This window comes from Oerskovia sp. 140933, from assembly GCF_059651515.1.
The window spans coordinates 1-57,671 of the sequence record NZ_JAMXIO010000019.1 but is presented as its reverse complement, the minus strand read 5'-3'; the positions used below and the strand labels follow the sequence as shown (position 1 = coordinate 57,671).

General features: G+C 72.6%; 46 protein-coding genes (1 of these 46 running past the window's edge). 17 read left to right on the top strand and 29 right to left on the bottom strand.

The window, feature by feature from the left end:
• Together NHG27_RS11550 and gnd are read right to left on the bottom strand one after the other, a co-directional pair.
• Positions 1 to 911: the 5' portion of a carboxylate--amine ligase gene (locus NHG27_RS11550; RefSeq protein WP_497016397.1), read on the bottom strand. The gene continues 352 nt to the left of window position 1, outside the view; only the first 911 of its 1,263 coding nucleotides appear in the window; the start codon lies at positions 909 to 911; its stop codon lies off the left edge, out of view.
• A complete protein-coding gene (gene gnd / locus NHG27_RS11545) occupies positions 908 to 2,344 on the bottom strand; it encodes an NADP-dependent phosphogluconate dehydrogenase (RefSeq protein ID WP_497016396.1) in 1,437 nt (478 codons plus the stop codon). The genes NHG27_RS11550 and gnd overlap by 4 nt, the downstream gene beginning before the upstream one ends.
• 179 nt (positions 2,345 to 2,523) lie before the next feature.
• Here gnd and NHG27_RS11540 point away from each other — a divergent pair, with 179 nt between their 5' ends.
• From NHG27_RS11540 to NHG27_RS11515, 6 genes are all read left to right on the top strand, one after another.
• Positions 2,524 to 3,117: a DUF3000 domain-containing protein gene (locus NHG27_RS11540; RefSeq protein ID WP_321575380.1), complete on the top strand. Its 594-nt coding sequence runs from the start codon at positions 2,524 to 2,526 to the stop codon at positions 3,115 to 3,117.
• Positions 3,114 to 4,523 (top strand): ribonuclease D, encoded by a 1,410-nt coding sequence (locus NHG27_RS11535; protein ID WP_497016395.1) that lies wholly within the window; start codon positions 3,114 to 3,116, stop codon positions 4,521 to 4,523. Before NHG27_RS11540 ends, NHG27_RS11535 begins: the two co-directional genes overlap by 4 nt.
• Positions 4,524 to 4,635: 112 nt before the next feature.
• Entirely contained in the window at positions 4,636 to 5,682 is a 1,047-nt protein-coding gene (locus NHG27_RS11530; protein ID WP_193719924.1) for a lipid II:glycine glycyltransferase FemX, read from the top strand.
• 233 nt (positions 5,683 to 5,915) lie between these two features.
• Positions 5,916 to 7,184, top strand: a complete 1,269-nt coding sequence (locus tag NHG27_RS11525; RefSeq protein ID WP_193719923.1) for a thiolase family protein — start codon at positions 5,916 to 5,918, stop codon at positions 7,182 to 7,184.
• Between the two features lie 3 nt (positions 7,185 to 7,187).
• The gene (locus NHG27_RS11520) at positions 7,188 to 9,308 is read left to right on the top strand and encodes a 3-hydroxyacyl-CoA dehydrogenase NAD-binding domain-containing protein (RefSeq protein WP_497016394.1); all 2,121 of its coding nucleotides are present in this window, start codon (positions 7,188 to 7,190) and stop codon (positions 9,306 to 9,308) included.
• A 184-nt stretch (positions 9,309 to 9,492) separates the two neighbouring features.
• Positions 9,493 to 11,754 (top strand): DEAD/DEAH box helicase, encoded by a 2,262-nt coding sequence (locus tag NHG27_RS11515; RefSeq protein WP_497016393.1) that lies wholly within the window; start codon positions 9,493 to 9,495, stop codon positions 11,752 to 11,754.
• Here NHG27_RS11515 and NHG27_RS11510 read toward each other — a convergent pair.
• A complete protein-coding gene (locus tag NHG27_RS11510; protein WP_497016392.1) occupies positions 11,751 to 12,140 on the bottom strand; it encodes a nuclear transport factor 2 family protein in 390 nt (129 codons plus the stop codon). The genes NHG27_RS11515 and NHG27_RS11510 overlap by 4 nt on opposite strands.
• A gap of 44 nt (positions 12,141 to 12,184) precedes the next feature.
• A complete protein-coding gene (locus NHG27_RS11505) occupies positions 12,185 to 12,931 on the bottom strand; it encodes a PIG-L deacetylase family protein (RefSeq protein ID WP_497016391.1) in 747 nt (248 codons plus the stop codon).
• Positions 12,932 to 13,054: 123 nt separating this feature from the next.
• On the opposite strand from NHG27_RS11505, the gene NHG27_RS11500 reads away from it, so the two are divergent.
• Complete coding sequence (locus tag NHG27_RS11500; protein WP_497016390.1) at positions 13,055 to 14,014, top strand: alpha/beta fold hydrolase; 960 nt, start codon at positions 13,055 to 13,057, stop codon at positions 14,012 to 14,014.
• 58 nt (positions 14,015 to 14,072) lie between these two features.
• Here NHG27_RS11500 and pflA read toward each other — a convergent pair whose 3' ends face one another.
• Positions 14,073 to 15,083: a pyruvate formate-lyase-activating protein gene (gene pflA, locus NHG27_RS11495; protein ID WP_497016389.1), complete on the bottom strand. Its 1,011-nt coding sequence runs from the start codon at positions 15,081 to 15,083 to the stop codon at positions 14,073 to 14,075.
• A 22-nt stretch (positions 15,084 to 15,105) separates the two neighbouring features.
• Positions 15,106 to 17,388 carry a formate C-acetyltransferase gene (gene pflB, locus NHG27_RS11490; protein ID WP_497016388.1) on the bottom strand — a complete coding sequence of 761 codons (2,283 nt, stop codon included), beginning with the start codon at positions 17,386 to 17,388 and terminating at the stop codon, positions 15,106 to 15,108.
• 619 nt (positions 17,389 to 18,007) lie between these two features.
• On the opposite strand from pflB, the gene NHG27_RS11485 reads away from it, so the two are divergent.
• A complete protein-coding gene (locus NHG27_RS11485) occupies positions 18,008 to 19,138 on the top strand; it encodes a carboxylate-amine ligase (RefSeq protein WP_193719915.1) in 1,131 nt (376 codons plus the stop codon).
• 199 nt (positions 19,139 to 19,337) lie between these two features.
• Here NHG27_RS11485 and dxs read toward each other — a convergent pair whose 3' ends face one another.
• Positions 19,338 to 21,272: a 1-deoxy-D-xylulose-5-phosphate synthase gene (gene dxs / locus NHG27_RS11480; RefSeq protein WP_497016387.1), complete on the bottom strand. Its 1,935-nt coding sequence runs from the start codon at positions 21,270 to 21,272 to the stop codon at positions 19,338 to 19,340.
• A gap of 152 nt (positions 21,273 to 21,424) precedes the next feature.
• Between dxs and guaB1 the strand changes: the two genes are divergently transcribed.
• The 3 genes from guaB1 to NHG27_RS11465 are packed head-to-tail and all read left to right on the top strand — an operon-like array spanning position 21,425 to position 24,515.
• Positions 21,425 to 22,873: a GMP reductase gene (guaB1, locus tag NHG27_RS11475; RefSeq protein WP_377616405.1), complete on the top strand. Its 1,449-nt coding sequence runs from the start codon at positions 21,425 to 21,427 to the stop codon at positions 22,871 to 22,873.
• Positions 22,870 to 23,607 carry an NUDIX hydrolase gene (locus NHG27_RS11470; protein WP_497016386.1) on the top strand — a complete coding sequence of 246 codons (738 nt, stop codon included), beginning with the start codon at positions 22,870 to 22,872 and terminating at the stop codon, positions 23,605 to 23,607. Before guaB1 ends, NHG27_RS11470 begins: the two co-directional genes overlap by 4 nt.
• A 29-nt stretch (positions 23,608 to 23,636) precedes the next feature.
• Complete coding sequence (locus tag NHG27_RS11465) at positions 23,637 to 24,515, top strand: aminoglycoside phosphotransferase family protein (protein ID WP_497016385.1); 879 nt, start codon at positions 23,637 to 23,639, stop codon at positions 24,513 to 24,515.
• Between the two features lie 41 nt (positions 24,516 to 24,556).
• On the opposite strand, the gene NHG27_RS11460 is transcribed toward NHG27_RS11465, so the two are convergent.
• The 4 genes from NHG27_RS11460 to NHG27_RS11445 form a co-directional block, all read right to left on the bottom strand.
• Positions 24,557 to 26,710 (bottom strand): hypothetical protein, encoded by a 2,154-nt coding sequence (locus NHG27_RS11460; protein WP_497016384.1) that lies wholly within the window; start codon positions 26,708 to 26,710, stop codon positions 24,557 to 24,559.
• On the bottom strand, positions 26,707 to 27,375 hold the full coding sequence (locus NHG27_RS11455) for an ABC transporter ATP-binding protein (protein WP_497016383.1): 669 nt from the start codon (positions 27,373 to 27,375) through the stop codon (positions 26,707 to 26,709). The genes NHG27_RS11460 and NHG27_RS11455 overlap by 4 nt, the downstream gene beginning before the upstream one ends.
• Positions 27,376 to 27,404: 29 nt before the next feature.
• Positions 27,405 to 27,776: a hypothetical protein gene (locus NHG27_RS11450; RefSeq protein ID WP_497016382.1), complete on the bottom strand. Its 372-nt coding sequence runs from the start codon at positions 27,774 to 27,776 to the stop codon at positions 27,405 to 27,407.
• An 81-nt stretch (positions 27,777 to 27,857) separates the two neighbouring features.
• The gene (locus NHG27_RS11445; RefSeq protein ID WP_497016381.1) at positions 27,858 to 28,241 is read right to left on the bottom strand and encodes a hypothetical protein; all 384 of its coding nucleotides are present in this window, start codon (positions 28,239 to 28,241) and stop codon (positions 27,858 to 27,860) included.
• A gap of 185 nt (positions 28,242 to 28,426) precedes the next feature.
• On the opposite strand from NHG27_RS11445, the gene NHG27_RS11440 reads away from it, so the two are divergent.
• On the top strand, positions 28,427 to 28,867 hold the full coding sequence (locus NHG27_RS11440) for a DUF1801 domain-containing protein (RefSeq protein WP_497016380.1): 441 nt from the start codon (positions 28,427 to 28,429) through the stop codon (positions 28,865 to 28,867).
• Here NHG27_RS11440 and NHG27_RS11435 read toward each other — a convergent pair.
• The 7 genes from NHG27_RS11435 to NHG27_RS11405 form a co-directional block, all read right to left on the bottom strand.
• Positions 28,842 to 29,288, bottom strand: coding sequence for a hypothetical protein (locus NHG27_RS11435; protein ID WP_497016379.1), 447 nt, complete (start codon positions 29,286 to 29,288; stop codon positions 28,842 to 28,844). The genes NHG27_RS11440 and NHG27_RS11435 overlap by 26 nt on opposite strands.
• Positions 29,289 to 29,505: 217 nt before the next feature.
• The gene (gene acnA / locus NHG27_RS11430; protein WP_497016378.1) at positions 29,506 to 32,274 is read right to left on the bottom strand and encodes an aconitate hydratase AcnA; all 2,769 of its coding nucleotides are present in this window, start codon (positions 32,272 to 32,274) and stop codon (positions 29,506 to 29,508) included.
• Positions 32,275 to 32,478: 204 nt separating this feature from the next.
• Positions 32,479 to 34,956: an HAD-IC family P-type ATPase gene (locus NHG27_RS11425; protein ID WP_497016377.1), complete on the bottom strand. Its 2,478-nt coding sequence runs from the start codon at positions 34,954 to 34,956 to the stop codon at positions 32,479 to 32,481.
• Between the two features lie 61 nt (positions 34,957 to 35,017).
• Positions 35,018 to 36,034 (bottom strand): magnesium and cobalt transport protein CorA, encoded by a 1,017-nt coding sequence (locus tag NHG27_RS11420; protein ID WP_193719905.1) that lies wholly within the window; start codon positions 36,032 to 36,034, stop codon positions 35,018 to 35,020.
• Between the two features lie 89 nt (positions 36,035 to 36,123).
• Positions 36,124 to 37,257, bottom strand: coding sequence for a glycosyltransferase (locus NHG27_RS11415; protein ID WP_497016376.1), 1,134 nt, complete (start codon positions 37,255 to 37,257; stop codon positions 36,124 to 36,126).
• Positions 37,258 to 37,505: 248 nt separating this feature from the next.
• Positions 37,506 to 38,783: a class I SAM-dependent RNA methyltransferase gene (locus tag NHG27_RS11410; protein ID WP_497016375.1), complete on the bottom strand. Its 1,278-nt coding sequence runs from the start codon at positions 38,781 to 38,783 to the stop codon at positions 37,506 to 37,508.
• A gap of 100 nt (positions 38,784 to 38,883) precedes the next feature.
• On the bottom strand, positions 38,884 to 40,896 hold the full coding sequence (locus NHG27_RS11405; protein ID WP_193719902.1) for an APC family permease: 2,013 nt from the start codon (positions 40,894 to 40,896) through the stop codon (positions 38,884 to 38,886).
• 202 nt (positions 40,897 to 41,098) lie between these two features.
• Here NHG27_RS11405 and NHG27_RS11400 point away from each other — a divergent pair, with 202 nt between their 5' ends.
• Positions 41,099 to 41,752 carry a potassium channel family protein gene (locus tag NHG27_RS11400; protein WP_497016412.1) on the top strand — a complete coding sequence of 218 codons (654 nt, stop codon included), beginning with the start codon at positions 41,099 to 41,101 and terminating at the stop codon, positions 41,750 to 41,752.
• Positions 41,752 to 42,465, top strand: coding sequence for a potassium channel family protein (locus tag NHG27_RS11395; RefSeq protein ID WP_193719901.1), 714 nt, complete (start codon positions 41,752 to 41,754; stop codon positions 42,463 to 42,465). Before NHG27_RS11400 ends, NHG27_RS11395 begins: the two co-directional genes overlap by 1 nt.
• Before the next feature lie 21 nt (positions 42,466 to 42,486).
• On the opposite strand, the gene NHG27_RS11390 is transcribed toward NHG27_RS11395, so the two are convergent.
• The 4 genes from NHG27_RS11390 to dut all read right to left on the bottom strand — a co-directional run bounded on the left by NHG27_RS11390 (position 42,487) and on the right by dut (position 45,153).
• The gene (locus NHG27_RS11390; RefSeq protein WP_497016374.1) at positions 42,487 to 43,362 is read right to left on the bottom strand and encodes a DUF3159 domain-containing protein; all 876 of its coding nucleotides are present in this window, start codon (positions 43,360 to 43,362) and stop codon (positions 42,487 to 42,489) included.
• A 40-nt stretch (positions 43,363 to 43,402) separates the two neighbouring features.
• Positions 43,403 to 43,771 (bottom strand): OB-fold nucleic acid binding domain-containing protein, encoded by a 369-nt coding sequence (locus NHG27_RS11385; protein ID WP_193719954.1) that lies wholly within the window; start codon positions 43,769 to 43,771, stop codon positions 43,403 to 43,405.
• Between the two features lie 5 nt (positions 43,772 to 43,776).
• Positions 43,777 to 44,538: a DUF3710 domain-containing protein gene (locus NHG27_RS11380; RefSeq protein WP_193719899.1), complete on the bottom strand. Its 762-nt coding sequence runs from the start codon at positions 44,536 to 44,538 to the stop codon at positions 43,777 to 43,779.
• A 147-nt stretch (positions 44,539 to 44,685) separates the two neighbouring features.
• Complete coding sequence (dut, locus tag NHG27_RS11375) at positions 44,686 to 45,153, bottom strand: dUTP diphosphatase (RefSeq protein ID WP_407671892.1); 468 nt, start codon at positions 45,151 to 45,153, stop codon at positions 44,686 to 44,688.
• 223 nt (positions 45,154 to 45,376) lie between these two features.
• Between dut and NHG27_RS11370 the strand changes: the two genes are divergently transcribed.
• Complete coding sequence (locus NHG27_RS11370; protein ID WP_497016373.1) at positions 45,377 to 45,913, top strand: DUF3093 domain-containing protein; 537 nt, start codon at positions 45,377 to 45,379, stop codon at positions 45,911 to 45,913.
• Positions 45,914 to 45,985: 72 nt separating this feature from the next.
• Here the strand turns inward: NHG27_RS11370 and NHG27_RS11365 are convergent, their stop codons facing one another.
• The 3 genes from NHG27_RS11365 to NHG27_RS11355 all read right to left on the bottom strand — a co-directional run bounded on the left by NHG27_RS11365 (position 45,986) and on the right by NHG27_RS11355 (position 48,039).
• Positions 45,986 to 46,285 (bottom strand): DUF4193 domain-containing protein, encoded by a 300-nt coding sequence (locus tag NHG27_RS11365; RefSeq protein ID WP_030152516.1) that lies wholly within the window; start codon positions 46,283 to 46,285, stop codon positions 45,986 to 45,988.
• Between the two features lie 242 nt (positions 46,286 to 46,527).
• On the bottom strand, positions 46,528 to 47,385 hold the full coding sequence (locus NHG27_RS11360; protein WP_407671890.1) for an inositol monophosphatase family protein: 858 nt from the start codon (positions 47,383 to 47,385) through the stop codon (positions 46,528 to 46,530).
• Positions 47,386 to 47,388: 3 nt separating this feature from the next.
• On the bottom strand, positions 47,389 to 48,039 hold the full coding sequence (locus tag NHG27_RS11355) for a trimeric intracellular cation channel family protein (protein ID WP_321575378.1): 651 nt from the start codon (positions 48,037 to 48,039) through the stop codon (positions 47,389 to 47,391).
• Between the two features lie 133 nt (positions 48,040 to 48,172).
• On the opposite strand from NHG27_RS11355, the gene sepH reads away from it, so the two are divergent.
• Positions 48,173 to 49,486, top strand: coding sequence for a septation protein SepH (gene sepH, locus NHG27_RS11350; RefSeq protein WP_497016372.1), 1,314 nt, complete (start codon positions 48,173 to 48,175; stop codon positions 49,484 to 49,486).
• A gap of 15 nt (positions 49,487 to 49,501) precedes the next feature.
• On the opposite strand, the gene NHG27_RS11345 is transcribed toward sepH, so the two are convergent.
• The 4 genes from NHG27_RS11345 to NHG27_RS11330 all read right to left on the bottom strand — a co-directional run bounded on the left by NHG27_RS11345 (position 49,502) and on the right by NHG27_RS11330 (position 54,945).
• Positions 49,502 to 50,167 (bottom strand): thymidine kinase, encoded by a 666-nt coding sequence (locus tag NHG27_RS11345; RefSeq protein WP_193719895.1) that lies wholly within the window; start codon positions 50,165 to 50,167, stop codon positions 49,502 to 49,504.
• Between the two features lie 117 nt (positions 50,168 to 50,284).
• Positions 50,285 to 51,448 carry an alkaline phosphatase family protein gene (locus tag NHG27_RS11340; protein ID WP_321575377.1) on the bottom strand — a complete coding sequence of 388 codons (1,164 nt, stop codon included), beginning with the start codon at positions 51,446 to 51,448 and terminating at the stop codon, positions 50,285 to 50,287.
• 5 nt (positions 51,449 to 51,453) lie between these two features.
• Positions 51,454 to 52,053: a DUF5998 family protein gene (locus NHG27_RS11335; protein WP_193719893.1), complete on the bottom strand. Its 600-nt coding sequence runs from the start codon at positions 52,051 to 52,053 to the stop codon at positions 51,454 to 51,456.
• A 60-nt stretch (positions 52,054 to 52,113) separates the two neighbouring features.
• The gene (locus NHG27_RS11330; RefSeq protein ID WP_497016371.1) at positions 52,114 to 54,945 is read right to left on the bottom strand and encodes a bifunctional acetate--CoA ligase family protein/GNAT family N-acetyltransferase; all 2,832 of its coding nucleotides are present in this window, start codon (positions 54,943 to 54,945) and stop codon (positions 52,114 to 52,116) included.
• Positions 54,946 to 55,133: 188 nt separating this feature from the next.
• Here NHG27_RS11330 and NHG27_RS11325 point away from each other — a divergent pair, with 188 nt between their 5' ends.
• The gene (locus NHG27_RS11325; RefSeq protein ID WP_497016370.1) at positions 55,134 to 57,617 is read left to right on the top strand and encodes a DNA gyrase/topoisomerase IV subunit A; all 2,484 of its coding nucleotides are present in this window, start codon (positions 55,134 to 55,136) and stop codon (positions 57,615 to 57,617) included.
• Positions 57,618 to 57,671 lie beyond the last annotated feature (54 nt).

Genomic DNA, 57,671 nt, shown 5'->3' with positions numbered 1-57,671 from the left:
AAGTACACGTGGCGCCCCGTGCGGGGGTCCAGCTTGTAGTCGAAGTTCGCGAAGCCCGTGTACCCGACGTTGTCGAGGAACCGGCTCGCGGCCTGCATGGCGTCCTCGTACGGTTCGGTGAGGATCGCCGCCGGGATGCCCAGGGTGCCCGGGGTGTGCTCCTCGAGCAGGACCCGACCCGTCGCGAGCAGGGTGATGGTGCCCCGGGAGTCGCGGTAGGCGGTCAGCGAACGCATCTGCGTCTCGTCGCCGGGGATGAACTCCTGGACGAGGAACGTCCCGGGGTACCCCGCGGTCACCAGGTGGCCGAGGAGCTCGTCGAGCTCGGCCCGCGAGTCCACGTGGTGGATCTTGCGCTTCCCGGGGAACGACACGTAGTGGTAGTCCGCGCTCGACGACGGCTTGGCGACGACCGGGAACTCGAGGTCGACGCGCAGCGACGCGATCGCGGCGAGGCCGCCGTCCGCGACGAGCTTGGGCACGCTGACCGCGACCGTGCGCGGCGTCGGGATACCGAGCCGGTCGCAGACCTCCGCGAAGCCCTCCTTGCTCGAGACCTGCTCGAGCACGTCGAGCGTGCAGTACGACATGACGTACTTGTCCTCGAGCCGTGCCGCGTTCTCGACGATCGACCGGACGAACCAGTCGGCGTTCGTGAGGAGCACCAGGGTCTTGCCCGGGTGCTCCGCCGCGACGCGCTCGAGCGCCGCGACGAGGACCTCGGGGTCGTCGATGCCGGGGGTCACGACGTTCGTCACGAACGACGAGTCCGCCATGGCGCGCGTGGCGACGCTCGAGATCACGACGGCGTCGGTCCCGTACTGCTCGTGGAACGCGCGGACCATCGCGTAGACCCCGATGTCACCGCCCACGCCGACCGGCAGGAGATCAGGCAGAGCCGTCCCCGTCACGCTTCGGTCTCGCTGCGGTCGCGGGTCCACTCGGTGTGGAACACGCCCGGCTTGTCGACGCGCTGGTAGGTGTGCGCCCCGAAGAAGTCGCGCTGCGCCTGGATCAGCGACGCGGGCAGACGCTCGGCCCGGACGCCGTCGTAGTACGCGAGCGACGACGAGAACGCGGGGGTCGGGACCCCGTTGAGCGCAGCCTGCGACACGATCCGGCGCCACGACGCGACGCCCTCGCCAACGACCTTCGTGAAGTACGGGTCGGCGAGGAGCAGCGGGAGGTTCTCGTCGCGCTCGTACGCCTCGGTGATGCGGTTGAGGAAGCGCGCACGGATGATGCAGCCGCCGCGCCAGATGCGGGCCATGGCCCCGCGGTCGATGTCCCAGCCGAACTCCTCGGACGCCGCGGCGATCTGGTCGAAGCCCTGCGAGTACGCGACGACCTTCGAGGAGTACAGCGCGCGGCGCACGTCCTCGATGAACGCCTCACGGTCCGTGATCTCCCACGAGCCGGCCTCGGCGGGCAGCACGCCCACGGCCGCGGCGCGCTGCGGCACCGAGCCGGACAGGGCGCGGGCGAACGTCGCCTCGGCGATACCCGTGATCGGGACGCCCAGGTCGAGGGCGTTCTGCACGGTCCAGCGGCCCGTGCCCTTCTGCTCGGCACGGTCGAGCACGATGTCGACGAACGCCTTGCCGGTCTCGGCGTCGACGTGCTGGAGCACGTCGGCCGTGATCTCGATGAGGAACGACTCGAGGTCGCCCTTGTTCCACTCGGCGAAGATCTCGCCGATCTCCTGGGCCGAGGCGCCCAGGCCCTGCTTGAGGAGGTCGTACGCCTCGGCGATGAGCTGCATGTCGGCGTACTCGATGCCGTTGTGGACCATCTTGACGAAGTGGCCCGCGCCGTCGGGACCGACGTACGTGCAGCAGGGCACGCCGTCGACCTTGGCCGAGATGTCCTCGAGGATGGGGCCGAGGGTCTCGTACGACTCCGGGGCGCCGCCGGGCATGATGCTGGGGCCGTTGAGCGCGCCCTCCTCGCCGCCGGAGACTCCCGTGCCCACGAAGTGGATGCCCTTCTCCTTGAGCTCGGCCTCGCGGCGACGCGTGTCCGGGAAGTGGGCGTTGCCTGCGTCGATGATGATGTCGCCCTGCTCGAGCAGGGGGACGAGCTCGGCGATCACGGCGTCCGTCGGGGCGCCGGCCTTGACCATGACGACGACCTTGCGGGGTCGCTCGATCGAGGCGACGAAGTCCGCCATCGACTCGGAGGGGATGAAGTCTCCGTCGCTGCCGTGGTCCGCGATGAGCGACTCGGTCTTGGCGTAGGAGCGGTTGTGCACCGCGGTCGTGTAGCCGTGACGGGCGAAGTTGCGGGCGAGGTTGCGGCCCATGACCGCGAGTCCGGTGACGCCGATCTGTGCGCGGGCTGACATCTGCTGTGCTCCTCGGGGTAGGTGCTGGTACCGGCGAGCAGGAGTCCCGGGCGCCGGCGAGACGTGCCGGCGACCTGCGCCGGCGGACACTCCTCACAGCCTAGTCCGGCGATCACGATTCGATCTCCTCCGCGCGCCTACCCTCCAGGATGCGGACGTCTGCTCGTACTGTGCGACCTGTGATCAAGTCCGGAGAACCGCAGCCCCCGCCGGACTTCCTGCGCGCCCTCGAGTCGATCGGCACGCGGCGGGTGCGCCCCGAGGTCTCGCTCCGCGAGGTCACGGCCCCCAGCCGCATCGCCCCGTACGCGCTCGCCCTCACGGGCGAGGTCGCCGAGGGGACGGCGTCGGGCGAGGCGCACGCGAACGGGCGGTTCATCGTCCTGCACGACCCCGCGGGCCAGGAGTCGTGGCACGGGACCTTCCGTGTCGTGACGCTCGTGCGCGCCACGCTGGACCCCGAGCTGGCCACCGACCCGTTGCTGGGCGAGGTCGCCTGGTCCTGGCTCCAGGAGGCCCTCGAGCACGCGGGCGTCGACGCCCTGGCGGAGGGCGGCACCGTGACGCGCGTCATGTCGGAGAGCTTCGGTGCTCTCGCCGGGCAAGCGAACGGTGTCGATCTCGAGATCCGGGCGTCCTGGACCCCCACCTCGACCGACCTCGGTCCCCACCTCGACGCCTGGTCGACGCTGCTGTGCACGGCCGCCGGTCTGCCCCCTCTCCCGGACGGCGTGACACCGTTGCGCTCGCGACGCAATACCGTGGGTCCATGAGCTCGGCCCACACACCCTCGTTCTCGCACGCGACCGGTGGTCGCGACCGCGATCCCGCGACGTCCACCCAGACGTCCGCGCCACCCGACCCGTCGGCTGCGGACTCCCCCGCGGACGCCACGGCAGCCCCCGCCGTGACCCCGCTCACCGAGCCCTCCGACGGCGTCGGTCCCGTGGTCGACACCCCGGAGGCCTTCGCGGAGGTCGTCGCCGCGTTCGGCGCGGCCTCCGGCCCCGTGGCCGCCGACGCCGAGCGCGCCTCGGGCTACCGCTACGGCCAGCGCACCTATCTGGTGCAGGTCCGTCGCGAGGGCGCCGGGACCGCCCTGATCGACCCCATCGCGGTCCCCGACCTCTCGCCGCTGCGCGAGGCCGTGGGCGACGCCGAGTGGATCCTGCACGCGGCGTCCCAGGACCTGCCCGGTTTCGCCGAGCAGAACCTCTACCCCGCCCGCATCTTCGACACCGAGCTCGCGGCCCGGCTGCTCGGGATGGAGAGGGTCGGTCTGGCCGCGGTCATCGCGGAGGTGCTGGGGCTCGGGCTCGCCAAGGAGCACTCGGCGGCCGACTGGTCCACGCGCCCGCTCCCCCAGGACTGGCTGCGCTACGCCGCGCTCGACGTCGAGGTCCTGATCCCGCTGCGCAAGATCCTCGGCGAGCGGCTCGAGGAGCAGGGCAAGGCCGAGTGGGCCGCCCAGGAGTTCGAGGCCGTGCGCACCGCTCCCCCGCCGCCGCCGCGCGAGGAGCCCTGGCGCCGCACGTCGGGCGTGCACTCGCTGCGCAACCCGCGCAGCCTCGCGGTGGTGCGCAGCCTGTGGGAGGCGCGCGACGAGAACGCCCGTCGTCGGGACATCGCCCCGGGGCGCGTCCTGCCCGACCGGGCGATCGTCGCCGCCGCCCAGGCGATGCCTCGCTCGGTCCCGGAGCTCGTGAGGCTGCCCGCGTTCTCGGGCCGCAACACCGCGCGCCGGGCCGCAGCCTGGCAGCACGCGATCGACCAGGCCCTTGCCCTTCCGCAGGACGCCTTGCCGAGCGTGCGGGGGCCCCGCAGCGACGCCCCGCCTCCCCCGCGGGCGTGGGCCGACCGCGACCCCGAGGCTGCGCGACGCCTCGACGCGGCCCGCGTCGTGGTCCAGCGGCTGTCCGACGAGGTCGGCGTGCCGCTCGAGAACCTCCTGCAGCCCGACGCGCTGCGTCGCGTGTGCTGGACGCCGCCCACGCCTTCGGACACCGAGCACGTCGCGCAGTTCCTGCGCGGACGGGGGGCTCGTGAGTGGCAGGTCGGGCTCGTGGCCGCCCCCCTGGCCGCAGCCCTGGCGGACCCCGGCTCGGTCCCCCGGCCCACGGCGTCGGGCGGTACCGAAGCCGGCGACGCGGCAGGCTCGTCCCCCGGCGTCGCCGACTGACCCTGGGTGCCGGGCGACGGTCGGGCGGCAGGCCGCGCGCCGTCCGGGCGACGGGGTCTGGCGTGGGCCCCGGCGTCGTCCGGGCCTTGCCCTCGCCGGTAAGGTCAGGGGCATGTTGTCCGAGTCCTCCTCCCTGACCGTCACGACGATCACCGACCGCGCCGCCTGGGACGAGCAGGTGCTCGCCATGGGTGGGCACCCGCTCCAGCTGTGGGGGTGGGGCGAGGTCAAGGGGGCCGGGGCCTGGACGCCCCGTCGCCTGCAGGTCGTGGGGCCGGACGGCACGGTCCTGGGTCTCGCCCAGGTCCTGGTGCGCTCGCTGCCCGCGCAGTTCAAGGCGTTGAGCTACGTGCCCCGCGGACCGGTCGTGATGCCCGACGGCGTCGGCTACCCCGCGACCCGCTCGGCCGTGACGGAGGCCGTCGTGCAGTGGTGCCGTGAGAACGTGGGCGGCGTGGGCATCACGCTCGAGCCCGACTGGGACGCCGGGACCTCGCTCGAGCTCGACGGCGCGGCGCCCGCGGTCAACCCCGTGCTGTACCCGACCACGCTGATCCTGGACCTGCGCAAGACCCCCGACGAACTCATGGCCGACATGGCCAAGAAGACCCGCCAGTACATCCGCAAGTCGGAGCGCGAGGACCTCGAGTTCCGCGCGGTCACCACGCGTGCCGAGCTCTCGGCCTGCCTGCGCCTGTACCGCCAGACGGCCGAGCGGGCCGGGTTCGGCCTGCACGAGAACTCGTACTACGAGCGGGTCTTCGACGAGCTCGGCGAGCACTCCCCCGTCTTCGCGGCCTTCGCGCGCTCGGCCGAGGGCGGCCCGCACGACCGGCCCGTGTCGTTCGTGTGGTTCGCGGCCTCGGCCCGGACGTCGTTCGAGCTGTACGGCGGCATGGACGAGGAGGGGCAGCGGCTGCGCGCGAACTACGGCCTCAAGTGGTACGCGATCAACGCGATGCGCGAGCGCGGGGTGCTGCGCTACGACGTGAACGGGCTCCTCAACGACGGGATCTCGACCTTCAAGCGTGGCTTCGCGAGCCACGAGAACGAGCTGGTCGGCAGCATCGACGTGCCGTTCTCGATGTGGTACACGGCGTGGAACAAGGGCTTGCCGACCGCGAAGAAGGTCGTGCGGAAGCTGCGCGGCGGCAGCTGAGACGACGTGGCGACCGCGTCGCCACGTCGCCCTGCGCGAGACTGCGTATCGCCGTCCACGCGCCCAGCCGGACCTCGACGGGCCCGTCGAACCCCTGCGGTTCGGCGGGTCCGCTCGTCGTTGTCGATACTCGGTCTCACACTTTCGTGCATTTTCCTGGTACCGCGGGTAGCCTGTACCCCACCCCGTGAGCGGTGACGCTCAGGACACCGCCGTCCAGATCAGGAGATGCCATGACTGTGGCCAGCAAGGGTTCGGGCTCGCGCCGGACCGTCCGCGACGTCGTCTTCGTCGAGGGGGTGCGCACACCGTTCGGCAAGGCCCGCCCCGACGGCATCTACGCGAACACCCGTGCCGACGACCTGGCCGTGAAGGCCGTGCGCGAGCTGCTGCGCCGCCGCCCCGAGCTTCCCGCCGAGCGCATCGACGAGGTCGCGCTGGCCGCGACGACCCAGACGGGCGACCAGGGCCTGACCCTCGGCCGCAGCGTGGCCGTGCTGGCGGGCCTGCCGAAGTCCGTCCCCGGGTTCGCGATCGACCGGATGTGCGCGGGGGCCATGACCGCGGTCACCACGACCGCGTCGGCCATCGCGATCGGCGCCCAGGACGTGACCCTCGCGGGTGGCCTCGAGCACATGGGTCACCACCCCATGGGCGAGGGCGCGGACCCCAACCCGCGCTTCGTCGCGGAGAGGCTCGTCGACTCGACGGCCCTGGTCATGGGTGCGACCGCCGAGAACCTGCACGACCGCTTCCCGCACCTGACCAAGGAGCGTGCGGACGCGTACGGCGTCGCGAGCCAGGCCAAGTACGCCAAGGCGCTCGCCAACGGCGACGTGACCCCTGACCTGGTCCCGGTCGCGCTGCGCGACCCGCAGCAGGGCTGGGGCCTGGCCACGGCCGACGAGCTGCCCCGCCCGGGCACCACGCTCGAGGACATCGCGCACCTCAAGACCCCGTTCCGCCCGGGCGGCAAGGTCACCGCGGGCAACGCGTCCCCGCTGACCGACGGCGCCGCGGTCTCGCTCCTCGCGGCGGGCGACGTCGTGGCCGAGCTCGGCCTGCCGGCCCGCATGCGTCTCGTGTCGTTCGCCTACGTGGGCGTCGACCCCGAGGTCATGGGCATCGGTCCCATCCCCTCGACCGAGAAGGCCCTGGCCCAGGCCGGCCTGAGCATCGAGGACATCGGCCTGTTCGAGATCAACGAGGCCTTCGCGGTCCAGGTCCTGGCGTTCCTCGACCACTTCGGCATGCCCGACGACGACGCTCGCGTCAACCAGTACGGCGGCGCGATCGCGGTGGGCCACCCCCTCGCGGCGTCGGGCGTGCGCCTCATGACCCAGCTCGCGCGCCAGTTCGAGCAGCACCCCGAGGTCCGCTACGGCCTGACCACGATGTGCGTGGGCCTGGGCATGGGCGGCACCGTGATCTGGGAGAACCCGCACCACGCCGACTACTCCGGCCACACGACCGACGCCGACGAGACGACCGGGGAGAACTGACCCATGACCACCCAGACCACCGCCCCCCGCGCCGAGCGCGTGACCCACTCCCTCGTCCGCGACGTCGAGCTGCCGGGCGGGGCGGGCACGCTCGCGCTCCTGACCCTCGACAACGGCCTGGACCACACCAAGCCCACGACGCTCGGCCCCGAGGGGATCGCCGAGCTCACGGCCGCGCTGACCGCGCTCCAGGCCCGTGCGGCGCGCGGCGAGATCGCGGCCGTCGCGATCACGGGCAAGCCGTACTTCCTCGCCGCGGGCGCCGACCTCACGCAGGTCGCGGGCGTCCGCACGCGCGACGAGGCCCTCGAGCTGGGCCGGGGCGGCCACGCGGCCTACCGCCTGCTCGGCGAGATGGGCGTCCCGACGTTCGCGTACGTCAACGGCCTGGCCCTGGGCGGCGGCCTCGAGGTCGCGCTCAACTGCGACTACCGCACGGTCGCGGCCGACGCCCCGGCGCTCGCGCTCCCCGAGGTCGGCCTGGGCCTGGTCCCGGGCTGGGGCGGCGCCTACCTCGTGCCGCGCCTCGTGGGCATCGAGAAGGCCATGGACGTGATCCTCACGCGCCCGAGCGCCAACAAGCCGTTCAAGGCCAAGGAGGCCTTCGAGATCGGCCTGGCGGACGCGCTGTTCGAGGCCCCCGACTTCCTCGAGTCCTCGATCCGCTGGACCGCCGACGTCGTGCGCGGCACCACGGTCGTCGAGCGCCGCGAGCTCGACCCGGCCCCGGTGTGGGACGCGGTCGTGGCGGGTGCGCGCAAGCAGCTCGACGCGGTCGTGCACGGGTCCCGGCCCGCGCCCTACCGGGCGCTCGACCTCCTGGCCGCGGCCCGCACCGCGACCAAGGACGAGGCCTTCGCGGCCGAGGACGAGGCCCTGGCGGACCTCATCATGTCCGACGAGATGCGTGCGAGCGTCTACGCGTTCCAGCTCGTCTCGCACGGCAAGCGTCCCGCGGGCGCACCGGACCCGAAGCTCGCCCGCCCGGTCACCTCGGTCGGGATCGTGGGCGCGGGCCTCATGGCGGCCCAGCTCGCGCTGCTGTTCGCGCAGCGCCTGGGCGTGCCCGTGACGATGCGCGACCTCGACGCCGAGCGCGTGGAGCACGGGCTCGCCTACGTCCGCACGACGGTCGAGAAGCTCGTCACGACGGGCCGCATGAGCAAGGACACGGGCGCCAAGGTCCTGTCCTCGGTCCACGGCACCACGGACATCACCGAGTTCTCGCGCTGCGACTTCGTGATCGAGGCCGTGACCGAGGTCCTGGGACTCAAGAAGAAGGTCTTCGCGGAGCTCGAGGGCATCATCGGGCCCGACACGATCCTCGCCACCAACACCTCGGCCCTGTCCGTCACGGAGATGGCCGCGGACCTGGCGCACCCCGAGCGGGTCGTGGGGCTGCACTTCTTCAACCCCGTCGCGCAGATGCCGCTCGTCGAGGTCGTCCGGGCCGAGAAGACCTCGGACGAGGCTCTCGCCACGGCGTTCGCGGTCTCCAAGGCGCTGCGCAAGACCGCTGTGGGTGTCGCCGACCGTCCGGGCTTCGTGGTCAACCGCCTGCTCGTGCTGCTCCTGGGCAAGATCGTGGAGGCCGTCGAGAACGGCACCTCGGTCGAGGTCGCCGACCGCGCGCTGCGGCCGCTGGGCCTGCCCATGGGACCGTTCGCACTGTTCGACCTCGTGGGACCCGCCGTGGGCCTGCACGTCCTGACCTCGCTGCGCGAGGACCTGGGCGACCGCTTCCCGTCCTCCCCCGGGCTCGAGAAGCTCGTGGCCGAGGGCACCAAGGTCGTCCTGCCGGCCCCGGCGCGCGGCATCCCCGCGAGCGTCGACCCGGCGATCCAGGCGTACTTCGGCACGGGCGAGGCCGGCGGTCCGGGCGCGCTCGACGAGGCGGGGGTCCTGGACGAGGTGCTCACCGCTCTCACGACGGAGATCGGCCACATGCTCGACGAGGGCGTCGTCCAGGGCCCCGAGCAGATCGACCTCTGCATGATCCTGGGCGCGGGCTGGCCTTTCCACGACGGCGGCATCACGCCGTACCTGGACCGGACGGGCTACTCGGAGAAGGTCCTGGGCCGCCGCCTCCTGCCCGACGGCGTCGCGAACGTCCCGGCGCACTAGCCCTCCGCGGTGCCGAACCCGGGGTTGGTCAGGTAGCTCGCGTCAGTTGCCCGACCAACCCCGGGTTCGGCATGTCCGGGAACTCGGGATAGCGTCGCGGTGCCTCTCGATCCGTGGCACTGCGACCGCCGATCGTCACCGAGAGTCCGTGCTCGCCCGCCCACGTCCCCAGGAGCTCCGCCCGATGACCGCGCCCGACGCTCCCCGCCCCACGCCCGAGCAGGCCCGCGAGGTCGTCACGCGGGCCGACGAGGTCGCCGCGCTGCTCTCGGGACTCGCCGGGGCGCCGGCCCGGTTCCGCGAGCACGTGCGCACCGCGTTCGGGTCGAGCCAGCAGGACAAGGTCCTGGGCGAGCTCTCGGCGATCGGGGTCGAACGCCTGCGCGAGGTCAGCGGCGAGCGGCTGCGCGTGGGCCGCCTGGTCGACGGCGGCGTCACGACGGTGGGCGACGTGCTCCGCGCGGGACCCGCCGGGCTCGAACGTCTCCCCGGAATCGGGCCGCAGACCGCGACGCACTGCCTCGCTGCCGCAGCACAGATCGCCCAGGCCGTCCAGGAGACCCTGCGGTTCCGGATCGACGACGCCCCGGGCGACCCGTTCACGACCGGCCTCGTCCAGGCCCTCGCGGGGCTCGAGGCCGCGCGCACGGCCGCCACGGTCCACCGGCAGGTGGTCGTCACGTTCCTCGAGGGGCACTCGGAGCACCGGGTGGCGGCACAGGAGGCGACCCGCGCGGTCCGGTCCTTCTTCTCGCTGCCCGCGCGACGCCGTCGGGCAGCGGACGCCGTGCGCGACCTCGCGCGGCTCACCCGGGACACCGAGCGGTCCGGGGCCGTCGCGGCCGCCGGGCGCGTCGGGGCCCTCGACACCGCGCCCGTCGACGCCTTCGAGGCGTGGACCGACTTCCGGGCGCGCTCGGCGACGTACTACGCGCTGCTCGACGACGTCGTGGACATCGGGCGCGACCTCCAGGCGACCGAGGGCCACCTGCCGCCCGAGCTCCTGGCCCGCGTGGACGGGCAGCCGCTCGACCAGTCGCTCCTGACCGCCTCGCTGCGCGGCTACCAGGTGTTCGGGGCGCGCTACGCGCTCGCGCAGCGGCGCACGATCCTGGGCGACGAGATGGGCCTCGGCAAGACCGTGCAGGCGATCGCCGCGATGGCGCACCTCGCCGCGGGCGGGGCGACGCACTTCCTCGTGGTGTGCCCCGCGAGCGTCATGACGAGCTGGGTGCGCGAGGTGGGGCGGCACAGCACGCTGCGCTCGCTCGACGTCCACGGCCCCGAGCGCGCCGAGGAGGCCGCGCAATGGGCCCGCGAGGGCGGCGTGGCCGTGACGACGTTCGAGCAGGTCGGGCTCCTGCCGCTCGACCTGCCCGCGCCCGCGATGCTCGTGGTCGACGAGGCGCACTACGTCAAGAACCCCGAGGCCAGGAGGTCGCAGGCCGTGGCCGCCTGGGCCGGACGGACCGAGCGCGTGCTGTTCCTGACCGGCACGGTCATGGAGAACCGCGTCGAGGAGTTCCGACGCCTCGTGGCCCACCTCCAGCCCGACGTCGCCGAGCAGGTCAGCGCCGCGCACGGCGCCGCGGGCGCCGAGAGGTTCCGGCTCGCCGTGGCCCCCGTCTACCTGCGGCGCAACCAGGAGGACGTGCTCGAGGAGCTGCCCGAGCTCGTCCAGGTCGAGGAGTGGGAGACGTTCGGCCCCGTCGACGGCGCCGCCTACCGCGACGCGGTGCGCGAGGGCAGCTTCATGGCCATGCGCAGGGCCGCGTACGCCGTCGAGCACCCCGAGGACTCGGCCAAGGTGCGCCGCCTCGTCGAGCTCGTCGAGGAGGCCACGGGGAACGGCCGCAAGGTCGTCGTGTTCACGTACTTCCGCGACGTCGTCGACCTCGTGGTGCGCGCGCTGGGCGACCTCGCCGCCGGACCGCTCACGGGCTCGGTGGGCGCCGCGAACCGCCAGACGATCCTCGACGACTTCACGGCCTCGCCCGTGCCCCGGGCGCTCGTGAGCCAGATCGAGGTGGGCGGGGTCGGGGTCAACCTCCAGGCCGCTTCCGTCGTGATCCTGTGCGAGCCGCAGGTCAAGCCCACGACCGAGGCGCAGGCCGTCGCACGCGCCCACCGCATGGGCCAGGTCCGCACCGTGCAGGTCCACCGGCTCCTGGTCGCCGACACGGTCGACGAGCGCATGGTCGAGATCCTCGGGACCAAGGCGCGGCTGTTCGACGCCTACGCGCGTCGCAGCGTTCTGGCCGACGCGCTGCCCGGCGCGGTCGACGTGTCGGAGGCCCGGCTCGCGCAGACGATCGTCGCGGCCGAGCAGGCGCGCTGGCTGGGCGGGGCCCCGGGCGCGGCGGGTGGGGCCGGGACGCAGGACGCCGTCGTGCAGGACGCGCCGGCCGACGACGCACCGTGGGGCGCGGAGAGCGCCCTGCCCTAGGGCTCTGCGCCCGCGTCCGGCGGGGCCGGCTCCGCGGCCGGCGCGAGCGTCGCGGCCAGCACCCGCCAGCCGTCGTCCGCGCGCACCCACAGGCGCGTGTAGACCAGCCGCGCGGAGACCGCGGCGCCGCCCTGGACCGCCTCCACGGTGGCGACCAGCCTGGTCACCCCGCTCACGACGTCCTCGCGGACGTCGAGCGACTCCTCCTCCAGGCGGGTGATCCGCAGCGCACCCGAGCGGTAGCCCTCCAGGTCGTCGTCCTTGGAGAACACCGACCCGTCGGGGCCGACGCCCACGCACCGAGGATGCAGCAGCGTGTCCAGCGCGTCGACGTCGCCCGCACGTTGGGCGGCCTGGAGCGCGTGCTCAGCAGCGAGAAGGCTCATCGCCCGAGTGTATGCACCAGGGCGCGACACGGGGCGGGCACGCCCTAGTCGTCCCACCCCATCTTCAGCACCTCGAACGCCGTGGCGTGCGGGGTGCCCATGCGCGCGCCGCCCCCACGGGACATGGTCGCGAGGAACTCTGCCGGGTCGAAGTGCTCCCACCCGAGGCCCGCGATGTACGCGGCGTGCGCCTCGAGCGAGGCCACTCCCGCGTCGAACGTGGCGGTCACGTCGACGCCGTGCTCGGCGTCGGGAGACCCGGCGACCCAGACCTGCCGGACGCCGCCCCAGGGCTCCAGGCCGGCCTCGACCTGGTCGTGGAAGACCCACCGGTTCCCGGCGTCACGGACGGCGTCGACGACGGCGCGGCCCGTGGCGATGTGATCGGCCTGGTTGAGCATCCCGCCAGGGAACGTCTCGCGGTAGTTGCCCGTGATGACGACCTCCGGGCGGTGGCGCCGGATCGCCGCGGCGATCGCGGCCCGCAACGGCAGGCCGTACTCGAGGACGCCGTCGGGCAGGCCCAGGAACTCGACCTCGTCGACCCCGACGATCGCGGCCGACGCGACCTGCTCGGCCTCGCGCACCGTGCGCGCCTCGTCCGGGGCCATGCCGTCGATCCCGGCCTCGCCGCTCGTGACCATGGCGTACACGACGGTCTTGCCCTGCCCGGTCCAGCGCGCGACCGCGGCCGCGGCACCGAACTCCATGTCGTCGGGATGGGCGACGACCGCGAGCGCCCGGCTCCAGTCCTCGGCCAGCGGGGTCAGGGGGGTCTGGGGAGCGTCCATCTCCCCACGGTAGGCCAGACCGTCCTCGGAGGACTGCCGAGCCGGTGGCTCGTACGACGGACGGGACCCGTCGCCCGACCGGCGTCAGGTCGACCGGCCGGAGGGCGCGATAGCGTGGCGGGCATGACGCCGAACCGTTCCGGAGCGCATCGCAGCACCGCACCTCTCCACGACGGCAGCACGATCGACGTCGAGGTCACCGGGACAGGACCCACGGTCCTGCTCCCCGTGAACCCGGTCCCGGCCACGGGCGCCCCGGCTGACGAGCTGCGGAGGTGGGGTGTCGACCCCGCGCTCGGCCGGACGCTGGTCGACGCCCTCTCCCCCGCGTTCCGCGTGGTCGCGGCCGACTACGAGGGTCACCGCATGGCCCACCCCGCCCCGGCCACCCTGACCCCGGACAACGTCGCGGCCGACCTGCTCGCGATCGCCGACGCCGCCGGGGCCGAGACCTTCGCGTACTACGGCTACTCGTGGCTCGCGCTGAGCGGTCTCCAGCTCGCGCTCCGCACGCCGCGACTGAGCGCCCTCGTGATGGGCGGCTTCCCGCCGCTCGACGGCCCGTACGCGGGCATGCTCGCGGTCACGCGCGCGACGCATGCCAAGGCCGCCGCGTCCGCTGAAGCGGCCCCTGCCACCGGCCCGACGGCGCAGCGCGAGTCGAGCGACGTCGTCGAGCAGGAAGCGCGGGAGACGGACGCCGCCCCCGAGGGCATCGGCGAGGCGAGCGTCGAGGAGTTCGACTGGGAGAGCTTCGACATGACGATCGGCGAGGAGCAGACACGCCAGTTCGTGACGCTCTACGAAGCCCTCGACTCGTTCGACGACCGACGCGTCCTTGACCGTGTGACGTGCCCGCGCCTCGCGTTCGCGGGGACCGCCGACGAGATCGACTACAGCGGGTCGTGGGGCGGGGTGCACGTGAGCATCGGCGGTGCGCTCACCGCGCACGCGGACGAGCTGCGTGCCGCGGGCTGGGACGTACGGTTGCTCGACGGCCTGGACCACACCCGGGCCATGCAGCCCGACGCGGTGCTGCCGGTGCTGGGGCCGTGGCTCACCGCGAACCTGATCCGGAGATGAGCCGTGGCCCCTGGATCGAGCGATCCAGGGGCCACGGCTCACGGCGTCAGGCAGCAGGTCAGTAGACCGTCAGGCCCTTCGCCCGGAACTGGTCGCGCACGCGGTCGACCAGCTCGACGTCAGGAGCCGGGGTGTCGGTGAGCTCGTACTCGCGCCCGAGCGTCTCCCACTTGTCACGGCCCATCTGGTGGAAGGGCAGGACCTCGACACGGGTGACCGTGCCGGGCCGGATCTCGTTGAGCGAGGCCGCGTACTCCGCGACGACGTCGACGTGCTCGGCCTGGTCGGTCAGGCCCGGGACCAGCACGTAGCGGATCCAGACCTCGACCGGGTGCTCGGCCGTGACCCCGCCGGGCAGCCCCGACTCGGCGAGCCGTCGCCCGAACTTCAGGGTGGGCTCGAGGGCCCGCCCCGTGACCTTCTCGTAGGTCTCGGGGTCGCCCGACTTGACGTCGAGGAGCACCAGGTCGGTGTTCGCGAGCATCTCGTCGCTCAGGTTCGCCCCGAGGAAGCCCGAGGTGTCGAGCGTGGTGTGCACGCCCATCTCCTTGGCGCCCGCCAGGATGCGCGCGGCGAACGCGGGCTGCATGAGCACCTCGCCGCCGGAGAGGGTCAGCCCGCCCTTGGTGGCGCGGAAGACCGGCAGGTACCGCTTGACGCGGGCAAGCAGCTCGTCGGCCGTGACCGGCTCGCCGTCCTTCATCTGCAGCGTGTCGGGGTTGTGGCAGTACAGGCAGCGCAACGGGCACCCGTTGAGGAAGACCGTCAGGCGCGTGCCCGGTCCGTCCACCGCGGTGACGAGCTCCCACGAGTGGACGGAACCCAGCTCGCCCGAGCGCATCATCGCGAGCTTGTCGTGCCGGTCGAGGTCCTCGGCCGTCGTGAGGCCGGAGACCCCGGCCCCCGTGCGGCGGCGGGGGGCCTCCGGTGCGTCCAGGTCGCTGTCGTGACCCAGGCCGTCACCGGAGGTCCGCCACGGGAGCGGAGCCGAGGCGACCCCGTCGACGCCGTAGCGGGCGGCGGCACGCGCGGACGCCTGGTTTGCTGCGGTCGTCGAGGGGGTCGTCATGATGGTTCCGCCGTTTCCGCGCTCAGAGAGCGCCGTGGAAGGTCCGCGAGAGGACGTCGAGCTGCTGCTCACGGGTCAGCCGCACGAAGTTCACGGCGTACCCGGAGACACGGATCGTGAGCTGAGGGTAGTTCTCGGGGTGCTCCATGGCGTCCTCGAGCGTCTCCTTCACCAGCACGTTGACGTTCATGTGGTAGCCGTCGCCACCGACCGACGCGTCGAGCAGGCCCGCGAGGTTCGCGATCTGCTCCTCCCGGGTACGGCCCAGGCCGCTCGGGACGACCGTGTTGGTCAGCGAGATGCCGTCCTGCGCCTCGTTGTACGGCAGCTTCGCGACCGACAGGGCCGAGGCGAGCATGCCGTGCGTGTCGCGGCCGTTCATCGGGTTGGCACCCGGGGAGAACGGCTCACCTGCACGGCGACCGTCGGGCGTGTTGCCCGTGGCCTTGCCGTAGACGACGTTCGACGTGATGGTCAGGACCGACTGCGTCGGCAGCGCGTCGCGGTACATCTTGTGCGAGCGGATCTTCGACATGAACGACTCGACGAGCTCGACCGCGATCGAGTCGACACGGTCGTCGTCGTTGCCGAAGGCGGGGTACTCGCCCTCGGTCACGTAGTCCACGACGATGCCGCGCTCGTCGAACACCGGCATGACCGTCGCGTACTTGATGGCCGACAGGGAGTCCGCCGCGACCGCGAGGCCTGCGATGCCGCAGGCCATGGTCCGCAGGACCTCCTTGTCGTGGAGGGCCATCTCGAGGCGCTCGTACGCGTACTTGTCGTGCGACCAGTGGATGCAGTTGAGCGCCTCGACGTAGGTCTCGGCGAGCCAGTCCATGGTCTTGTCGAAGCGGGCACGGACGTCGTCGTAGTCGAGGGGCTGGCCCTCGGGCACGGGGGCCACGACCGGCGAGACCTGCTTGCCCGTGACCTCGTCCTTGCCGCCGTTGATGGCGTAGAGGAGCGTCTTGGCCAGGTTCACGCGGGCGCCGAAGAACTGCATCTGCTTGCCGACCGCCATGGGCGAGACGCAGCAGGCGATCGCGGCGTCGTCACCCCAGGCCGGGCGGATCTGCTCGTCCGACTCGTACTGGACGGCCGAGGTGTCGATCGAGACCTTGGCGCAGAAGTCCTTGAACCCCTGCGGCAGGCGCGGGCTCCAGAAGACCGTCATGTTGGGCTCGGGGGCCGGGCCCAGGTTGTACAGCGTCTGCAGGAACCGGAACGAGTTCTTCGTGACGAGCGGACGACCGTCGTCGCCCATGCCGCCGATGGTCTCGGTGACCCACGTCGGGTCGCCCGAGAACAGGGAGTCGTACTCCGGGGTGCGCAGGAAGCGCACGATCCGCAGCTTGATGACGAAGTCGTCGATGATCTCCTGCGCCTGCTCCTCGGTGATGACACCGTTCGCCAGGTCGCGCTCGAGGTACACGTCGAGGAAGGTCGAGGTGCGGCCCAGCGACATCGCGGCGCCGTTCTGCTCCTTGACCGCGGCGAGGTAGCCGAAGTAGAGCCACTGCACGGCCTCGCGGGCGTTGGTGGCGGGACGCGAGATGTCGTAGCCGTAGGAGGCCGCCATCTGCTTGAGCTCGCCGAGCGCGCGGATCTGCTCGGCGTGCTCCTCGCGCTCGCGCACGATCTTCTCGCTGAACGGCTGGGTGTCGAGGTCCAGCTTGTCGAGCTTCTTGGCTGCGATCAGCTGGTCGACGCCGTAGAGCGCGACGCGACGGTAGTCGCCGATGATGCGGCCGCGGCCGTAGGCGTCGGGCAGGCCCGTGATGATGTGCGAGCTGCGCGCGGCGCGGACGTTGGGCGGGTAGACGTCGAAGACGCCCTGGTTGTGGGTCTTGCGGTACTCGCTGAAGACCTTCTTGAGCTCCTGGTCGACCGGGTAGCCGTAGGTCTCGAGGGCCCCCTCGACCATGCGCCATCCGCCGTTGGGCATGATCGCGCGCTTGAGCGGGGCGTCGGTCTGGAGGCCGACGATGACCTCGGCGTCCTTGTCGATGTACCCGGGCGCGTGGGCCGTGATGCCGGCGGGCGTGTGCGGGTCGACGTCGTAGATGCCCTTCTCGCGCTCGACGGGGAACATCTCGGAGAGCTTGGCCCAGATCCCGGTGGTCCGCTCGGTGGGACCGGCAAGGAAGGAGTCGTCACCCTCGTAGGGCGTGTAGTTGCGCTGGATGAAGTCGCGCACGTCGACCGTGTCCTGCCAAGGACCTGCGGTGAAGCCGGCCCAAGCGGGGACGGTCGCGTCGTCCTGGCCGCCAGTGGTGCTGCGAGCCTCGGAAATGCTGGTCATATCACTCTCCTCGACGTCCACGCCGCGCAGCCTGCGCGGCGGGGGTAAAGACCTTGGTCGACGCGGGATCTTCCGTGCCGCCCTGCCGTTCTCCTTCGCCCTTTCAGGCTACGACCCGCAGAGGGTGTCGGCGTGGCAAAGACGCTGTCACCTGGCTCACAGGCCCGGACGTCGAACCGGAGCTCACGACCGGCAGAACGGCGGGATTCCAACCCTTCTAGGGTCTACAACATGCATCTATCCGTCGGCATTCCACCTTGTGACGGTCTTCACATGACCTTTCCTTGGGAGTCCAAGGACCCGACGCCCGGGACCAAGGTCCCTTGCGGGACGACACCGGACATGCCTGGTCGAACCGTCCGACACCGCCCCCACCGTACGGGCCGGGTCGCGCCCGGGCACCTTCGGGGCCCACGACACCCGCACCCCGCCGACGAGCGTGTCGAGGTGCTGCTCGTCGAGGCCCGGTACCGGTGCACCGGACGAGGACGAGCAGCACCTCCCGGCGAGCTGTCCGACACGCCTCGCGACTCCCTATGCGCAACCCCGGGCGGTCTGCCTCGCGCCCCCGCTGCGCACAAGGCGTGCGAACCTCGCCGGGCGATGTGAGACTGCGTCGATGCGAACCATGGGAGTCGAGGAGGAGTTCCTCCTCATCGGGCCCGACGGCGTCCCCACCGCCGTCGCGGCCGAGGTCATCGAGACAGCGAGCACGACCGAGCCCGTCGAGGGAGGGTTGGGGGCGTCGGGCGGCTCACGAGAAGGTCTGCCGGGCGGCGAGCTCGAGCTCGAGCTCATGGAGGAACAGCTCGAGACCGGCACGCACCCGTGCGCGGACCTGTCCGACCTCGCGCGCGAGATCCGGGACGGACGCGCCCGCGCCAACAAGGCGGCGGAGCAGCGCGACGCGCGCATCGTCGCGCTCGGCACGTCGCCCGTGCCCGTGTCCCCCACGACGGTCGGCAAGCTCCGCTACCTGCAGGCACGCGCCGAGTTCGGGCTCACGGCCCGTGAACAGCTCACGGGCGGCTGCCACGTGCACGTCGCGGTCTCCTCGGACACCGAGGGCGTCGCGGTCCTCGACCGCATCGGACCCTGGCTGGCCCCGCTGCTCGCCCTGAGCGCCAACTCGCCCTACTGGCAGGGCGAGGACAGCGGGTACGCGAGCTTCCGGTCCCAGGTGTGGTCGCGGTGGCCGACGGCGGGCCCCGCCCCCTCGTTCGGCACGGCCGAGTCGTACCGCGCCACGGTCGACGCCCTGGTCGCCACGGGCACGATCCTCGACACCGCGATGATCTACTTCGACGCCCGGCTGTCCGCGTCCTACCCGACGGTCGAGATCCGGGTCGCCGACGTGTGCCTCGACGCCGACACCGCGACCCTGCTCGCAGCCCTCGCACGCGGGCTCGTCGAGACCGCCGCACGCGAGGCCGCGGCGGGCACGGCAGCCCCCATGCTGCACCCCGAGCTCCTGCGCACCGCGTCCTGGCGGGCCGGCCGCTCGGGCATCTCGGGCGACCTCGTCTCCCCGCTCACCTGGAAGCCCGCGACCGCGCACGACGTCGTGGGCCAGCTCGTCGCGCACGTGCGCGAGGCGCTCGTCGACACGGGCGACCTCGACGCCGTGACCGAGCTGCTCGGGCGGCTCTGGTCCGACGGCGGCGGCGCGGCCCGTCAGCGGGCGTGGTTCGCCCGCTCGGGCGACCTGCGCGCGGTGACCGAGCGCGCGGCCGAGGCCACGCTGGCCTGAGCACGGGCCCCGGACCGGGCCGACCGGCCGGTGAGTCCCACCCGCGGCACATCGACCACGCTGCGCGCGCGGCGCCGTCGGGCGGGCTGCGTCCCGGCCCAGGACGCCGTCAGGGGCACGGACGGGTGTCCGTGCCCCTGAGGTGGCGTGTCGTGCCCCGAAGGCCGTTCAGACGGCAGCAGGACCGCTCACGGAGGGCTCAGAGCAGCGCGAGCGCCGTCAGGGCGTCGCGCGTGACGTCCTGCGCCGTGAGGCGGTGCACGGCCTTGACCTGGTCGATCGACATGTGGTCGAGGAAGACGGTCGGCAGGCCCAACGGCACGACCGGGACCGTGACGCCGGCCTCGACCGCGCGCTGCCCCAGGAGCGAGCCGATGCCGCCGTCGGCGAGACCGTCCTCGATCGTGACCACGAGGTCGTGCTCACCCGCGAGCTTGACGAGCGCCGAGGGCAGGGGGAGGACCCACGTCGGCGACGCGACCGTGACGTCCACGCCGTGGGCCGCGAGCGCCTCGCCCGCAGCCATCGCGGTGCCCGTCATGGACCCCACGCCCACGAGGAGGACCTTGCGGGTCGTGGTGGCCGGTCCCGCGGTCGTGCCCGTCGCAGCAGGGGCCTTGGCCGTCCTGCTCGGCACGGCGTCGTGCCGCGCGACGACGTCGACGCCGTCGAGCGTCTCGATCGCCGGGATCGGTGCGACGACCGCGCCCTTGGGGTAGCGCACGACCGAGGGCGCGTCGTCGATGTCGACCGCGTGGCGCAGGGCCTCGCGCAGCGTCGCCTCGTCACGCGGAGCCGCAAGGTGCAGACCCGGCACGATCCGCAGCATGGCCATGTCCCACATGCCGTTGTGGCTCGCGCCGTCCTCGCCCGTGATGCCGGCGCGGTCCAGCACGAACGTGACGCCCGCCTTGTGCAGAGCCACGTCCATGAGGACCTGGTCGAACGCGCGGTTGAGGAACGTCGCGTAGACCGCGACCACGGGGTGCAGGCCCGCGAAGGCCATGCCCGCCGCCGAGGTCGCCGCGTGCTGCTCGGCGATGCCGACGTCGAACGTGCGCTCGGGGAAGGCCTCCGCGAAGGGTGCCAGACCCACGGGGTGCAGCATGGCCGCGGTGATCGCCACGACGTCGGGCCGACGGCGACCGATCGAGACGATCTCGTCCGCGAACACCGAGGTCCAGCCGAAGCGCGAGGGGGCGACGGGGAGGCCGGTCTCGGGGTGGATCTGGCCCACGGCGTGGAAGCGGTCGGCGACGTCCTGCTCGGCCGGGGTGTACCCGCGGCCCTTCTCCGTGATGACGTGCACGATCACGGGCGCCCCGTAGGCGCGGGCCCGCACGAACGCGTGCTCGAGGGCCTCGATGTCGTGGCCGTCGACCGGGCCGATGTACTTGATGCCCAGGTCCTCGAACATGCCCTGGGGCGCGACGACGTCCTTGAGGCCCTTCTTGAGCCCGTGCAGCCACTCGTACGCGAAGCGCCCGGGCGCACCCGAGCGCGACAGCGTGCGCTTGCCCCAGTCGAGGAAGTTCTCGTAGCCGCGCGTGGTCCGCAGGGTCGACAGGTGGTGCGCCATGCCGCCGATGGTCGGCGAGTAGGAGCGGCCGTTGTCGTTGACGACGATGACCAGGCGGCGGTCCTGGCTCTCGGCGATGTTGTTGAGCGCCTCCCAGGCCATGCCGCCCGTGAGCGCCCCGTCGCCGATGACGGACACGACGTGGCGGTCCCGCAGCCCGCGCACCACGTTCGCCTTGGCGATCCCGTCGCCCCAGCTCAGCGCGGTCGAGGCGTGCGAGTTCTCGACGATGTCGTGCGGCGACTCGGCACGGCTCGGGTACCCGGACATGCCCTCGCGCTTGCGCAGCGCGGAGAAGTCCTGGCGCCCCGTGAGCAGCTTGTGCACGTACGACTGGTGGCCCGTGTCGAACACGAACGAGTCCTTGGGCGAGTCGAAGACCCGGTGCATGGCGAGCGTCAGCTCGACCACGCCGAGGTTCGGTCCGAGGTGCCCACCCGTGCGGGACACGGCGGAGACGAGGAACTCGCGGATCTCCGCGGCGAGGGTCTCCACCTGCTGGGGGGTCAGCCGCCGGAGGTCCTCCGGTGACGTGATGCTGCTCAACAGGGTCATAACCGCTCCGTTCCGCCTGCCATTCGACTAGCCCGACAACTCTAGGCGCTCCGGGCGGGTGCTCGCGCCCGGAAAGGCCTGATCACGACCTCTGCACGCGCTGGGCACCCGATCCGCCCTCGCCCGGCCGATCGCCTCCGTAGACTGAGGAGGTGCGCTTCCTGCCGGGCCAGCAGCCCACCACAGACCTGACCTACGGCGACGTGTTCCTCGTCCCGTCCCGCTCCGAGATCACCTCGCGCTTCGACGTCGACCTCGCGTCCGACGACGGCACGGGCACCACGATCCCCCTCGTCGTGGCCAACATGACCGCGGTCGCGGGCCGCCGCATGGCCGAGACCGTCGCGCGGCGCGGCGGGATCGTCGTGATCCCGCAGGACGTGCCGACCGACGTCGTCGCGGACGTGGTCGCCGACGTCAAGGGCAAGGACCCGGTCATCGAGACCCCGGTCGTGGTCTCCCCCACGGACACCGTGCACACCGCGCTGACGCTGATCGGCAAGCGGTCGCACGGCGCGGCCGTGGTGCTCGACGGCGACCGTCCCGTGGGGGTCGTGACCGAGGCCGACTGCCTGGGCGTCGACCGCTTCACGCAGGTCCAGCAGGTCATGTCCGCGCAGCCGCAGACCGTCGACGCGTCGGTCGTGTCAGGTCCTGGCGGTCTGCAGGCCGCGTTCGACGAGCTGCACCGCTCGCGGCGCAAGGTCGCCCCGGTCGTGCGCGACGGGCGCCTCGTGGGCGTCCTGACGCGTCGCGGTGCGCTGCGCTCGAGCGTCTACTCCCCCGCCCTGGACGCCCAGGGCCGCCTGCGCATCGCGGCCGCCGTGGGCATCAACGGCGACGTCAAGGCCAAGGCGGCAGAGCTCCTCGCCGCGGGCGTGGACGTGCTCGTGGTCGACACGGCCCACGGTCACCAGGTCAAGATGCTCCAGGCCCTGGAGGCCGTGCGGTCCCTGGACCCGCAGGTCCCGATCGTCGCGGGCAACGTCGTGACCGCCGAGGGCGTGCGCGACCTCGTGGCCGCGGGCGCGGACATCGTCAAGGTCGGCGTCGGTCCGGGCGCCATGTGCACCACGCGCATGATGACGGCCGTGGGCCGTCCCCAGTTCTCCGCGGTCCTCGAGTGCGCGGCCGCGGCACGCGAGCTGGGCAAGCACGTGTGGGCCGACGGCGGGGTGCGGCACCCGCGCGACGTCGCCCTGGCCCTCGCGGCGGGCGCGTCCCAGGTCATGATCGGCTCGTGGTTCGCCGGGACGCACGAGTCCCCGGGCGACCTGCACGACGACGGCACGGGTCGCCTCTACAAGGAGTCGTTCGGCATGGCCTCGGCGCGCGCGGTCGCGGCTCGCGGTGCGGGCGGCTCGCCGTTCGAGCAGGCCCGCAAGGGCCTGTACGAGGAGGGCATCTCGTCCTCGCGCATGTACCTCGACCCGGCCCGCCCGGGCGTCGAGGACCTGATCGACGAGATCACCGCGGGCCTGCGCAGCTCGTGCACGTACGCGGGAGCGGCCTCGCTCACCGAGTTCGCCGAGCGGGCCGTGGTGGGCATCCAGTCCGCGGCCGGCTACGAGGAGGGGCGCCCGCTGCCCGCGGGCTGGTGACCGTTCCCCCCTCGGCGGGCTCGGCGCGCACCGAGCTCGCGGCCCTCGCCCAGGACGGTTCGCCGTGGCCGCGTCCGTGGCGCTACGCGATCGGCACGCTCGACGAGTCTCGCGTGCGGCAGGCCGCGGTCCTGGTCCTGTTCGGCGTGCTCGACGACGTCCTGGCCGCCCGTGACACGTCCGGCCAGGACACCACGGACGACGCGCCGGCCTCCCCCGTTCCTGCCGACCTCGACGTGCTCCTGCTCGCCCGTGCCTCGACGCTCAGCCATCACCCGGGCCAGGTCTCGTTCCCCGGTGGCCGGCTCGAGGACACGGACACGGACCTGGTCGACGCAGCGCTCCGGGAGGCGGTCGAGGAGACCGGCCTGGACCGCGACGGCGTCGAGGTCCTGGGCGCCCTGTCCCCGCTCCCCCTGCCCGTGAGCAACCATCTCGTGACCCCCGTGATCGCGTGGTGGGCGCGGCCCACACCGGTCGCGGTCGTCGACTCGGCCGAGTCGGCGCACGTCTTCCGGGTGCCCGTCGCGGACCTGACGGACCCTGCGAACCGGCGCACCGCCGTCGTGCGCCGGGGGCGGGTCACGCACAAGAGCCCGGCCTTCCTGGTGTCCGCCGACGGGCGCGAGCACCTCGTGTGGGGGTTCACGGGCGCGATCCTCGATGCGCTCCTGGACCGCCTGGGCTGGGCCGAGCCGTGGGACGCGACGCGCACGGTCGAGGTGCCGGTCTAGTGGCGCTGCGGCCTGCCGCGGAGGTCGACGTGACCGTCGACCTCGTGCGTTCGCTGCTCGCGGCCCAGCACCCCGACCTGGCATCCCTGCCCCTGGTCGTCGTCGCGAACGGCTGGGACAACGTCGTGCTGCGCCTGGGCGACAGGCTCGCGGTGCGGGTCCCGCGACGCGAGCTCGCGGCCGCGCTCGTGCGCCACGAGCAGGAGTGGCTCCCGTCGCTCGCGCCGCGGCTCCCGGTCCCCGTCCCTGCTCCCGTGCGGGTCGGACTTCCCTCCGACGGGTCCGCCGGCCCCTCCTACCCCTGGTCGTGGAGCGTCGTCCCGTGGTTCGACGGGCTGAGCGCCCTCGAGATCGATCCCGCGCTGCGCCGCGCGTTCGCCGTCGACCTCGCCGCCTTCCTCGCCGCCCTGCACGTCCCCGCGCCGCCCGAGGCGCCCGTGAACCCCTTCCGGGGCGTCCCGCTGGCCGCGCGCGACGCGTCGGTCCGGGAGCGCCTCGCGTCGGGCCATGTGCCCGACGACGGCTCTCTCCTCGACCTGTGGTCCCGCCTCGTCGAGGTCCCCGCCTGGGACGGGCCCGCGGCGTGGCTGCACGGCGACCTGCACCCGGCGAACCTCGTGCTCGCGCCCCGCGACCACCGGCTCGGCGCGGTGGTCGACTTCGGGGACATGACGAGCGGCGACCCGGCCACCGACCTCGCGACCGCGTGGATCACGTTCGACGCCGTGGGTCGCCGCACGTTCCGCGAGGCCGTGACCGCCCGCTGCGGGACCGACGACGCGACCTGGGCCCGGGCGCGCGCCTGGGCGCTGGTCCTCGGCTCGGCGTTCGCCGCTCACTCCGACGACGACCCGGCGTTCGCCGGCCTGGCCGCGCACACGCTCGCGCAGGTGCTCGGCGACGACTGACCGCGCCGTCGGCAGCTTGTGGGCCGCCGACGGGCGGGCACCTACTCCTCGGGCACTCCGAGCGACATGGAACGGGCGCCGCGGACACAGGCCCGCCAGGTCACGCTCCACGCGATCACGCCCGTCACGAACGATGCCAGGACACACGCGAGGACGATCCCGTAGGGCAGGTTCGTCGTCTCTCCCGGGACCGGAGGGATCGAGAGGATCAGCGCAAGGACACCACCTCCGACCACGGCGACAGCGACCGGCGCGACGATCCGCGCCGCGAGAACCCTCTTGACGAACGCGTCGCTCGGGGCCAACATCTGGATCGCGAGCAGCGACCTAACCGCCCGCAACAGCTCGTTCGAGTAGTTGGACCAGAGGGCGACCAACGTCAGGACCAGGCCGATCGAACCGAACCAGGTGAGCCATCGCATCTGGTGCAGGGACGACGCCGTCCCGACGACGAAGCCCTCCCCTGGGAGCTCGGCCTGCCACATCGGGACGCTCAGCGATCCGAGCTGGTCGCGCAGCTCCTCCATGTCGATCGAGGAACCATCTCGACGGGTGACGAGCACCGTGGCCTCCGGGCCGTCCTCGATCTCGTCGACGCGGTGCCCGACCTCCGTCCCCGCGACGTAGGCGAGCCATGCCGGCGGTCGGCCGTCCGGGACGAAGGTCTCGACGTCCTCGCCACGCGGCGCCACGACCGACATCCCCTCCCCGTCCGGCTGGATCGCGGCCACGACGTAGTCACGCCGCAGGGCGTCGAGGGTGAGCTCCCTCGACTCGGCCCCGGCTTGTCGAAAGGTCTGGATCGTCGCCACCGAGCCGCCGAGGTGTCGCTGCACCGCCAGCGCCTGAGCCGCATCCTGCCCCAGCGTCGTGAGCAAGCCGCTGGTCACCGTGACGATGACGACGATGATCGCCGCGGTGGCCCCGAACCGTGCGGCAGGTCGCGGCCGCGAGAGCAGCTGTGCCGCCCCGGTGAGACCGGCCGCGTCTCCCGCACGCCACGCCACGTCGCGGCGGCGACGGGCGTACAGCTCGATCCACACGACGGCGTCCGCCGGCAACGCCGCCAACGTCAGGGTCGTCCCCACGAGGGCGATCATCGGCACGAGGTCCACCCGCCCCTCACCCACCGCGATGTTCTGGCCGATCACCGTGATCGCTGCGAGCACGAGCGACAGACCACCCCGGGCGACGCGGGCGACGGCCAGGGTCCGCGCCAACCACGACGGCCCTGACGACGACCGGCGACGGTCTCTGCGCCGCTCGGCCTTCAGGCCGACACGCGACGAGCAGGCCCAGGCACTCAGGGCGAGGGCGGCGACGAACGCCACGACGACGAGCACACCTCCGGACCTGACGTCCTGCGCATCCACGGCGAGAGACGCCCCTGGCAGGGCCACGTCGACGACCAGAAGCAGCGCTGTGCAGAGGAGCGCGACGAGCGCACCGAGCCCCCACGGGGACCTCGACTCGCCCCACAGCAACGCTCGCACCTGCCGCGGCCGCATGCCCAGCGTCGTGACGATCCGGACCCTGCGCGCCCGTTGGACGGCCCCGATGCGGATCCCGGTGAACAGGAGCCACGTCGCAGGAACGACCAGGAGCGCGATCTGGACGCCGAGGAAGGTCGCCAACGGTCGTCGGTCGGCGATCGCCCGGGGCTGTTCGAACCGGTCGCTGCCGAAGCCGGTGATCAGCTCCGCGGACTCCGGAGCGAGACGACCCTCGGCACCGACGTAGACCAGGCCCTCGCCACGTTCCACGAGCCCATCTCGACCGACGAGACCGATCATCGTGCCGTGCCGCGTCTGGTCCCCGACCGACGCCCCGAGCGCCTCCGCGACGGCAGGGGACAGGAAGACCTCGCCCGCTCTCGGCCATCGCGTGAGCCCCGGAGGAACCGGCGGCTCCTCGACGAGAGGCGCGAGATAGACGACGTCGACCTGCCTGCCGTCCACCAGGTCGAAACCGTGCCGCCACAGCGCTCGGGGTTCCTCGTCGGGAAAGAGCGCGGCCATCCGCCCCGCGCGTTCCTCGGCCCTCGAGTCCCACCCGGTGTACGTCGCCGTCGTGATCGCCAGCGAGACCACGCTGAGCACGAAGGCCGCGACTCCCGCGGCCAGGACCGCGCTGCGCAACGGCTCGAAGCGTGAAGCCCGCCGGAGAGAGGCCCCGACGACGCGCAGTGCGGTCACGCGTGAACCCCGTCGACGGCAAGGGTGCGCTCCAGGTGGACGACGCGGTCCGCACGCGCACTGACCAGCGGATCGTGCGTCACGACGAGGAGCCCGCAGTTCCAGCGCGCGGGCGTGTCGAACAGGATGTCGGCGACGCGGTCCCGGATCGCCGGGTCGAGCGAGCCCGTGGGCTCGTCCGCGAGGACGAGCGTCGGTTCGTTGACGAGCGCGCGGGCCAGCGCGGTGCGTTGGCGCTCGCCACCGGAAAGGTGGTCGGTGACGTCGCGGTCCGTGGGTACACCGAAGGCTTCCAGCAGCTCGGTCGCCCGCGCGACAGCCTGTTCGCGCGGACGACCGACGATGAGGGCAGGGAGTGCGACGTTCTCGACCGGGGTCAGCTCCCCCAGCAGCTCGCCGTGCTGGAAGACGACGCCCAGATGCTCCGCGCGGAGCCGGGCCAATCTGGCCTGGTCGAGCCGTGAGACGTCCTGGCCTGCGACGAGCACACGGCCCCCCTGGGGTCGGACCGTGCCCAGCACACAGTTGAGCAGGGTCGTCTTCCCCGTCCCCGAGGGGCCGACGATCGCTACCGACTCTCCCCGAGCGACCTGCACGTCCACGGCACGCAGGACCGGACGTCCGCCGAGCTCCGCCGAGAGCCCCTGGACGTCGAGCGCGATCACGACGACCCCCTACCCTCAGTTCTCACCCTCTACCAGCCAGTCTTCTTCTCGGCCGAGCAGGTCATCGGCTTGATACCGCCGTTGGATCGACAGGCGCTGATGTGGGTCACCTTTTCACCACCGTTCGTCACGCTTCGAACGATGCTCGTCATGTCTCCGGACTTGTTGACGACGGAACCCTTCGATCCGTAGCTGCTCCGCCACGGGGCACTGACGAACTTTCCGTCCTGAGCGGTGTCGTGCGCGTAGACGCTGTGCCACTGGGCTCCCCCGGACGACCCGACGTGCTCCGCTCTTGCTCCAGCAGTCGAGATCGAGACAGCGTGCGCCGAACTCACCCCCATACCTGCGGCAAGGACGACGCCAACGGCGACTGCGACAATGTTCTTCCTGGTCGACATGCATTTCCTTCTTTCGTGATTGACAAGGGGCTCGTCCGACTCAGCCCGTCGAGACACCTTCGGCCCGAGGTGCACCAGCAGTCAGTACCCCGTGTCCTTCCACGACGAGCAGGTCATCGGCTTGAGTCCGGTGTTCGAACGGCACGCCTTGATCCGTGAGACCTTCTCTGCGTGGCGGGTCACCGACACCCAGGTGGTCGCCGTGAAGTCGCCGCCCTTGTTCGTCACCGAACCGCTCGACCCCAGATTGCTCTCCCACGGACCGCTCACGAAATGGCCGTCACCGGCGGTGTCGGTAACCTTGAGCTCGTGGCGCCACTCCTTGGGCCCGCTCCAGTACTGCCGACGGTCCTCCACCTTCGCTCCGGCTGTCGTGACCGAGGCCGCACTCGCTGCGCTCGCCCCCATGGCGATCACCAAGACCGCACCGATTGCCACCGAGGCCAGTTTCTTCACCTGCTGCATTTCTCGTCTCCCCCATCGGTCAGTACCACCGTGGCCGAGCAGCTCCGCTCAGCGACGCTGATGCTAGCGATAAAGCACATATCGGTCAAACATTTCAATACCGACCAATGGGTCGGAATTTTCTTCTGAGAATTCGAGGCCGGATGCCCCTCGTCGTGATACCCCGACGCCGGCCATACTGGTGCATGACCTCGACCAACAAGACCCGCCCGCACGACGGCGACGTGGACGCCTTCCTCGCGACCGTCACCCACAAGGTCCGGCGCCGCGACGCGGACACGCTCCTGGCCCTCATGCAGCGCGTCACGGGCGAACCGCCCGTGATGTGGGGGCCGTCGATCATCGGGTTCGGCCAGTACCACTACGAGTACGCGAGCGGGCGGCAGGGCGACGCGGGAGCGGCCGGGTTCTCGCCGCGCAAGGCCGCGTCGACGGTCTACCTGCCCGACGGGACGGCCGCTCACCAGGACCTGCTGGAGCGCCTCGGCCCGCACACCACGAGCCTCGTGTGCGTGTACCTCAAGGACCTGTCGACGAACGATCTCGACGTCCTGGAGGAGATCGTGCGCCGCTCCTACGAGGCCGTGACCGCGGGCACGTTCACGCAGCGGGCGCGCGAGTCCTAGCCGTCGGACACGACCGGGCGGGAGGTCCTGCTCCTCGCCCGTGCCCCCAGGCGGCCACCGGGCACGCGAGCACCGCGACGAAGATCGCCATGATGGCCGCCAGCACTGCGACGGTCGCCTCGCCAGGGGCCGACAGCGCCGACGACACCTCCCCCGCCCCGATCGACGCGGCGGCAGCCAGCAGGAGCCCCGACCCGACCACCGCAGGGACCGTCCGCCACGGCTGGGCCCAGCGCACCGCACCGGAGACGGCTCCTCCGACGGCGGCCAGCAGGAACAGGAACGCGATCCCGACGGTACCCGTCAGCCCCAGGTGCACGTCCTGGTCGGCCGCCTGCGCCACCAGCCTCATCGCGACGCGGGCGAGCCCAGCGGTCACGACCGTGACCAGGACGACAGCCCCGACGATCCTTCCGAACATCTCGACCTCCACGGGGCACCCGGCGCCCCGGCGGGGGCACCTCGACAGCCCCGTCCCCTCTCACGAGGGCACGGGGCACTCCCGTGATACGACTACGGGGCGCCCCACCCGAAGGTGGGACGCCCCGTCGTCGTGCGCTCCGAGCAGGGTGCGCGGCGCCGTCGGGCATCCGGGGAGATCCCAGGCCCGACGACGCCGCCCCCGCGGCGGACGCTCGTCAGTCGTTGACGAGCGAGCGCAGCACGTACTGCAGGATGCCGCCGTTGCGGTAGTAGTCGGCCTCACCCGGGGTGTCGATGCGGACGACCGCGTCGAACTCGACCGAGGTGCCGTCGGTCTTGGTCGCGGTGACCTTGACCGTCGAGGGCGTCGTGCCCTCGTTGAGCGCCGTGACACCCGAGATGTCGAACGTCTCGGTGCCGTCCAGGCCCAGCGAGCCCGCGGACTCCCCGGCCGGGAACTGCAGCGGCAGGACGCCCATGCCGATCAGGTTCGAGCGGTGGATGCGCTCGAAGCTCTCGGTGATGACGGCCTTGACGCCCAGGAGCGCGGTGCCCTTGGCGGCCCAGTCGCGCGACGAACCGGAGCCGTACTCCTTGCCACCCAGGATGACGAGCGGCGTGCCGGCCGCGGCGTAGTCCTGCGCGGCGTCGTAGATCGTGTCCTGGGCGTTCTTCACGAAGTTGAACGTGAAGCCGCCCTCGACGTTGTCGAGGAGCTGGTTGCGCAGGCGGATGTTCGCGAACGTGCCGCGGATCATGACCTCGTGGTTCCCACGGCGCGAGCCGTAGGAGTTGAAGTCGCGACGCTCGACACCGTGCTCGGCGAGGTACACACCGGCCGGCGAGTCCGCCTTGATGGACCCGGCAGGGCTGATGTGGTCGGTCGTGACCGAGTCGCCCAGCTTGGCCAGCACGCGGGCACCCGAGATGTCGGTGACCGGCGACGGCTGCGCCGACATGCCCTCGAAGTACGGGGGCTTGCGGACGTAGGTGGACTGCTCGTCCCACTCGAACGTGTTGCCCTCGGGGGTCGACAGGGCGCGCCAGCGCTCGTCACCCGTGAAGACGTCCGCGTAGTCCTTGGTGAACATCGCACGGTCGATCGAGGAGTCGATCGTCGCCTGGACCTCTTCCGGCGTGGGCCAGATGTCGCGCAGGAAGATCGGCGAACCGTCCTCGTTGCGTCCCAGCGGGTCGTGCTCGAAGTCGAACTCCATGGTGCCCGCGAGGGCGTACGCGATGACCAGGGGCGGGGAGGCCAGGTAGTTCATCTTGACGTCGGGGTTGATGCGCCCCTCGAAGTTGCGGTTGCCCGAGAGCACCGAGACGACCGACAGGTCGTGCTCGTTGACGGCCTCGGAGACCTTCTCGTCGAGCGGGCCCGAGTTACCGATGCACGTGGCGCAGCCGTAGCCCACGAGGTGGAAGCCGAGCTTCTCGAGGTAGGGCCACAGGCCCGCCTTCTCGTAGTAGTTCGTGACGACCTGCGAGCCCGGTGCCATGGAGGTCTTGACCCACGGCTTGGCCTCCAGGCCCTTCTCGACGGCCTTCTTCGCGAGCAGGGCCGCGGCGAGCATCACGGACGGGTTCGACGTGTTGGTGCACGACGTGATCGAGGCGATCGCGACCGCGCCGTGGAACAGGTCGAACTGCTTGCCGTTGGTGTCCGTGACGGGGACGGTCCGGCGCCCGTTGGCGTGGATCGCGGGCGAGTCGGAGGCCGGGAAGGACTCCTTCTCGGCCTCGTCCACGACGTCGACGACCTCGGGGGCGTAGGTCGGCAGGTCGCGGGCGAAGGCCGACTTGGCGTTCGAGAGCTCGATGCGGTCCTGGGGACGCTTGGGGCCGGCGATCGAGGGGACGACCGTCGAGAGGTCGAGCTCGAGGTACTCGGAGAAGACCGGCTCGACGTAGCTCGGGTCGGTCGGGTCGAGCCAGAGGCCCTGCTCCTTGGCGTAGGCCTCGACGAGCGCGAGCTGCTCCTCGGAACGACCCGTCAGGCGCAGGTAGTCGACCGTGACCGAGTCGATCGGGAAGATCGCGGCGGTCGAGCCGAACTCGGGGCTCATGTTGCCGATCGTGGCGCGGTTGGCCAGCGGCACGGCCGCGACACCGGCGCCGTAGAACTCGACGAACTTGCCGACGACGCCGTGCTGGCGCAGCATCTGCGTGATCGTGAGGACCACGTCGGTCGCCGTGACGCCCGAGGGGATCTGGCCGCTGAGCTTGAAGCCGACGACGCGCGGGATGAGCATCGAGACGGGCTGGCCGAGCATCGCCGCCTCGGCCTCGATGCCGCCCACGCCCCAGCCGAGCACGCCCAGGCCGTTGACCATGGTCGTGTGCGAGTCGGTGCCGACGCACGTGTCGGGGTAGGCCCTCAAGACGTCCCCGTCGGCAGTGCTCACGGTACGCGTCATGACCGTGCGAGCCAGGTACTCGATGTTGACCTGGTGGACGATGCCCGTGCCCGGGGGGACGACCTTGAAGTCGTCGAACGCCGTCTGGCCCCAGCGCAGGAACTGGTAGCGCTCGTGGTTGCGCTGGTACTCGAACTCGACGTTGCGCTCGAACGCGTCGCGGCGACCTGCGACGTCGATCTGCACCGAGTGGTCGATGACCATCTCGGCGGGAGCCAGCGGGTTGATGCGCGACGGGTCGCCCCCGAGGTCCGCGACGGCCTCACGCATGGTCGCGAGGTCGACGACGCAGGGCACGCCCGTGAAGTCCTGCATGATGACGCGACCCGGCGTGAACTGGATCTCGGTGTCGGGCTGGGCGTCCGGGTCCCAGGCGGCGATCGCGCGCACGTGGTCCGCGGTGATGTTGGCGCCGTCCTCGGTGCGCAGGAGGTTCTCCGCGAGGATCTTCAAGCTGTACGGGAGGCGCTCGGCGCCTTCTACCGCGGAGAGACGGAAGATCTCGTACGAGTTCTCACCGACCTCCAGTGTTCCCTTCGACCCGAACGTGTCGACGCTGCTCACGGTTGCTCCTTCTACCTGGCGAGGGTGGTGACGACCACCGCGGCCGGGGCACCGCGCGGGCTCTACGGCCCGCGCCGCGCGCCCGGCACGGCAGGTCGTCGAATGACGATCAAGATGGTTCTGGGGGGCTTTGCCCAGCCTACGCCGGGCCCGGCGACGCACCGAAATGTCGCCGACACACAGCATAGCGCATTTATCTTGACGTCAAGATATCGGCCCGGGCGTGGACACCCCCGCGAGCCGCGGCGTGAGCACGCGGTACACGCCCTCGATCGCGGCCCACCCCACGACCACGGCGACACCGATCACCACGGCCTCGGACGCCGTCGGGACCTCGAGCGCGAAGAAGTCGCGGACCCACGGGACCGCGACGGCGAGCACCGCGCAGGCCGCGAGCGCCGCGACCAGCGCGACCTTCCACCCGTTGACCGGGCGGGCCTGGATGCCCACGATCCACAGCGAGACCCCGATGAGCACGAGCGTCGACGCCGAGCGCGCGTCACCCGTCCCCACGAGCGGGCGCAGGTACCCGTACACGGCCAGGATCACCGCCCCGATCACCACGCCCGCGGGGACCGCGAAGCTCAGCACCCGGCGCAGGAAGCCCGCGAGGTACCGGCGGTCGTTGGGCGGCAGCGCGAGGAAGAACGCGGGGATGCCGATCGTGAGCGACCCCGCGAGGGTCATGTGCCGGGGCAGGAACGGGTACGGCCACACGAGCAGCACGACCGACACCGCGAGGATCGCGGCGTACGTCGTCTTGGCGAGGAACAGGCTCGCGACGCGCTCCATGTTCGCCATGACCCGGCGCCCCTGGCCCAGGACACCGGGCAGCGTCGCGAACCGGCCGTCGACCAGCACGACGCGCGCCACGGCCTTGGTCGCGGGCGCGCCGTTGCCCATCGCGATCCCGAGGTCGGCGTCCTTGAGCGCCAGGGCGTCGTTGACTCCGTCACCCGTCATGCCGACCACGTGGCCGCGCGACTGGAGCGCGTGCACGATCGCCCGCTTCTGCTCGGGCGTCACGCGCCCGTACACGTCGTGCGCGTCGACGACCTCGGCGAGCTCGTCCGGGTCGGCGGGCAGGGACCGGGCGTCGAAGCCCTCGACGCGGACCCCGTCGCCGTGCAGCCCGACCATGGTCGCGATGGCCGCGACCGTGTCGGGGTTGTCGCCCGAGACGACCTTGGCCCGCGTCCCCTGGCGGCGGAAGTACTCGAGGGTCTGCGCGGCGTCGGGGCGGATGCGCTCCCCCAGCACGGCGAGCAGCGCGGGCACCAGGTCGTCCGGGAGCGGCGCCTGCGCCGTCGGGAGCCCTGCCGGGGCGTGGGCGAGCAGGACCACGCGCGCACCGCTCCCCGCCGCCTCGCGGACGCGGGCGAGCGCCGCGACCGCGGGAGCGTCCGAGCGTCCCGCGAGGAGGATCTCGGGCGCCCCCAGCACGAACGCGCCCGCGCCCGTGAGCACCGCGCTCCACTTGCGCGCCGAGGAGAACGGGACGGTCCCGCGCACGGTCGCCGCGGTCGTGCCCGTGAGCCCGTCCGCGAGCGCCCGGGACGTCGCGTTGCCGTCCGGGTCCGCCGCCAGGGCCGCGAGCGCCTCGCGCGCGCCCGCGACGGGCGCGAGGTCGCGCAGCCCGGTCAGGGCGACGTGCCCGTCGGTGAGGGTGCCCGTCTTGTCGAGGCACAGGACGTCGACGCGTGCGAGGACCTCGACCGCGGGCAGCTCCTGGACGAGGACCTGCTGGCGTGCGAGCAGCGTGGCGGCGATCGCGAAGTTGAGCGAGGTCAGCAGGACGAGACCCTCGGGGATCATCCCGACGACGCCCGCGACGGCCGCGACGACGCCGTCGCGCCACGTCCCGTCCGCGATCGACTCGCGCACGCCGCCCGTGTAGTGGAGCTGGCTCCAGAACAGCAGCAGCGAGATCGGCACGATCCCGAACGAGACGACCTTGAGGATCTTGTTCACACCCTCGCGCAGCTCCGAGCGCACGACCGAGAACCTCTTGGCCTCGGACGTGATGCGCTGCGCGTACCCCTCCTCGCCGACCCGGACCACGCGGGCGACCGCCGAGCCCGCGACGACCGCGGACCCGGACAGCACCTCGTCGCCCACCGCCTTGCGCACGGGCCGGGACTCCCCCGTGAGCATGGACTCGTCGACCTCGAGGCCCGTGACGTCGAGCACGCGGGCGTCGGCCGGGACCTGGTCCCCGGTCGCGACGAGCAGCACGTCGTCGAGGACGACGTCGTCGACCGCGACGTCCTGCTCGGTCCCGTCGCGCACCACGCGCGCCGACGGGGCCGTGAGGATCGACAGCCGGTCGAGCGTCCGCTTCGCCCGGTACTCGGTCACGATCCCGATCCCGGCGTTGACGACCACGACGAACCCGAAGACCGCGTCGGGCCACCGCCCCGTGAGCAGCACGAGGACCACGGCGACCGCGAGGATCAGGTTGAAGAGCGTGAAGACGTTCGAGCGCAGGATCGCGGCGAGCGAGCGCGAGGTCGAGCGGGCGACGCGGTTGGTCTGCCCGGCGCGGACGCGCGCGGCGACCTCGGCGGCGCTCAGGCCCGGGTCCGCGCCGGCCCCGGTCCCCTGCCCCGCGCCCGACGGCGGAGCGCCCGCCGGACCGTCGGGTCCGGTCGCGGGGGCGTCGTCGTCGGCGAGACTGCTCACCCGTCGATTGTGCCCGTCGGGGGGTGCGGATGCCCTGGCGAGGCGGGACCGACGGGCCGCCTCACAACCAGCGGTGGCGCTTGAAGATCAGGTAGAGCGAGAAGCCCATCGCGACCATCGCGAGGACCGCGAGCGGGTACCCGTAGGCCCAGCCCAGCTCCGGCATGCGGGCGAAGTTCATCCCGTAGACGGTCCCCACGAGCGTGGGTGCGAACAGGATCGCCGCCCAGGAGGAGATCTTCTTGACCTCCTCACCCTGCGCGAGGCTCGTCTCCGACAGGCGGCGCATCTCCTCGTTCTGGTGCTGCGCGACGAGCGTGGCCTGGACCATGAGCGCGTTCTGCAGCAGCACCCGGAACGAGTCCGCCTGCTCCGCGAGGCGCAGCGAGTGGTCCAGCACGTCACGCAGGTTGCGCTGGAGCTCGATGTCGACGTCGTACTTCTCGAAGCCCCTCTCGAGCGCCTGGAGGATGCCGACGACCGGGTGCGTCGCCCGCTGGAACGAGATGACCTCCCGGGACAGCTCGTAGATGCGTCGCGAGACGGCCGGGTCGCCGCTGAAGAGCTGGTCCTCGATCTCGTCGATGTCGTTCTGCAGCCCGGCGACGACGGGTGCGTACTCGTCGACGACCTGGTCGAGCACGGCGTACAGGATCGCCTCCGGGCCGAGGCGCAGGAGCTCTGGCGCGGCCTCCAGCCGCTGGCGCACGGCCCCCACGTGCGGGGCCTCGGCGTGCCGGACGGTCACGACGAAGTCCGGCCCGACGAAGACGTGCAGCTCGCCGAACTCGACGCGCTCCTCGTCGTCGAGGTACCGGGCCGGGCGCAGGACCACGAAGAGGATGTCGTCGTAGCGCTCGATCTTGGGCCGCTGATGGGCCGCGATCGCGTCGTCGACCGCGAGATGGTGGAGGGAGAACTCGTCCGCGACCGCACGGATCTCGGCCTCGCTCGGCCGGTAGAGGCCGATCCACGCGAGCCCGTGACGCTCCCGCAGGGTCTCGAACGTCTCGTCGAGGCTCGTCGGGTTGGCCGTGCGACGTCCGTCGACGTAGACCGCGTTGTCGACGATGCCCATGAGTCCTCCACCGGTCGGTCGCGTCCGGAGCGGACCGCGGGGACCATCATGGCAGTCCCGCTGGGGGCCGGTCGCCGGCCGGGCGGGCGCTACTCCTCGTCGAGCGCGGTGCTCGACGGCTCGCCGCTCAGCGGGGTGACCCGCTCGGGGACGTCCTTGCGCGGGCGGTAGACGACCTGGGCGTGGAAGACGAAGCGCAGCAGGAACGCCACGACCAGGGTCAGGGCCTGCGCGAGGACCGGGGGCATGCCCGTCAGGACCACGAGCCAGTGCAGGAACGGCAGCCGCACCGCGGCCTCGATGCCGTTGAACGTGAAGGACTGCGCGGCACGCTTCCACACGCTGCGCCCCTCCGAGCGCAGGTCGTGGAACACGAAGTGCTCGAGCAGGAGGAAGTTCGTCACGATGGTCACCGCCGCCGAGACGACCGCGGCGGGCATGTAGTGCACCCCGAACTGCTCCAGGCCCCACATGATCGCGAGGTTGAGGACCGCGCCGAAGGCTCCCACGAGGGCGAACGTCGACATCCGTCCGAAGCGCAGCGCCGTGAGCTGCTGCAGGTACCGCAGGCCGTTCGCGAAGGTCGCCTTGGACTCCCCCGCGAACCGCTCCCCGAACACGAACGGCTCCTCGACGACCTCGACCTTGTTGCGGGCCAGGATCTCGAGCAGGATCTTGAAGCCGCGGGGACGCAGCGCGGCGAGGTCGATCGATGCCGTGCGCACGGCGAAGAACCCCGTCATCGGATCGGTCACGTTCCGCAGCCGGACCGGGAACATGGAACGGGCCAGGAGCGAGGACGCCGTCGACACCAGGTGCCGCCACCGCCCGTCGAGCCCGCCCGCGTCACCGCCGCCGACGTACCGCGAGGCGACCACGACGTCCGCGCCGGTCGACAGCGCGGTCTCCAGGAGGACGGGGACCATCTCGGGAGGGTGCTGCAGGTCACCGTCCATGACGACGACCCACTCCCCGCGCGCGTCGCGCAGGCCCTCGACCACTGCCCCGCTCAGCCCGCCGACGGGCTCGTCGCGGTGCAGCAGGCGCACCGGGATCTGGGCGGACGCGGCCACGCGGCGGATCACGTCGGGCGTGTCGTCCCGTGAGTCGTCGACGAACAGCACCTCGGTGTCGATCCCGTCGACCGCCTCCCCGAGACGGCGCACGAGCTCGGCGACGTTGGGACCCTCGTCGAACGTCGGCACCACCACCGTGACCTGCATGCGCCCTCTTCCGCTCCTCGGGCCGGTGCGTTCCGGCGCGTCCACCCATCGTCCCCCGAGAAGCCGAGGGACGACAGGCGAGCGCGGGTCGCGCTCGGTCCCGGTCGCCCGCGGCCTCGCCCGGCCGCCCGTCGCGCGCGTCCCGCGAGCGTGACGTGACGGCTGGACCGCCCGCTCCTGCGCGTGCGGACGACCAGTCGGTCGTCCGCACGACGCTACAGGTCAGGGCCGCCGGAAGGACCGGCGGCTCACCGCGTGAGGACCGCGATCGCCTCGACGTGGTGGGTGTGGGGGAACAGGTCGTACCCGGTGACCGACTCGACGCCGTAACCGTGCTCGGCGAAGTAGGCGATGTCGCGGGCGAGGGCTGCGGGGTCGCACGCGACGTAGACGACGCGCGGTGCCTGCAGGGCAGCGACCGCGTCGACGACCTTGCGGCCCGCCCCGGTGCGCGGGGGGTCGAGCACGACGACGTCGGCCGTCGGGGCGGCGTGGTCCTTGGCGGCGAGCACCTTCTCGACGGGGCCGTGGTGCAGCTCGACCTGCGGCTTCTCGAACGCGTTGCGGCGGGCGTCCTTGACGGCGCGCTCGTCCCCCTCGATCGCGACGACCCGCCCGGTCTCACCGACGGCGTCGGCCAGCGGGAGCGTGAAGAGCCCGGCGCCCGAGTACAGGTCGACGACGGTCGCCTCCTCGATCGGCCCCGCGGCCCGCAGCACGGCCTCGGCGAGCAGTGCGGGGGCCTCGCGGTGGACCTGCCAGAACCCGTCGGCGGCGACCCGGTACGAGTGCTCGGTGCCCGCGACGGTCACGGTCTCGGTGACCGCACGGCGGGCGTGCGGTCGGCGGTCGATGTGACCCGAGTGCCAGACGACGCCGTCGACGAGCAGGATGGGGTCAGCCCCGCCTGCCGGTGCGACGAGCTCGAGGCGCGTCCCGGGGCGCCAGCGGCGCGTGAAGACCTCCTCGGCCTCTGCGAGGGCCGCGACCTCGGGGGACGCGAGCGGCATCTCGTCGAGCGCCACGACGTCGTGCGACCGGAAGACGCGCATGCCGGCACGGCCCTTCTCGTCGGCGACGAGGTCGATGCGCGTGCGGTAACCGAGGCCGCCGCGCTCGTCGTCGCCCGGCGCAGCCTCAACCTCTACCTGAAGGTCAAGGCCGGCGAGCCGCTTGAGCTGCTCCTGCAGGACCGCGGCCTTCCAGCGGCGCTGCACGGGCAGCGAGACGTGCGACAGCTCGCCGCCGCCCGCTCCGCCCGGGCCGGCGGCCGGCCAGGCAGCGGGCACACGGTCCGCGGAGGGCTCCAGGATCTCGACGGCGTCGGCACGCCAGAACTTCGCGGTCTCGCCGTCCTCGGTGATCCGGGCCAGCACCCGCTCGCCCGGCAGCGTGTGCCGGACGAAGACGACGCGCCCGTCGTGTCGCGCGACGCAGTGGCCGCCGTGCGCGACAGGTCCGACCTCGAGCTCGACCAGAGGTTGAGACTCAGGGGCGGTGGACGTGGGGTTCAGGGTTTCAGACACCCCCCTAGTATCCCGGACGCGAACCGCCCACGGCTCCGGACCGACCCGTGCGGGACGTGGGACCGCACACGTCGTCGTGCGCGCCCCGGCCGGCAGGGCCTCAGTAGCGGCGGTTGATCCGCTGCTGGGCCGCGAAGTTCTCCGTCTCCAGACCCGTCTGCCCCTTGGTCGACGAGAGCTGCCACGGCACCGACGCCACGACGACGCCCGGCGTGAACAGCAGCCGTCCCTTGAGCCGCAGCGCGCTCTGGTTGTGCAGCAGGTGCTCCCACCAGTGCCCGACGACGTACTCCGGGATGTAGACCACCACGAGGTCGCGCGGGCTCTCCCGACGGATCGAGCGCACGTACGACAGGATCGGCCGCGTGATCTCCCGGTACGGGGAGTCGAGGACCCGCAGCGGGACCGGGAGGTCGAGGGCCTCCCACTCGGCCGTGAACTCGGCGACCTCGTCCGGGTCCACACCCACCGTCACGGCCTCCAGCACGGACGGGCGCGAGGCCCGCGCGTAGGCGAGGGCCCGCATCGTGGGCTTGTGCAGCTTGGAGACCAGGACGAGCGCGTGGACCCTGCTCGGCAGCGCGCGCGCCGCCGCCGGGTCCTCGCCCAGCGTGAGCTCCTCGCTCACCGAGTCGTAGTGCTTGCGGATCGCGCGCATGAGCACGAACACCACGGCCATCGCGAGGATCGCGATCCACGCACCGTGCGTGAACTTGGTCAGCAGCACGATGATCAGGACCGTGCCCGTCATGGCGAAGCCGATCGTGTTGACGACGCGGGACCGCTTCATCTTGGTGCGGAAGCGCGGGTCGGGGACCGTGCGCAGCTCCCTGGTCCAGTGCTTGATCATGCCCAGCTGCGAGAGCGTGAAGGACACGAAGACACCCACGATGTAGAGCTGGATCAACCGGGTCACCTGCGCGTCGAAGGCCCAGATGAGGGCGATCGCCGTGACAGCCAGCGTCACGATGCCGTTCGAGAACGCGAGCCGGTCGCCCCGGGTGTGGAGCTGACGCGGCAGGTAGCCGTCCTTGGCGAGGATCGACCCGAGCACCGGGAACCCGTTGAAGGCCGTGTTGGCCGCGAGCACCAGGATGAGGCCCGTCACGGCCGCCACGAAGTAGAAGGCGATCGGGAAGCCCTCGAAGACGACCTGGGTGATCTGCCCGAGCACGGGGTCCTGGACGAACCCCTCCGGCACCGGCTGACCGTCGATCGTGAGCTGCTCGGGCGGGTTCTCGGCGAAGTGCACGCCGGTCTTCTGCGCGAGGAAGAGGATCGTCATGATCATGAACGCCGAGATGCCGCCCAGCAGGGCCAGCGTCGTGGCCGCGTTGCGGGACTTGGGCTTCTTGAACGCCGGCACCCCGTTGCTGATCGCCTCGACGCCCGTGAGCGCGGCACAGCCGGACGCGAACGCCCGGGCCACCAGGAACGCGCCCGCGATCCCGGTCAACCCCTGGTCGAAGTGGCTCTCCGCGACGAGCTCGTAGGTCGAGCTCTCGGCCATGGGCAGGGTCCCCGTGGCGTACCGGACGAACCCGACCACGGCCGTCATCCCGACCGCGAGCATGAACAGGTAGACCGGGATCGCGAAGAACGACCCCGACTCCTTGACCCCGCGCAGGTTGATCAGCGTGAGCAGGACGACGAGCCCGATCGCGAACGAGGCCTCGTGGCCCCGCAGGAACGGCAGGGCGGCCGCCGCGTACTGCGCCCCCGATGAGATCGACACCGCCACCGTGAGCACGTAGTCGACCATGAGGGCCGAGGCGACGCCGACGCCCGCCGTCGGGCCGAGGTTGACCGTCGCGACCTCGTAGTCCCCACCGCCCGACGGGTAGGCGTGCACGTTCTGCCGGTAGGAGGCGACCACGGTCAGCAGCACGACGACGACCGCGAGCCCCACCCAGGGGGAGATCGTGGTCGCGGCGAGCCCCGCGATCGAGAGGGTCAGGAGGATCTCGTCGGGCGCGTAGGCGACCGAGGAGAGCGCGTCCGAGGCGAACACCGGGAGCGCGATACGCTTCGGCAGCAGGGTGTGCCCCAAGTCGTCGCTGCGGACGGGGCGTCCGAGCAGCAGGCGCTTGGCGGCATCAGCGATATCCGACACGTTGGCCCATGCTAGGCCCTCCAGGTGCTCGCGGCCCCTCCGCGTGCCCGACGGATCTCGGCGCGCCCCTCGAGGCGCCGTCGTCCGGGCGCCGTCGGGCAGCGCGGTCCGCCCCCGGAGCACCCGCGCCCGCGCCGCGCCCGGACCGGGTACCTGCGTCGGACCCGCGCGCGGTAGCGTTTCGCTCGTGCACTTCGTGATCATGGGATGTGGCCGGGTCGGCGCCACCCTCGCCCAGTCTCTCGAGAACCGCGGCCACTCCGTCGCCGTGGTCGACCAGAACCCCGACGCCTTCCGACGGCTGTCCGCAGAGTTCTCCGGCAAGAAGGTGACCGGCCTGGGCTTCGACCGGGACACCCTGGTCCAGGCGGGGATCGAGGACGCGTACGCGTTCGCCGCCGTCTCCGACGGGGACAACTCGAACATCCTCGCGGCCCGCGTCGTCCGCGAGACCTACGGGGTCGACAACGTCGTGGCCCGCATCTACGACCCGCACCGTGCCGAGATCTACCAGCGTCTCGGCATCCCGACCGTGGCGACCGTCCGCTGGACGTCGGACCAGGTCCTGCGTCGCCTGCTCCCGCTCGGCGCGACCGACGAGTACCGCGACCCCTCGGGACAGGTCCGGCTCGCGCAGACCGACTTCCACCCCGGGTGGGTCGGTCGTTCCGTGGCCACCATCGAGGCCGCGACCTCCGCGCGCGTCGCGTTCCTGGGGCGGTTCGGCGAGGGCGTCCTCGCGACCCCCACGACCGTCCTGCAGGAGAACGACGTGCTGCACGTCCTCATGCGTGCGGCAGACGCCCCCACGGTCGAGCGCCTCCTGACGCACGCCCCGAAGCTCGAGGAGAACTGATGCACGTCGTCATCGTCGGAGCCGGGTCGGTGGGGCGCTCGATCGCGCGCGAGCTGCTCAGCCACGACCACGAGGTCATGATCATCGACAAGCAGCCTGCCGCGATGCGCGTCGCGCAGGTCGCCGACGCCGACTGGCTCCTCGCGGACGCGTGCGAGCTCCCGACCCTGGCGGAGGCCAAGGTCGACGAGTGCGACGTCATCGTCGCGGCCACGGGCGACGACAAGGTCAACCTCGTCGTCTCGCTCCTGGCCAAGACCGAGTTCGGCGTGCCCCGCACCGTCGCCCGCGTGAACAACCCCAAGAACGAGTGGATGTTCGACGAGTCGTGGGGCGTCGACGTCGCCGTCTCGACGCCGCGCATCATGACGTCCATGGTCGAGGAGGCCGTCGCCGTCGGGGACCTCGTGCGGATCTTCACGTTCCACCAGTCGGGGGCGGACATCCTCGAGCTGACGCTGCCCCCCGACTCGCCGCTCATCGGCACGCGCGTCGGTCAGGTGCCGTGGCCCCAGGACACCGTCCTCGCCGCGATCGTGCGCGGGACGCAGCCCATCGCGCCGAGCATCGACGACACGCTCGAGGTGGGCGACGAGCTGCTCATCGTGACCGGGCGCGACGTCGACGAGGCAGAGCTCCTGCGGGTCCTGGTCGACGCGTCGCCCGACGGGGGGAACGGGATCGTCGACGAGACGACGGGTCTTCCCGTCTGAGGGGCTCAGCCCGCCCCAGGGTCAGGCGGCCCCCGGCCCGGCAGGGGCCGCCGTGTGCGGGCGGCGGACCAGCAGCCAGGTCGCCCAGAGGGTCAGGGCCCACAACGGGATGCCCATGACGAGGCGGGCCGTGCCCAGCCAGGCGATCGCGTCCTCGCCGGCCACGAACAGCGGCACCTGGACGGCCAGGCGCAGGGCGAACATGCCGACCCACAACCAGGTCGCGAGCGCGTACCGGCGCATGAGCGCCGCGTCCCCGCGCCAGCGGTCGGCCCAGGCACGGAACGCACCGGGAGCGGGGTCGGTCTGCTCGCCGCCCGGCGCAGCCTCGTCCGAGGCCTCAGGACCGTACGGAGCCTCGTCGGCCGCGACCGCGGCCTTGACCTTGTCGCCGTCCGTCCAGCCGCTGCGCAGCCCCTCGACGACCAGCCCGACCACGGGCCACCGCACGAGCACGGAGACGGTCATCGCGACCAGGTAGGCAGCGTTCGTGAGCAGACCGGCCGCGTAGTAGTTCTGCGCCTCGCCCGACCGCCACGCCCACAGCACGCCGATCGCGACGCCCAGGAACCCGCCGAACGCCTGCGTGATCGGGGTGCGCTGCACCAGTCGCGCCGCGACGGCGACGAGCGCCACCGCGACCGAGGCGATCAGCGCGGGGCGCAGCGTGTTGCCCGTCGCGATGAACACGACCACGAACACGAGACCCGGCGCCATGGACTCCACGAGCCCCCGGACCCCGCCGATGGTCTCCGCGAGCGAGAAGGACTCCCCCGCCAGGGAACGGACGCCCCGGGCCGACCCCTCGTCCGGGGGGACGACGTCGTCGACGACGTCCGCGACCTCCTCGACCTCTCGGGAGAGCGGGTCCGGCGACGGGTGGGCCTCGTGCGTCATGTCGTCTCTCTCGCCTGCGGGGTCGGGGTGGGTCACGGGCTCACTCGCCTGCGCGCGGGCGCAGCTCGTAGCGGGGGTTGAACATGGTGCGCCGGCCGGCGATCTCGCAGACCAGTCCTTCGACGCGGACCCGACGCCCGGGCTCGACCCCCGCGATCTGGCGACGCCCGAGCCAGACCAGGTCGAGCGAACCCGACCCGTCGTAGAGCTCGGCCTCGACCGTGGGGACACCCTCTCGCGGGCGCAGGATGACCGACCGCATGACGCCCGAGACAGTCGCACGCTTGCGGTTCGCGAGGTCCGAGACCGCGGAGCAGCCCACCTGGCTGGCCGAGTCGAGCCGCTCCTCGTCCGCCGTGAGCTCTTCCTGGGAGGCCAGCACCGAGTGCAGGGCCTGGCGCAGCGTCACGGCGGTCAACGCCTCTCGGTGATCTCCGGCCCGCGGGTCAGCGGGTCGAAGGTGGGGAGCGACGGGGCGGCCCCCTCCGGGGCTGCGACCGCAGGACGCGGTGCCTGTCCCGGCAGGTGCATCGCGAGCAGGTCACGAGGCGGGCGGGCGTTCTGGTCCCGGACCACGACGATGTTCGCGAAGACGGACTCGAGGAGCCTGGCGGCCTCCGGGTCCACCGCCGCCTTGCCCGTCAGGACGCCCCGCAGGAACCAGCGCGGGCCGTCGACCCCGACGAACCGGGCGGCACGGAAGCCCTTCTGACCGTCGGGTCCCGTGGCCGGGAGCTTCGCGAGCAGCTCGCGACCGAACGTGCCGGGGATGTCGTCGACCGTCCCGCCCTGCTGGCGCACGGACTCGGCGATCTCCTCACGGATCTCGTCCCAGATGCCCATGGTGCGCGGCGCGGCGAACGCCTGGATCTGCAGCGCGGAGCCGTTGACCGCGACCGCGGCCCCCGTGATCTTCTGCGTCTTCTTGTCCACCTCCATGCGCAGCTCCATGCCCGGGACTCCCGGCAGCCAGATGGCACCGAGGTCCGCACGAGCACCGAGCTCGCTCACCTGCGAGGAGTCGAACGGGCCGCGGGCACCCGTGGGAGGAGCGACCGGAGCCGGAGCGGCCGGGGACCCGTCCGCGGCAGCGGAGGTCTCCTCGGTCCCGGAGCCCTCGGCGACGACCGCCTCGTCGCTCGACTTCTGCGACGCACTACGCCGGAACAAACCCACGGACGCTCTCCTTCAGCTCTTCACCGCGTCGACCATCGACCACGGCTCGTTCGGACGGTCGGACCGCCCTGCTCCTACCACCCTAGACCGCTGCGCGGGCCTCGTGGCCGTCGTCGGCCACGGGCGAACACTGCGGACGCACCGGTCTCAGGGCGCCGCGACCCACCCGCCGCTCGACCCGAACCCGCCCTCTCCGCGGTGCGAGCCGGGCAGCCGCTCGGCCTGGAGGAAGCGGGCGTGCTCGACCTTCTGGATCACGAGCTGCGCGACGCGGTCCCCGCGGTGCAGCACCACCGGGACCGACGGGTCCGTGTTGTGGAGGATCACCTTGATCTCGCCGCGGTAGCCCGCGTCGACGGTCCCGGGCGCGTTGACGATCGTCAGGCCGTGCCGGGCGGCGAGGCCCGAGCGCGGGTGCACGAACGCCGCGTAGCCGTCGGGCAGCGCGATCGCGAGCCCCGTCGGGACGGTCGCGCGCCCCTGCGGGGCGATCTCCACGTCGACGGTCGTCACGAGGTCGGCACCGGCGTCACCCGGGTGGGCGTAGGCCGGCACCGGGGTCACGTCGTCGAGGAGCTGGACCAGCACCTGCACGTCGCCCGGACGGGCGGGCACGGGTTCGAGGGCGGTCGGGGCCGCCGGTTCGTCGATGGGCACCCGCAGAGCCTAGTGCTCGCCAGGCGGACCTGCGAACAACGGCACCGCGGCACGCCGCCGGGCCGGCGCGCAGGTCGCACGACTTCGGCGCGGACCCTCGCCCGACGCCCCGTGGCCACGTCGCCCCGCGAACCGCCGGGACGGCGACGACCACCCTCGCAGGACCTGGGATGATGGGCTCATGCCTCAGCCTGCGCCTGCCTACAGCGAACGCCTGCTCCCCGGACCGGGCGGCTGGTCCGCCGCCGCCGCCTTCGCCGTCGTCCTCGGTGTGGCGCTGTGGCCGGTCGACGACGTGCTGTCGATCAGCACGGGGCTCGTCGCCCTGGTCGTCCTCGTCGTGCTCGCCTGGTGGACCTCCCCCGTCGTCTCGGTCGGGACCGGCCCCGACGGGCAGCCCGTGCTGCGCGCCGGACGTGCCACGATCCCGACGTCGCTCCTCGGGGACGTCACGGTGCTCGACCGCGCGGCCATGACGCGCGAGCTCGGCCCCTCTCTCGACGCACGCGCCTACGTGTGCCTGCGGGCCTGGGCGCGGACCGGGGTGCGCGTCGAGCTCGACGACCCGGCCGACCCCACCCCGTACTGGCTCGTGTCCTCGCGCCACGCGTCCGACCTCGCCGCGGCGCTGGTCGCCGCGGGCGCGGCGAGCGCGTCGGCGGGCGGCGCCGGGACCGCAGGCAGCAGCCCCGACACCGGGCGCCCGGACCTCCCCTGACCGCTCCCGGACGCGCGGACGGGGGCCCCCCCCCGCGGGGGGGGCGCCCGTCCGTCGTTGGGGCTCAGGCCGTCAGGCCGCGCACTCCGAGCAGATCTGCTGCCCGTTCTTCTCGTACGCGAGCTGGCTGCGGTGGTGCACGAGGAAGCAGCTCGAGCAGGTGAACTCGTCAGCCTGTCGAGGCAGCACGCGGACCGAGAGCTCTTCGCCGGAGAGGTCCGCGCCCGGGAGCTCGAACCCTTCCGCTGCTTCGGTCTCGTCTTCGTCCACAACGCCCGAGCTCTTGTCGGAGCGACGGGCCTGCAGCTCTTGGATCGAGTCCTCGCTGAGATCCTCTTCGCTCTTGCGGGGGGCGTCGTAGTCAGTTGCCATCTGTGGGGTCACACTCCGGAACGTCGTGGGTCGAACATGGGGGTCGTTCGGTCCGGCGAAGGCCGTCGAACAGGCACTCCGTAGGACGCGCAATCTGGACGTCCTGACTGGTGTACGCGGTGTAATGCTCTGCTACCGAGAATTGTTCCCGGTGGCGAACGGATTCTGCACCATTTACCGCGCGGGCGCACCCTCAGCCTCGGGTGTTCCTCGTCACCCTCGTGACGATCCCGACGATCCGCTCATCGGCCCACGTCGGAATCCGCTCCTGCGGCCTCCAGCAGCGCGACCAGCGAAGACACCGACTGCGGGGCCCCGGCGACCGTCATCTCCGCCCCGGCGGCGCGCCCGCGCAGGCCGGTCACTGCGGCCCCGGCCTCCTGGGCCACGAGCGCCCCGGCAGCCAGGTCCCAGGGGTTCAGGCCGCGCTCGTAGTACAGGTCCAGGCTGCCGGACGCGACCAGGCACAGGTCGATCGCGGCCGAGCCGAGGCGACGGATGTCGCGCACCTCCGGGAGCACCTCCACGAGCACCTGCGCCTGGCGCCGCCGGCGGTCCGCGTCGTACCCGAAGCCCGTCCCGACGAGCGACGTCGCGAGCGGGCCCGCGGGGTTGACCGCCACGGGCTCGCCGTCGAGCGTCGCCCCCTCCCCACGTCCGGCGGTCCAGGTCCGGTCGTCGACGACCGAGTGCACCGCGCCGGCGAGCGCGGTCCACCGCTCCGGGTCGGGCGGTCCCGCGACCACGGCCACCGAGATCGCGTAGGACGCCACGGAGTACAGGTAGTTGACGGTGCCGTCGATCGGGTCGATGACCCACGTCAGGCCGGACGTCCCGGCGGACGCCCCCTCCTCCTCGCCCAGGATCGCGTCGTCGGGACGCTCCCGGGCGATGATCCGGCGCAGCAGGGCCTCGGACTCGGCGTCCATCGCCGTCACGACGTCGACCGCGCTCGACTTGGTCGCCGCCACCTCGACGCGCTCGGGCCGGCCGTCGCGCACGAGCGCCCCGGCCTCCCGGGCCATGCGCTCGGCGAGAGCGCGCAGCCCCGCGATCGTGACGTCGTCGGGCAGGCGCAGGTCGTCGCTGAAGGTGCTCACGCCTCACATCCTGCCCGATCCCGCTCCTCCTCGACGCCCCGACCACGGCCCCGGGACCGTCCACCCCAGGCGCAGCGAGATCAGCCGGAAGCCGAAGATCAGCGCGATCGTCGCGAGCTGGCTCCACAGCGTGAGCCACCCCTGGGTCCACAGCACCGCAGTGATCGACGCGCCCACGAGAGCCGGGACCGCGTACAGCTGCCGGTCCTGCAGGATGAGCGGGGACTCGCTCGTGAGCAGGTCGCGCAGGATCCCTCCCCCGATCCCGGTCAGGGTCCCGACGATGATCGCCGCCATCATGCCCACGCCGTACTCGAGGCCCTTGGTCGTGCCGACGATCACGAAGAGCGCGAGCGCCCCGGCGTCGAGCACCACGATGCCCCGCCGCATCCGTTCGAGGCGCGGGTGGAAGAAGTAGATGACGCCGCCCGCCGCCAGCGCCGCGACCACCAGGCGCCAGCTCGAGATCCCCACGGGAGGCGTCGCACCGATCATCACGTCGCGCAGGATCCCGCCGCCCAGGCCCGTCGCCCAGGCGAGCACGAGGACCCCGAAGATGTCGAAGGACTTGCGGATCGCGGACAGCCCGCCGGACAGAGCGGCGCAGAACACGGCGCCCAGCTCGAGGGCGTCGTACATGGGGAACTCGATCACGGGGAGAATCATCCCAGCAGACCCCGGAACGCGGCACACCGAGCCGCCTGCGCCGCGTGGGCTCACCGGGATGGCACTCTCGGGAGTGCAGGCCCACCGGCGACGAGCCGGTCTGCACGGCGTTGGAGGATTCATGAACGAGCTCGAGCTGGTGAGGTTGCACGAGGACGGGGAGACCCTCGTCCTCGCCGGGGCGGACGGCGCGCGGTTCACCCTGCCCATCGACGACGCGCTGCGCGCCGCGGTGCGCAGCGACCGCACCCAGCTCGAACAGCTGCGCGCCCAGGCTCCCGGGGTCCTCCCGGTGCGCGAGATCCAGTCCCAGCTCCGGGCGGGGCACAGTGCGCGGGAGGTCGCCGAGAAGGCGGGGATCCCGATCGAGCAGGTGCGCCGCTTCGAGGGGCCCGTGCTCGCCGAGCAGGAGTTCGTCGTCGAGCAGGTGCGCAAGAACCGGCTGGGCCACGACGAGGACTCGCCCACGCTGGGCGAGATGGTCACCGAACGCCTGACCGCCCGCGGCGTCGAGCCCGAGGACGTCGAGTGGTCCGCCGCCCGCCCTCACGGCGGGGCATGGACCGTCACGGCGCTCTTCCTCATCGGTGACCGCGCACGCAGCGCCCGGTGGTCGTACGACCCGCAGGCGCGCTCGCTGCACGCGCTCGAGGACGAGGCCCGCTGGTTGTCGGGCACGGCTCCGGAGGACGAGCCCGCCCGAGGCGTGCGCGGGGCCATCTTCGACCACGCGGCACGCGGCGGCGGGCAGGCCACGTCGGCGGCGTCGGCGGAACGGTCCGGGGCACGCGAGGCCGGGCCTGAGGGACGAGGCCGGGAGGACGACGGCGCCCGGGGCGTCGAGCCCCTCCCCCTGCACGACGAGACGACCTCGATCCTCGACGACCTCAGCCTGCGCCGCGGGGTGCGCCAGCACCGCGACGACGAGCCCTCCCTCTTCGAGGGCTTCGGCCCTCCCCAGACGTTCGACCTGGGCCAGGGCGCGTCGCGTCGCGACACCCCCCGCGCGGAGGAGGAGCCCGAGGGCGCCAAGGTCTTCACCCTGGGCCAGGGACCCCGCCAGGGCTCGCACCGCGGGCCCGACGACGGCGCTCACCCCTCGCGGTCGGGGCACCGGGAGCCGTCAGCAGGCAGGGACGACCCCCGTGACGCCTCCGAGGAGCCTCCCGACCAGGAGGCCCGGGAGAACCACCCCGCCGGGTCGGGCCGCACCGCGGACAGCCCCTCCGGGCACGCGGACCGGGAGCCCGGCTCCGACACCGAGCACGGAGATGCCCAGGCGCCGGTCGGCACCGTGCGCGCCGGCCGCGACGCGCCCGGCGACCGAGGAGAGCAGTCCCGTCACGGGGCCGAGCCCCGCCGCAGCGGGCGCAAGCCTCGGGCGAGCGTGCCCAGCTGGGACGAGATCGTGTTCGGCGCCAAGCCCGAGCACTGACCCGCCCGCCCCGCCTCAGGCGGCGCCGGGGTCGGACGGGAGGTCGAGGGTCAGGGCGTCGGCCGGCATCGAGCGAAGCCTCGCCGAGACGGACGTCATGCGCCGCATGTGGTGCCGCCGGCACAGGACCTCGTACGCGATCTCGCTCGCGCTGTCGGTGTCGCCCACCACGACCTGCTCGCCCTCGACGACCATCCAGCCGTCGACCGTGCGCGCGTTGTGCGTCGCGCGCGCCCCGCACCAGCACAACGCCTGCACCTGGAGCACCTCGACGCGGTCCGCGAGCTCGATCAGCCGCGCGGACCCCGGGAAGAGGTGGCTGCGGAAGTCCGCGGTGATGCCGAACGCGAAGACGTCGATCTCGACCTCGTCGACGAGCCGCGCGAGCTGCTCGACCTGAGCGGTCGAGTAGAACTGGGCCTCGTCGCAGATCAGGTAGTCGACCGTCTCGCCGTGCCGCCGCGCGTCCACGACGAACGTCCAGAAGTCGGTCTCGTCGCGGACCTCGTGCGCGGCGACCTCGAGCCCGAGGCGCGACGAGAGGCGGTCGGTGCCGGCCCGGTCGTTGCGCGAGAACTTGAGCCCCGACCGACCGCGCGCCGCGTGGTTGTGGTCGAGCTGCAGGGCGAGGGTGGACTTGCCGCAGTCCATCGTGCCGGAGAAGAAGACCAGCTCTGCCACGGTCGTGGGCCTTTCGTGTTCGGGGTTCGGTCCGCTGCGGGGGCTCGGGCGCTCGGGTGGCGCTCGGGGGCGGCCGGGGCGGGTCGTGCTCGGGCGGGCGTGCTCAGGTGGTCGTGCTCAGGTGGTCGTCACGAGCAGCGGGACCTGCATCTCCGTGCGGGTCAGCGACCCGTGCACGCCCACGAGCTGCAGGGACGCCGCGGTCTGCGTGCGCGAGTCCACGACCGTGGCCCGTCCGCGCATCGCGACGACGACGTCGCCGATCATGGGCAGCACGTGCTCCGCGACGGGGCCGAACCAGCCGGCCGCGACGGCGTCCTCGCGCAGCGCCACGAGCGCCTCCTCCCCCAGGACGGCCGCCCAGCGCGCTGCGACGGCAGGCGCTTGGTCCCCGCGCGCGTACACGTGCACCGCGCGGGGCTCGCCGCCCACGAGCTCCACGCCGCGGGCCAGCTCCGGGGTCGTCGCGACGTCCCAGCGCTTCGAGCGGTCGACGTCCACCATGCCGTGGTCGGCCGTGACGAGCAGCAGGGTGCCGTGCGGCAGCGAACGGGCCAGACGACCGAGCTCGCGGTCGAGGTCCGAGAGCGCGTCGCCCCACTGCCGCGACCGCCAGCCGTGGTGGTGGCCGGCCTTGTCGACGTCTCCCCAGTAGAGGTACACGAGGCCGGGGGCGGTGAGCTCGAAGGCGACGGTGTCGACCCGGTCCGCGATGGACTCGGCCGCGAGGTAGCGGGCGCCGCGCAGTGCGGCCACGGTCATGCCCGAGCCCGCGAACCGGGCGGGCCCCACCGACGAGACCTCGACCCCCGCGGTGGCCAGGCGCTCGAGCACGGGGGGTTCCTGCTGGAGCTCGCGCGGCGCCGTCGCGCCCTCCCACGAGACCATGTTCGCGAGGCGCCCCGAGGTCGCGTCGCGCTGGGTGTAGCCCAGCATGCCCGTGCGGCCGGGAGAGGTGCCCGTCCCGAACGTGCCGATCGCCGCGGCGGTCGTGCTGGGAAAGCTCGACGTGAGGACGCGCGAAGAGCCGAGCAGCGAGCGCAGGAACGGCGCGTGGCCGGCACGCTCGCTGAGGTTCGCGTGGCCCAGGCCGTCGACGAGCACCACGCACACGCGGTCGGCGACGGGCAGACCGAGGTCCGTGCGGGCCTGGGTCGAGGCGGTCCCGGTCGCGGTCACGAGGTCCACGCCCAGGGCCCCCGCCGCACCGGGGAGCACCGAGCTCAGCGCGAGGCCGTCGTACCGGGGAGCGAGCAGACCGTCCGGGAGGACCTCCGGCACGACCGTCACCTGGTCGCCCGGCCCGTGCCGTGGGTCGTCGCGGTCGACAGGGCCCGGGCGAAGGCGAGCGCGTTGCGCACCGCGTCCCGGCCCTCGGCCTCGGCGCTCACGCGCACCACGATGTCGTCGGGCGTGATCTGGCCCGTGAGGCCGTGGTCGGCCTCGCAGCCGGGGTCCGGGCACTGCGCGGGCTCGAGGTCCACCCGGGAGACGGCCCCCCAGCCGATGGCCAGGGTCACCTCGATGGGCGGCGTGCCGCTGCGGTGCTTCTCCGGGTCCAGGACCACGTGGGACAGCGAGACCGAGCGGAGCTCGGAGATCGGCACGGACTCGGTCGTCGCGGCGGCCGAGGCGGACGGGTTCTCGCTGTCGGCGGGATGGTCGTCGACGTGCGCGGTGATGAGCCGGGTCGGTGTCAGGACCAGGACCGTCAGGTGGCGGCGGACCTCGACGTCGAACGTGGTCTCGACGTAGACCAGGTGGGACACGAGGTCCTCGTCCGCGATCGCGACGTCGAGGACGTCCTGCACGAGCTCGGGGTAGTAGCCGGCGCGGCGCAGCTGGGAGGTCAGGTCGGTCCGGGAGGGAGATTCAGCAGATGGCACCCGGGCATTCTCCCACCGCGCGGTGCGGCGGTGCCAGCCCGCTCCGCCCGCACCGCGCGCTCAGCCCGGGAGAGCGCGCCGCAGCGCGTCGGCTCGCTGCGCCCCGGCCACCTGGACGCGCGCGCTGAGCACCGCCGCTCCGTGCTCGGCGACCACGACGGGGTAGAGCTCGACGCTGCGCAGCTCGGGCAGCTCGTCGGCCATGAGGGACATGCGCGCGAGCAGGTCCTCGAGCGCCGCGGTGTCCGCGACGGGCGCCCCCATGTACCCGAAGAGGCGGGGCGCGGCGCGGACGGACCGGACCATCGCGGCGATGTCCGTGTCCGTGAGCGGCGGCACGCCGTAGCTCACGTCGCCCAGCAGGTCGACCGCGTCGCCCGCGAGGCCGAACGACACCACGGGGCCGAACAGCTGGTCCTCGGTCGAGCGCACGACGCACGCGACCCCTGCGTCGGCCATGCGCTGGACCTCGAAGGGTGCGGGTCCGGCGACCTGCCCGTCGGGGTCGTCCCCGGGCTGGGCCGGGGCCGCGCGGCCGGGGGTCGGCAGCACGGCGGCGAGGGCCGCACGCATCTGGTCGACGTCGTCGCGCAGCTCGTCCTCGTCACCGATGTCGAGGCGCACCCCACCGAGGTCCGCGCGGTGACGGAGGGACTCGGCCGTGCTCTTGAGCGCGACGGGCCAGCCGATCTCGTGCGCCGCGGCCACGGCCTCGTCGGCCGTGCGCACGCGGCGCGAGGGCCACAGCTCGATGCCGTACGCCGCGAGGAGCTCCGACGCGGTCTGCGCGTCGAGGTCGACCACGGTGTCCCCGGCGAGGGCTCCCTCGACGATCGCGCGGGCCCGGTCCGAGTCGACGCCGGGGGGCCGGTCGACCGTGCCGTGGTCGGCCTCGCGCCACCGTGCGTAGCCCACCACCGCGCCGACGGCCGCGACTGCGTCCTCCGGGGTCGAGTAGGCGGGCACGTGGACGCGCGGGCCGTCGGGGTCCGCGGGGTCGGGCGCGCTGAGCTCGTCCGCGAGGCCGTGCAGCCCCAGGACGCTCGCGACCGTGGTGCGCCCGCTCGCCGCCGCCGCACGGGCCACGGCCCGGGCGACCGTGCCGACGCGGGGGCGCACCGTGGGGACGTGCACCGCGACCACGACGTCGCACGCGTCCGGTGCGTAGAGCGCCGCGACCGCGGTGTCGACCTGCTCGTCGTCGGCGTCCTCCGGCAGGAAGGTCGACCGGTCGGAGACCACGAGCCCCGCGGAGACCACGGCTTCCGCGACGAGCGCGGTCAGCGCGGCCGACGACGCGAGGATCCCGATGCGGCGCCCGGACGGCAGCGGCTGGTTCGCGAGGAGCTGGGCGATGTCGACGAGGTGGTGCGTGTTGTCGGCGTGGATCACGCCGGACTGGCGCAGCATCTCGTCGAGCGTGCGCCGCGGGGCGCGGGTCGAACGGACCGCGTGCCCGGGCGGCACGACCTGCCCCGATCGTCCGGCGGTCACGACCACGACGGGCTTGACGGAGGCCAGCCGACGGGCGATCCGGGAGAACTTGCGCGGGTTGCCGATCGACTCGAGGTACAGGCACACGACCGAGGTCTCCGGGTCGTCCTGCCAGAACTGCATGAGGTCGTTGCCCGACACGTCCGCGCGGTGCCCGGCGGACACGAACGACGAGATGCCGATGCCGCGGCGCAGCGCCGTCGCGAGCAGCGTCACGGCCGTGGGCGCGGACTGGCAGAAGATCCCGATGCTGCCCGCAGGAGGCACGACCTCCGCGAGGCTCGCGTTGAGCCGGTGCCCCGGGTGCGTCGTCAGGAGGCCGTACGTCGCGGGGCCCACGACGCGCATGCCCGCGGTGTGCGCGGTGCGCAGGAGGTCGCGCTGGAGCGCCAGACCGTCCGGCCCGGTCTCGGCGAAGCCCGCGGAGAGCACGACGACGGCGCGCACCCCCAGGCGTTCGAGCTCGGCCGTGGCGGCGATCGCCTCGCGCGGCGGCAGGGCGAGGAGCGCGAGGTCCACGGGTCCGGGGACGTCCGCGATGCCGGCCCGGTGACGGACGGCGGGGAGCGGCTCGTCGTCGAGCTCGGCGACCGGCTCCTCGACCGGGGCCGTGGCCGTACCCACCACCTCGAACGTCGCGTCGCCGGGGTCGGCCAGCGCGTTGGCGAGCACGCGCTCGGCCAGGAGCCGGTCCGCGGTGCCGGGCGCCGCCGTCGGGCCGGGGCCCACGAGCAGGACCCGGCGTGCCGTGAGCAGGCCGTGCATGGACCGTGCCTCCGCACGGTGCTCCCGGTCCGCCATGACCTCCCGCGAGCGGTCCGTCGGGTCGAGGTCGACGCTCACTGCCACGATGCCGTCGTCGACGTGCTGGCTCACCACGTAGCCGGCCTCCTGGAAGACCGCGAGCATCTTGCCGTTCTGCGGCAGGACCTCGGCCGTGAACCGGCGCACGCCCCGCTCGCGGGCCGCGGCGGCCAGGTGCTCGAGGAGAACCGACCCGAGCCCGCGCCCCTGCTCGGCGTCGGCGATGTTGAACGCGACCTCGGCCTCGTGCGGCGTGACCTTGTCGAAGCGCGCGACGCCGATGATGTCCTCGCGCAGGTCCTCCCCCACGCGCTTGACCGCGACGAGCGCCACCCGCTCGGAGTGGTCGACGACCGTGAAGCGCCGCAGGTCGCGGTCGGAGAGCCGCTCGATGTTCGCGAAGAAGCGCAGGTACGTCGAGCGCTCGCTCTGCCCCATGTGGAAGCGTTGGAGCGCGTCCGCGTCGGAGGGCCGGATGGGACGGACGTGGGTCGTGGTGCCGTCCCGCAGCACGACGTCGGCCTCCCACTCGACCGGGTACTCGGCCGACCGCGGTGTCGGGCCTGGTCCGGCCGGGACGTCGTGTCCGTTCACCCGGCCTAGGCTACTGGTCGGCGAGCACGCTGGTCGGCGGCACGCCCGGCACGCGGGAGAATGTGAGGCCGGATGTCGGTGCCCCGCGCTACCGTTCGCCGACGAGCGCGCGTGCCCGGCCGTCCGACCGGCCGGCAGCGCGCCGGCCGCCCCGCCCGACCCATCGACCCGCAGGAGCCCGACGACCCATGGCGCGCAGACCGTCCGCCTCGAAAGCCCCGCTCGACCCGAGCGAGGTCCACGAGAAGATCATCGACATCGACGTCACGACGGAGATGGAGGGGTCTTTCCTCGAGTACGCGTACTCGGTCATCTACGCCCGCGCCCTGCCGGACGCGCGCGACGGGCTCAAGCCCGTGCAGCGCCGCATCCTGTTCCAGATGTCCGACATGGGCCTGCGCCCGGACCGGGGCCACGTGAAGTCGGCGCGCGTCGTCGGCGAGGTCATGGGCAAGCTGCACCCGCACGGCGACACCGCGATCTACGACGCCCTGGTCCGCCTGGCCCAGCCGTTCTCGCTGCGCCTGCCCCTCGTCGACGGGCACGGCAACTTCGGGTCGCTCGACGACGGTCCTGCCGCCCCGCGGTACACCGAGGCCCGGCTCGCGAGCGCCGCGATGGCCATGACGGTCGGGCTCGACGAGGACGTCGTCGACTTCATCCCCAACTACGACAACAAGCTGACCCAGCCCGAGGTCCTGCCCTCGGCGATCCCCAACCTGCTCGTCAACGGCGCCGCGGGCATCGCGGTCGGCATGGCGACCAACATGGCCCCGCACAACCTGGTCGAGGTCGTCGCCGCTGCCCAGCACCTCATCAAGCACCCGAACGCGGACCTCGACGCGCTCATGCGCTTCATCCCCGGGCCGGACCTGCCGGGCGGCGGCAAGATCGTGGGCCTCGACGGCATCCGCGACGCCTACCGCACGGGCCGCGGCTCGTTCCGCACCCGGGCCACGGCCCGCATCGAGAACATCACGGCCAAGCGCAAGGGCATCGTCTTCACCGAGCTCCCCTACCTGGTGGGCCCCGAGAAGGTCATCGAGAAGATCGCCGAGGGCGTGAAGTCCAAGAAGCTCGTGGGCATCACCAACGCGACCGACCTCACCGACCGCGCCCACGGGCTGCGCCTCGTCGTGGAGATCAAGACGGGCTTCAACCCCGAGGCCGTGCTCGAGCAGCTCTACAAGGTCACGCCCCTCGAGGACTCGTTCGGCATCAACAACGTCGCGCTCGTCGACGGCCAGCCCCGCACGCTGGGTCTGCGCGAGCTGCTCACGGTCTGGGTCGACCACCGCATCGACGTCGTGCGCCGCCGTTCGTCGTACCGCCTCGCCAAGCGCAAGGAACGCCTGCACCTGGTCGAGGGCCTGCTGCTCGCGATCGTCGACATCGACGAGGTCATCCAGGTCATCCGCTCGAGCGACGACACGGACACGGCCCGCACCCGCCTGCGCGAGGTCTTCGACCTCTCCGAGCCCCAGGCCGAGTACATCCTCGAGCTGCGCCTGCGCCGCCTGACCAAGTTCTCGCGCCTCGAGCTCGAGAAGGAGCAGGAGGCGCTGCGCCTCGAGATCGCTCAGCTCGAGGAGATCCTGGGCGACGACGCCAAGCTCCGCGCGGTCGTCTCGGCGGAGATGAAGGAGGTCGCGAAGGTCTTCGGCACCCCGCGCCGCACCATCCTCCTCGAGTCCGCGGGCGCCTCCCCCACGTCCGCGCAGGGCGTGCTGGGCACCGTCTCGGCCGTGCCGCTCGAGGTCGAGGACACCCCGTGCTGGGCGCTGCTGTCCGCGACCGGGCTGCTGGCCCGCACGGGCGACGCGACCGAGCCCGGGACCGGCGGGCACCGCCACTCGCACGACGCCCTGAGCGGCGCGGTGCTCGCGAGCGTGCGCAGCGACGTCGGGCTCGTGACGAGCGCAGGACGGATCGTGCGGCTCTCGGTGCTCGACCTGCCCGCGCTCCCGCCGACCGACGGCGCCCCCAGCCTGTCCGGTGGGGTGCCCCTGAGCGAGATCGTGAGCCTCGAGGCGGGCGAGAAGCCCCTGACGATCGTGTCGCTCGACCCCGACGCGCCGACCCTCGCCCTCGGGACCGCGGGCGGGGTCGTCAAGCGGGTCATCGCGGGCGACATGCCGACCAACCGGGACGCCTGGGAGGTCATCTCCCTCAAGGAGGGCGACCGCGTCGTCGGGGCCGCCCCCGTGACGGACCAGGACGAGCTCGTGTTCGTGAGCTCCGACGCGAGCCTGCTGCACTTCGACGCGTCCGCGGTCCGTCCGCAGGGGCGCAGCGCGGCCGGGATGGCCGGCATCAAGCTCGCCGCGGGGCAGCAGGTCACGTTCTTCGGCGTGATCGACGCCGCGAGCCGCGACCTCATGACCGTCGTGACGGTCGCAGGCTCCGCCGACGCCCTGCCCGGGACGCAGGCCGGGTCCGGCAAGGTCACGCCCTACGAGCTCTACCCCGGCAAGGGCCGGGCCACGGGCGGCGTCCGCGCCCACCGCTTCCTCAAGGGCGAGGACACCCTGATCCTCGCCTGGGTGGGTCGCGGGCCGGGCCGGGCCGTGGGGTCCGCGGGTCAGCCCGTCGACCTCCCTGCCGTGGACCAGCGCCGCGACGGCTCGGGCGCACCGCTCGAGGCGCCGATCACCGCGATCGGCATCGGCTGACCGGTCCCGCGGCGGAGCAGCCCGCCGACGCACCGACGGCCGTGGGGCCGACCG

Coding starts and splice junctions, on each gene's coding strand:
- NHG27_RS11515 (WP_497016393.1), top strand. CDS start 9,493: ATGACCGCGCCCGACGCTCCCCGCCCCACGCCCGAGCAGGCCCGCGAG.
- pflA (WP_497016389.1), bottom strand. CDS start 15,083: ATGACGACCCCCTCGACGACCGCAGCAAACCAGGCGTCCGCGCGTGCC.
- NHG27_RS11510 (WP_497016392.1), bottom strand. CDS start 12,140: ATGAGCCTTCTCGCTGCTGAGCACGCGCTCCAGGCCGCCCAACGTGCG.
- NHG27_RS11485 (WP_193719915.1), top strand. CDS start 18,008: ATGCGAACCATGGGAGTCGAGGAGGAGTTCCTCCTCATCGGGCCCGAC.
- NHG27_RS11500 (WP_497016390.1), top strand. CDS start 13,055: ATGACGCCGAACCGTTCCGGAGCGCATCGCAGCACCGCACCTCTCCAC.
- NHG27_RS11440 (WP_497016380.1), top strand. CDS start 28,427: ATGACCTCGACCAACAAGACCCGCCCGCACGACGGCGACGTGGACGCC.
- pflB (WP_497016388.1), bottom strand. CDS start 17,388: ATGACCAGCATTTCCGAGGCTCGCAGCACCACTGGCGGCCAGGACGAC.
- gnd (WP_497016396.1), bottom strand. CDS start 2,344: ATGTCAGCCCGCGCACAGATCGGCGTCACCGGACTCGCGGTCATGGGC.
- NHG27_RS11445 (WP_497016381.1), bottom strand. CDS start 28,241: ATGCAGCAGGTGAAGAAACTGGCCTCGGTGGCAATCGGTGCGGTCTTG.
- NHG27_RS11450 (WP_497016382.1), bottom strand. CDS start 27,776: ATGTCGACCAGGAAGAACATTGTCGCAGTCGCCGTTGGCGTCGTCCTT.
- NHG27_RS11525 (WP_193719923.1), top strand. CDS start 5,916: ATGACTGTGGCCAGCAAGGGTTCGGGCTCGCGCCGGACCGTCCGCGAC.
- NHG27_RS11395 (WP_193719901.1), top strand. CDS start 41,752: ATGCACGTCGTCATCGTCGGAGCCGGGTCGGTGGGGCGCTCGATCGCG.
- NHG27_RS11520 (WP_497016394.1), top strand. CDS start 7,188: ATGACCACCCAGACCACCGCCCCCCGCGCCGAGCGCGTGACCCACTCC.
- sepH (WP_497016372.1), top strand. CDS start 48,173: ATGAACGAGCTCGAGCTGGTGAGGTTGCACGAGGACGGGGAGACCCTC.
- NHG27_RS11535 (WP_497016395.1), top strand. CDS start 3,114: ATGAGCTCGGCCCACACACCCTCGTTCTCGCACGCGACCGGTGGTCGC.
- NHG27_RS11400 (WP_497016412.1), top strand. CDS start 41,099: ATGGGATGTGGCCGGGTCGGCGCCACCCTCGCCCAGTCTCTCGAGAAC.
- NHG27_RS11505 (WP_497016391.1), bottom strand. CDS start 12,931: ATGGACGCTCCCCAGACCCCCCTGACCCCGCTGGCCGAGGACTGGAGC.
- NHG27_RS11390 (WP_497016374.1), bottom strand. CDS start 43,362: ATGACGCACGAGGCCCACCCGTCGCCGGACCCGCTCTCCCGAGAGGTC.
- dxs (WP_497016387.1), bottom strand. CDS start 21,272: ATGACCCTGTTGAGCAGCATCACGTCACCGGAGGACCTCCGGCGGCTG.
- NHG27_RS11415 (WP_497016376.1), bottom strand. CDS start 37,257: ATGCAGGTCACGGTGGTGGTGCCGACGTTCGACGAGGGTCCCAACGTC.
- NHG27_RS11420 (WP_193719905.1), bottom strand. CDS start 36,034: ATGGGCATCGTCGACAACGCGGTCTACGTCGACGGACGTCGCACGGCC.
- NHG27_RS11370 (WP_497016373.1), top strand. CDS start 45,377: ATGCCTCAGCCTGCGCCTGCCTACAGCGAACGCCTGCTCCCCGGACCG.
- NHG27_RS11435 (WP_497016379.1), bottom strand. CDS start 29,288: ATGTTCGGAAGGATCGTCGGGGCTGTCGTCCTGGTCACGGTCGTGACC.
- NHG27_RS11325 (WP_497016370.1), top strand. CDS start 55,134: ATGGCGCGCAGACCGTCCGCCTCGAAAGCCCCGCTCGACCCGAGCGAG.
- NHG27_RS11530 (WP_193719924.1), top strand. CDS start 4,636: ATGTTGTCCGAGTCCTCCTCCCTGACCGTCACGACGATCACCGACCGC.
- NHG27_RS11365 (WP_030152516.1), bottom strand. CDS start 46,285: ATGGCAACTGACTACGACGCCCCCCGCAAGAGCGAAGAGGATCTCAGC.